This window comes from Stutzerimonas zhaodongensis (assembly GCF_003696365.1).
GTDB lineage: Bacteria > Pseudomonadota > Gammaproteobacteria > Pseudomonadales > Pseudomonadaceae > Stutzerimonas > Stutzerimonas zhaodongensis.
This window is the reverse complement of sequence record NZ_RFFM01000001.1, coordinates 861,416-918,088: the sequence shown is the minus strand read 5'-3', so window position 1 is coordinate 918,088 and position 56,673 is coordinate 861,416. Positions and strand designations below refer to the sequence as shown.

Below are 56,673 nucleotides of genomic sequence, written 5' to 3'. Positions count from 1 at the left end.
TCAATTCTCAATGTGTGTTGGCTGAACAGGTCCGGCCTGTCGTTGCGTATCGCTACTCGTTGTGCACGGCCGCGGTCAGGCCGCGGCGATTTCCACCGCATCGCCGTTGAAGCGCACCGGCCAGACCTGCAATTGCTGTTCCGGGTATTCCAGGCAGCTACCGTCAGCCAGGCGGAAGTGCTGCTTGTACAGTGGCGAGGCGATCACCAGGTCGCCCTTGAGCTGCCCCACAATGCCGCGTCCGATGACATTGGCGCCCGATTTCGGGTCCTTGTTGGCGATGGCAAACACCTGCTCGCCTGTCTCGGTTTCGGGCAGATGGAACAGCGCGACCTGCTCACCATCGAGCCAGGCGACCACGCCTGAGTTGGCGACCAGATCGCGGCGGCTGCACAGTGTCCGCCAGCTGACAGACTCATTTGTTTGCATGCGTACAGCGTTGGGCAGGCTCATCAGAGCACCTCCTCGGTGACGGGAATCAGGTGGAGTTCGGACGCGTGTACCGGCCGGCGCTGGCCACGTTCCTTGACGAAATGGATGTCCGGGTCGCCGCGCCTGTCGTTGACGAAGGTGCGGAAGCGCTTGAGCTTTTCCGGATCCTTGATGGCGTTGGCCCACTCGCATTCGTAGCGATCGACCACCAGCTGCATCTGCGCTTCCAGCTCGGCGGCCAGGTTCAGGCTGTCGTCGATGATGACCTTCTTCAGATAGTCGAGGCCGCCTTCGAGGGATTCACGCCATACCGAGGTGCGCTGCAGCTTGTCTGCGGTGCGGATGTAGAACATCAGGAAGCGATCTATGTAGCGCACCAGGGTTTCGTCATCGAGATCGGTGGCGAAAAGCTCGGCGTGACGCGGACGCATGCCGCCGTTGCCTGCGACGTACAGGTTCCAGCCGTTCTCGGTGGCGATCACGCCGATGTCCTTGCTCTGCGCTTCAGCGCATTCGCGGGTGCAGCCGGAGACGCCGAACTTGATCTTGTGTGGCGAGCGCAGGCCCTTGTAGCGATCCTCCAGGCGCAGCGCCATGCCGACACTGTCCTGTACGCCGTAACGGCACCAGGTGCTGCCGACACAGGATTTCACGGTACGCAGAGATTTGCCGTAGGCGTGACCCGTCTCGAAACCAGCCTCGATCAGCTCGCTCCAGATGTCCGGCAGCTCATGCAGCTGAGCGCCGAAAAGGTCGATGCGCTGGCCGCCGGTGATCTTGGTGTAGAGGTCGTATTTCTTGGCGATGACGCCGAGGGCGATCAGCTTGTCCGGGGTGATTTCACCGCCGGCGATGCGCGGCACCACGGAGTAGGTGCCGTTCTTCTGCATGTTCGCCATGAAGGTGTCGTTGGTGTCCTGCAGCGGGATCAGGCCCGGATCGGTGATCGGCTGGTTCCAGCAGGAGGCGAGGATCGAGCCCACCGCCGGCTTGCAGATGTCGCAGCCCGTATGGCCGCGGCCGTGTTTGGCCAACAGCTCGTTGAAACTGATAATGCCCTCCACGCGGACGATGCCGTAGAGCTCCTGGCGGGTGTGAGCGAAGTGCTCGCAGAGGCTCTTGTCGACCTCCACGCCTCGGGCGGTCAGCTCGTGCTCGAAGACCTGCTTGAGCAGCGCGCTGCAACCGCCGCAGCCGGTGCCGGCCTTGGTCGCGGCTTTGAGTTCGCCGAGGTCGGTGATGCCCGCGTCGATCTGGCAGCACACCGCACCCTTGGTGACGTTGTGGCAGGAGCAGAGAGTCGCGGTATCCGGCAGTGCATCCGCGCCCAGCGTCGGTGCGCCATCGGAAAGCGGCAGAATCAGGCTGGACGGATCGGCCGGCAGCTTGATGCCGTTCTGCGCGTACTGCAGCAGGGTGTCGTAATAGCTGTTGTCGCCGATCAGCACTGCGCCTATGACACGCTTGCCGTCTTCGGACAGCACCAGACGCCGATAGCTGGCATTGGCCTCGTCAATGAAACGGTAGCTCTTGGCGCCCGGCGTGGCTGCATGGGCGTCACCGATGGAGCCGACGTCGACGCCGAGCAGCTTAAGCTTGGTCGACATGTCGGCACCGCTGAACGGCTGGTGCGGTTCGCCGCAGAGCAGGGCAGCCAGGTTACGTGCCATGGTGTAGCCGGGCGCGACCAGGCCGAAAACCATGCCGTTCCAGGAGGCGCACTCGCCGATGGCGAAGATCGAGGGGTCGCTGGTGCGGTAATCGGTGTCGATCACCACACCGCCTCGCGGTGCGATTTCCAGCTCGGCGCTGCGCCCGAGTGCATCCTGCGGGCGAATTCCTGCAGAGAATACGATCAGATCGGTTTCCAGGCAGTCGCCATCATTGAAATTCATCCGGTAGGCATATTCCTCACCGATGACGATTTCCTGGGTGGCTCGGGAAAGGTGCACTCCGACACCCAGCGCCTCGATACGGGCCTTGAGCGCCTCGCCGCCTTCGTCGTCCAGTTGGACAGGCATCAAGCGCGGGGCAAACTCGACCACATGAGCTTCAAGACCGAGGGATTTGAGGGCATTGGCCGCTTCGAGCCCGAGTAGGCCGCCACCAACCACGACACCGCGTTTGGCGTTGCTGGCGGCGGCGCGGATGGCATCGAGGTCATCCAGGGTGCGGTAGACCAGCCGCGAATTACCTTCAGCGCCAGGAATTGGCGGTACGAAGGGGTAGGAGCCGGTAGCCAGAATCAATTTGTCGTAAGCCTGGCGACCTTCACTGGTGACCACCTCTTTTCGCTCGCGATCGATTTCCAGCACCTGCACGCCGAGGTGCATGTGCACGCCGTGGGCGGCGTAATAATCGGCCTCGCACATGGCCAGCGAGTCGGCATCGCGCCCGCCGAAGTATTCGGACAGGTGAACCCGGTCGTAGGCGCGCTGACGTTCCTCGCCGTACACGTGCAACTGATACTGGCTCAACGCGCCGCGATCGATCAGCTGCTCGACGCAGTGGTGACCCACCATGCCGTTGCCGATCACGATCAGTGTTTCGCTCTTGATCGGGGTGATGATTGCGTTCATGCCTGGTCCTCCGTCGACGCCACTCACGGCGTCGTCGTACAAAAACAAAAAAGGCGCCTGGAGCTGTCGGGCAGCTCCAGGCGCCTTTGCCTGGTACTTGAATGTGAGGGTGATCGTTCGAGCGACGTTGCCCGGCTCACCCTGTCCCGAGCCTTTAGGCTGATGGTCTTCGCTGACCCCGGGAGGCTCTGCCGAATCGGTCGGCAGGCTTTGCATGTGACATAGCAGGTTGCATGCCAGCGGCGGGTGAGGTGTGAGCGTGAAGGGAGTACTGCGACGGAATGGGTGGGCTGAGACCCAACCTGCACAAGCGACGATCTACCCTAGGCTAGGCTTGAACTTGCCAGTTGGCTCTAGAAGGCTTCCCGTCCGGTCTCGCTTTCAGGGGCGAGGCACTGACCCAGAAGGGTGCGACGTTAAAGATCAGTTCCCTTTTTTGGGGCGATATGGCAAGGGATACCACCTGATGCCGAACCTTGCGCTGCTGCGCTCGGTCATTACACGACTTCCCGGTAGCAGCATGATTAGCCTCGCTGCTGGCCTTACTCTCTGACGAACCCTGGAGCTCCCTTGAACAAGGTTATTGAACAACCCCTTTTGCTTGGCATGATGCGCCTGATGCAGTACGCCGAGCTGGCGCAACCACAGCACTTGCTGGGCTTTATCGAGCGGTGCGTGGAGCGTGGCGTGAGCGGTTTCGACCACGCCGATATCTATGGTGGCGGTGACTGCGAAGCACATTTCGGCGCTGCGTTGAAACTGAACCCGACGTTGCGTCAGAAGATCCAGCTGATCGGCAAGGCGGATATCGTCCCCGCTGAACAGGATCGCTCCAGATGGAAGGTCAAGCATTACAACACCGAGGCGACGTATCTGGTCGAAGCGGTCGAGGGCACGCTCAAGCGGCTCGGCGTCGAACGCCTCGACGGCTTTCTGCTGCATCGTCCAGACCCCTTGTTGCGGGTACATGAGGTCGCGCGGACCCTCGATGATCTGGTCAGCAGTGGCAAGGTCGGATGGCTCGGTGTTTCCAACGCGGAGCTGTTGCAATGCCAGGTCCTGGCGCGTGAATTGCCGCTACGCTGCAACCAGATCGAACTCTCTTTGCAGGCGCAGGATTGCGCGTGGGACGGTCGGCTGCATGCGCTGGAAAGCGAAGGCCTGCAGGTGCTGGCCTGGTCGCCGATGGCTGGAGGGCGTTTTGCGGCAGGGTTGCAAACCGTGCTGGATGAAGTAGGTGAAGCGCTCAACGCGACGGCCAATCAGGTCGCTCTTGCCTGGGTTCGAAAATTACCGGGTAGCCCTGTTCCCATCCTTGGCAGCTTGCGTTGGCAGCGTATCGAAGAAGCCCTGGACGGCGCGCATTTGCAGCTGGATACGCCTACATGGTTTCGGCTTGCCGAAGCGGCCCGGGGTTACGAGGTCGCTTAATCAAGGCTCGCCACGACCAACCCGGCGGCGGCGCGTCTTCGGCGCGGCGGCCTTCCGTCGGCTCGCAGGAAAGCGCCATATTCCTGACATAGTCTGTTTCTAGGGTATGCGTCTGACGCCGCAGCACCGTGCGCATCGCGTGGTGCCGGCTCCACCGGATGGAGATCCTGCCTCATGCGATTCCCGAAGCCGCTCGTCCTGGCGATTGCCGCTGCAATCCTCCCACCCGTCTTCGCTGCGCCGGTCTTGGCTGCTAGCAACACCCTGGTGGGTTGGGCGATGTTGCCAGCCGACACCTTCTCCGACGGCCCGACATCGGGTCAGATGGCCAACGCCAATCCCTATGGCACCTTTCAGCCACCCTACGAAAATCGCCAGCCCGTGCAGGGGTTTTCCGCAGTGCTGCCTGGAGCTGAAGAGAACAGTTTCGTGGTCATGACCGACAACGGCTTCGGTGCACAGAGTAATTCGGCCGATACGCTGTTGCGGCTATACAGTGTGCGTCCGGATTTTCGTACTGCCACCGGTGGCAGCGGCAAGGTCAGTGCAAGCGACTACCTTAGCGGGGCACCGCTGGCACGCTTCACCCATCCATCACGCCTAACGCTCAATGACATCAATCAGAAGCTGGATCTGCCGATCCAGGCCGACTACCGCTTCTACTACAACGATGGCTCCAAGCCTCGTGTCGCTAGCGACATCGAGTTTGGTCGACTACTCACCGGCGCGGATCTGGACATCGAATCGGTGCGCCGCGACAAAAACTGCGCAATGTGGTTTGGCGACGAGTTCGGCCCCTATCTGATCAAGACCGATGCGTCCGGCACCGTAACGCGCAGCGCAATCTCACTGCCGGGGGTGTACGCGCCGCAGCACAAGGATGTTGTTGCAGGGCGGGCGACCGCGAACCTTGGCGGCTCCGGTGGTTTCGAAGGCATGGCTATCAACCCGCGTGGTGATCGCCTCTACACCCTGTTGGAGAAAACGGTCAATGGCGATCCCGCCGGAACGCTGCGGATCAACGAGTTCGACATCGAGCAGGAGCGTTACACCGGCAAGGTGTTCTTCTACCGGATGCAGGCGCCGGAACACGCTATCGGTGACATGACCGCGATTGATGAGACGCGCTTCCTGATCATTGAGCGCAATGGCGCAACCGCCACCAGCGGTACGCCGTTCAAGCGGATCTATCTGATCGACACGCGCGGCGTGGATAGTGGCGGCTCGGTACGCAAGACCGAAGTGGTGGACCTCATGCAGCTCGCCGATCCGGATGACCTGAACGGTGACGGGCAGCGCACGTTCACATTCCCCTACGTGACCATCGAAAGCGTGCTGCCGCTGGATTCGCGCACCTTGCTGGTAACCAACGACAACAACTTCCCTTATGGGGGCGGGCGTGGGCTGAATGCGGACGTAACCGAATTCCTGAAGATCCGTCTCGCCAAGCCGATTCCCGGCGTTCGCCCTCCGCATTTGCAGCAAATGAAGGATGCGCGCCGCTGTGAAGTGGCCTCCAGCACGAAACAGGGCTGATACGGCCGATAGCGGGTCAAACGCTCTTGCCTGCCGATCAGCGACGACAATCTTGTCCTGATCGGCAGGTGTTGCCAGTGGTGCCTTGGGACTGGATGTGTCCGGCTCGGGGTGCACTGATCAGCCGGAGTGGTACGTCTATGGAGTGAGCCTCCTGACTTGCCGTGCTATCGGCGACGTTTCAGTCAAGCCTCGCTAACCTGCACCACCAGTTTCCCGAAATTCTTGCCTTCCAACAGGCCAATGAATGCCTCGGGCGCGTTCTCCAGACCTTGCACGATCTGCTCGCGGTACTTGATCTTGCCTTCTGCGTACCAGGCGCTCATATCACGGGCGAACTCGTCGTAGCGGTGGCCGTAATCGTTGAAAATGATGAAACCCTGCATCCGCATGCGCTTCTTGAGCAAGGTGTCGAGCAACAATGGCAGGCGGTCCGGGCCATCCGGCAGGTCCGTGCTGTTGTATTGCGCGACAACGCCGCAAACCGGCACCCGAGCGCTGGTGTTGAGCAGCGGCAAAACAGCATCGAAGACCTTGCCGCCGACGTTCTCGAAATATACGTCGATGCCGTCCGGGCAGTTCTTGGCCAGTTGCGCTGGAAAATCTTCGGCGCGGTGATCGATGCACGCATCGAAGCCGAGTGTTTCCACTGCATGCCGACACTTTTCGGCCCCGCCTGCGATGCCCACTACGTGGCAGCCTTTGAGTTTGCCGATTTGCCCGACCGTGGCGCCGACCGGCCCGGTCGCGGCGGCGACGACCAGCGTCTCACCTGCTTTGGGTTGGCCGATGTCCAGCAGCCCCATGTACGCGGTAAAGCCCGGCATTCCCAGCACGCCAAGGGCGTGGGACGGGTGCTCCATTTCAGCGCCGAGCTTGAGCAGCCCGGTACCGTCGGAAAGGGCAAAGTCCTGCCAACCGTTGCCGCTGAGTACCCAGTCGCCATCTTTATAGTCTGGGTGTCGCGATTCGACGACTCGACACACCGTGCCACCCACCATCACATCGTCTATTTCCATCGGTGGCGCATAGGAAGGCCCGGCGCTCATGCGGCCACGCATGTAGGGGTCGAGCGAGAGGTAAACGGTGCGCAGCAGAATTTCGCCATTGCCCGGGCTCGGTATCGGCCCGGTTTCCAGGCGGAAATTATCAGCGCTCGGCGCACCGTGCGGCCGGGACGCGAGGCGGATGCTGCGGTTGTGTTGCGCTTGCTGGGTCATCAGCGTCTCCCGTGGTCATCAAGACAGATGAATGTGGGAGCGTTGGGAGCACAGAGCGTTCAATGAATCCGGATGAAGCGGCGATTCATGTGCGCAGTTGTGGGCGTGGAGGATGTACTCATCCAGATCGGTCAACGATTGGGGCGAGGAACCCCCACACATCCCGTAGGTCTGTGACTGGATTGCATCAATACGTCGCAATCAGAACAGGTCAGGCTTCCTGGTTCTATTGCATGCGGCTGAAGCGCTTCTACAGCTGCTTTCTCGTCACTGTATTTCCGTGCCGGATTTATCAATTACCGGTGGGTCACGGAGACGCATCGAGTTCGAGATCGTGGCGTAATATTTCGTTGCAAGTTGATGAACCCTTCTGAAGTTCCTCTGTCAGAGCAGTGCGTCATGGCCAATGCACATGACGGGCCATGCAGCGCGCTAGACGCTCTGCGCGGTCCAGACCCCTGATTATCCGAGTGAACTTTCGCCTACCTAATCGAGTGCCGAGCGCCTTAATGGACCAGATATACGCAGTCGTACTGTCGTACAAACGCAAGGATTTGCTGAAGCGCTGCCTGGACGGGATAAACGCCCAGACCCGCCCGTGCGCCGGGATCATCGTTGTTGATAACGCTAGCGGTGACGGCACCGAAGAGATGCTGCTTCAGTCGCAGCTGCCCAATCTCAAAGTGTATGTGTTGTCGCATAACACCGGCGCATCGGGCGGCTTTAGTGCCGGCTTCCGGATTGCCTACCAGCAGGGCGCCGACTACATCTGGATGATGGACGACGATGTGATTCCAGAGCCAAATGCTCTGGAAGAACTGCTCGGCGCCGGAGACCGCTTGACGGCCAAGGGCCACCCCTATTCATTTCTTCTGTCCCGGGCCTATACCGAAGATGGCCTGCTGACCAACGTACCTAGCGTCGATACTCGCACCAACGAGGTCGATTACGAAAACTGGCCACTACTGCTCGACTTGGGTGTAATTCCCGTGCGTCCGGCAACCTACGTGTCGATCCTGGTACCGCGGGCCTCATTGCAGCGCCATGGGCTGCCCCTGGCCGCCATGTTCATGTGGGGCGATGACACCGAATACACGATGCGCATCAGTCAGGACGCCCCAGGCTACCTTGTGGCTTCAAGCAAGGTTTGGCATCTGCGCAAGGTCAGCGGTTCAATCAGTATCCAGCGCGAAGTCGATCCGAATCGTACGGCTTTGCACCGGCATTTCGTCCGCAATGAGCTGTTCATCGCCCGTCGCTATTACAGCCGTCGACGCGTGGTGACCGTCTTCCTGTCACGCCTGATACTCGCGGCGCGGATGTTCAAGGCAGGCCAGACGCACAAGTCACGGATTGTGGTTCGGGGCCTGCTTGAAAGCTTCCGCTTCAAGCCAACTCCCGAATCTGCTGACGCCCCGGTAGAAGCACTCGGCGTGACCTATCGGGTATTGAGCCCGGAACCGTCGAGTCAGAAGCCTTATGACACTGTTCAGGCGACACCTGTCGCGACATCGCCAGCCATCGAGGCGGCGCCGCTCGAAGACAACACCCCAAAGCCTGATCGCTCCAATATGCGTGTGCTGGTTTGTGGTTCCGGTGGCCAAGTCGGGAATTGCATCGTCAACCAGGCCGCCAGCTTTGGTCTGGAAGCGATAGGTCTCTCGCGCCAGGCGCTGGACATCACCTCTGCGACTCAGATCCGCGAAGCCATCGAGCTCTACAAGCCGGCGCTGATCATCAACGCCGCGGCCTATACCAATCTTGATCATGCGGAAGCGGAAGTGGCACAGGCCGAAGCGGTCAATCGCGATGGTGCCGCCAATCTGGCAATCGCTGCCCGCCAGGCCGGCATACCCCTGTTTCACCTGTCCAGCGAATACGTGTTCTCCGGCGACAGCACCGCGCCGTACCGCGAAACAGATCAGCCGATGCCCAACAGCGTCTACGGAACCACTCGCCTTGCTGGCGAGCAGGCCATCAGCCAGACGCTGGACCGCTACCTGATCCTGCGCACCAGCTGGATCTACGGGGAGCGGGGCAACAACTTCGTCAAGACCATGCTGAATCTCGGGAGCAAGACCGAAGAGATCTCGGTTGTCAGCGATCAAGTCGGCTGCCCGACCCGGGCCCGCAGCGTTGCTCGGGTGTTCATCGAACTGGCTCTGCGTTATTGCCGCGACGGTGATCTCAAATGGGGCTTGTACCACTACAGCGGTGCGGCCTGGTGCAGCTGGGCAGAGTTCGCGACAGAGATCTTCCGTGAAGCGGAGCAGGCTGGCTTGATCGAAAAGGCGCCGCGGGTTTTGCCAGTGCCAAGTGAGCGTCTGCCGCGCGCGGCGATGCGCCCAGCCTGGTCGGTACTGGACTGCACGCTCATCGAAGCCACATTCGGAATTCGACCTAAACACTGGCGCGAAGAACTGAATCACGTGATTCGTCGGATGAGCGATGTGCCAGCCGCCCCGTGCGGGCCGGCACCCAGCAGGGTGCCGTTCAGGGCTTATCCGTTCGCTATTACTGATGAGCCGGCACAGCTGAACGTTTCGCAGGCGGTTAGCCAAAGCTGATTAGACCGAATGGTTGAGTCGGGGAATTTATCTAAATGTTACGGTCAGAAGGCCATAACAATACAAAGGGATTTAGTGATGAAGGACGCAGCAATCAAAAGGGTGGGTGTGTCGGGTACAGGGATGATTTCGCACTGCTTCGTCCGCCTGATCATGAACCACTACAAGGACATGACCATAAGCCGTGTCCTGACCCGCAGACGCATAGATACCATGGGCGATTTCCCAGCCCGGCACGCCCTGACTAATTCCATCGATGATCTTCTGGAACATTCGGACATAATCGTCGAGTGCACGGGCGACGTGTTCTTCGGCACGGAAGTCATCGAGCGTGCGTTCGAGGCTGGCATCCCGGTTGTAACCATCAATGCCGAGCTTCAGATCACCACCGGTTCCTATCTATCCGGTAAGGGGCTTCTGACCGAAGCCGAAGGCGATCAGCCGGGCTCTCTGGCCGCATTGCGGGAAGATGCGCTGCAGATGGGGTTCCAGCCGTTGGTGTACGGCAACATGAAGGGCTACCTGAACCACAACCCTAGCCGCGAGGACATGGCTTACTGGTCCAATCGGCAGGGCACCAGCATCGAGCAGACCACTTCGTTCACCGATGGCACCAAGGTGCAGATCGAGCAGGCTGTGGTGGGCAACGGTTTCGGCGCGACGATTTCGAGACGTGGGCTCGAAGGCGTGGCGTCGACGGATCTGAACACCAGTGGCAACGCGCTTGCCTTGATTGCCGAAGGCATCGGCCAACCTATCGTCGATTACGTGATACCGAGCGGATATTCAGCTGGTGGTGTGTTTCTGGTCTGTCGACACGATGAGGAACAAGCCCCTGCGATCGAGTATTTCAAGATGGGTGCAGGGCCGTATTACGTACTGACTCGACCCTTCCACCTGTGCTCGCTTGAAGTCGGCAAAACGGTGCGTCGGGTACTGGCGGGCGGCGGCGTATTGTTGAATAACTCCGTAACGCCGACTTTGGGCGTGGCTGCGATAGCCAAGCGTGAAATGAAGGCCGGCGACATGATCACCCGCGGGATCGGTGGTTTCGACGTACGTGGAGAAGCCATCAAGCTGGTCGACGAACTCGATCATGTGCCCATCGGTCTGCTTCGCAATACGGTCCTGAAAAGAGCGGTGGAGCCGGGTCAGCTGATCACCTTTGACGACATCGAAGTACAGCCGAGTCGAGTGATGGACATCATCATTCAGCAACAGCAAAAGGTGGCTCAGCAATTCGAAGAAGATATGCCAACCTGCGGACTACTGCAGCAGGCTCGATAATGGGCAGTTGAGGCACGGCGGGATGGCCAGGGACAGGGGGCATTCAGGTGTGTCTCAGATGCAGGCGTTAATCTGCAGCTGAATTGATGTATCCGCGTCTGTTGAAATGACGCTTTCCGCATCCAGCGGATGCCGCAGCGCTCGGCATCCGTCTGGCTTGATCGCTACGCTATACGAGCCGAGCGTGATCCTCGTTGGAGAGGAGTGCGCTCGGCTCGCTAATGGAATTCCAGAGCGTTTTCGCCAATTGCACAACCGCACCGCCGAAGCCTAACGCTTCGTTCTGAGCGTCCTGCTCGTTTTCAAATACCGCCAACACGCTGCCGTAGGAATAGACGACTCCCCATTGCTCGGTGTTTTCGGTGTCTGCCTTAATGATGTCCATCGATGTTATTCCTGAGGATGTTTCGTGGTGTGACAAAATCACGGCGCATAGATAACATGGAGTCAAATAAACGGCAATTGCCGTTCGGCGGCGGATTTTTGCACTGCCTGCAAAGGCACCATAGTTGTCAAAATGCGGTACACCAGCCGCTCTAAATCCGACGAATAGCGCAGCTGTGACACCCTCAGTCATAGCGTCTCAACAGCGATTGGAGCGGCCGCGAGCACAGAGGGTGGCGTCGTTTGTAGGCAGCCACCCACAATGCATTAAATGCGGCGCTCGCCGGGGTGGGTTTCATGGCCCATTGGGGTGGCGTCCGGCAGCGTGACTTCAGGCTCCGCGAAATCCGGGCTGTGGACTTCGGAGTCCATCGGCATGTGGCTGTAGCGTTGTTTAGCGGCGAGATCCTGTTGATGGGACTGATGCTCGGTTTCGGTGAGGATACGCTTGGCCTCACAGCGACCGCTCATGCCTCGCGCCAATGCCATACCGCCCATGGCGAGCTGCAGCATGCCACTCAAGCCACCGCGGCGAAGCCCTTTGCCGAGCAGCATCAAGCCGCCGGCAACCGATGCGGTGCGCTCCCAGCCGTGTACGTTCTGCGGTGCGGTCTTATCGAAAAGTCGGTTCATGGTCATCTACTCATCTAAAGGAGAAATAAAGGGAAGAGGCGATCAACCAAGCGGACTTTCGTCCAGGTCCTCGCGCTCATCAACGCTGGTGGTATCAGCGGAATTAGGCTCGTCGCCGTACTCGTCATAGTCCGGAGAGGTCTGGTCCTCACCCGGTTTGGATTCTGTTGTGTTCATGGCTAACCTCACTGGTGTGTAGGGTTCGGCAACGATCCTTTGCGGTTCGTTCTGAATGACGGATGAACGGAATGCGCCATGTGACGGGAATACTTGATGGACACTACGGGTTCGGCGCAGTGCTTGACACCGAAGGGGTACTCGCGCAAATTCCACTAAACGTAACTCGATTACGCAAAAACAATAGCGCGCCGATCATCGAGCGCGACGTGACCTGCAGCGTGGCACTGACGATGGAACAATCCGCCTCCTTTGGTATTCGCTCATCCCTCTTTCCTTCATCCAAGTGGGTTACGGATTCAGGCGAAGTAGGGTGCCGTCCACGCGGTTGCAGGCTGGCAGTGAGCCGCTGACATGAAAACCCTTGGCTTTCGATTGACCCTTGGCGACCACCTAGGTCGCAGCGTCCGTGGGATTTCCTGTGCGCCGCCGAGTTGAGCTTCTGTATCCGCCAACTCGTCTACGTACCGTTATTCCAAGGAGCCACTCATGGCCGACCTGTTTGAAAACCCAATGGGCCTCATGGGCTTCGAGTTCATCGAATTTGCCTCGCCCACACCGAATGTCATCGAACCCGTCCTGGAAAGCATGGGCTTCTCCCATGTAGCCAACCACCGTTCCAAAGACGTCGCGCTGTATCGCCAGGGCGAGATCAACGCCATCGTCAATCGCGAGGCCAAAGGCCTGCCGGCCTATTTTGCAGCCGAGCACGGGCCTTCCGTGTGTGGCATGGCGTTTCGTGTAATGGATGCTCAGAAAGCCTATTCGCGCGCGCTGGAGCTCGGTGCCCAGGCTATCGAACTGCCCACCGGGCCGATGGAGTTGCGGTTGCCGGCCATCAAAGGCATCGGCGGTGCACCGCTGTACCTGATCGACCGCTTTGGTGAAGGCAGCTCGATCTACGACATCGACTTCGTGTTTCTCGAAGGTGTCGATCGCCATCCCGTCGGCGCTGGACTCAAGATCATCGACCACCTCACTCACAACGTGTATCGCGGGCGCATGGCTTATTGGGCCGACTTCTACGAGAAGCTCTTCAACTTCCGTGAGATCCGCTACTTCGACATCAAAGGTGAATACACCGGGTTGACCTCAAAGGCCATGACCGCGCCGGACGGCATGATCCGCATCCCGCTCAATGAGGAGTCATCGAAAGGCGCTGGCCAGATCGAGGAGTTCCTCATGCAGTTCAATGGCGAAGGAATCCAGCATGTCGCCTTCCTTACCGACAACCTGATCGAAACCTGGGACAAGCTGAAGGCCAGTGGCACGGTGTTCATGACCGCGCCGCCGGAAACCTACTATGAAATGCTGGAAGGGCGGCTGCCGGGTCATGGTGAGCCGGTGGAAGAGTTGAAGTCCCGCGGGATTCTGTTGGACGGTGCTCTGGAAGACGGCGAACAGAGGCTGCTGCTGCAGATCTTCTCCGGCACGCTGCTGGGGCCGGTGTTCTTCGAGTTCATTCAGCGCAAGGGTGACAGCGGGTTCGGGGAAGGCAACTTCAAAGCGCTGTTCGAATCCATCGAACGCGACCAGATCAAACGTGGCGTGCTGAGCACTGCTGAATAAGGGGGCTTAGTCGGCGGTGGGTCTTCAGCGCCCGCCGCTGGCGAACGTGATGCCATCGGGTAACTGACTTGGAGCCCTGAGCCCATCACCCTTCTGCAATGTGAATAGCGGTTATACGGCGGCCTTGTCAGGTGTCGTCGTTGGATTTGGACCTTTGCTTCCCGCTCCGCCGAACTGCCGGCCCGCTGTAGAGCTTTGCCAGTCTGAATGGCGAAACCTTGAGCATGAAGCCCAGCGCCAGCAGGCGATTGCGTAGCGAACGCCGCCACCAGCCGTCCCGTTGCCAGCGACGCGCACTGACGCGTAATCCGCTCTCAAGGCAGCAAAACTCCCCTCGCTTGCGCAGCCCTTTGACCAGCGGTACTTCTTCGAACAGCGGCCACGCCGCGTGCTGCCCGGCATTGAAGTAGGCGTCGCGCCTGACGAAGATGCCTTGATCTCCGTAGGGCACGCCAAACCGATTGCGCCACGCCACCAGCCGCTCCAGCAAACGGCCCTGCCAGCTATTCGTGTCGATGAAGCGAAAGGCGAAATAGCCGCCAATGGCGCCGCCCTCGATGGCAGCTCGAATTTTGGCCAGCGGATTGAGTTCCAGGTGTGCGTCCGCGTGAAGAAACCAGAACACATCATGTTCGGCCAGCGCAGCGCCTTGACGCAGTTGATCACCACGCGAAGGTGTCGCGGGCAACCAATGCGCGCCGAATCGCTGGCACAACAGATGACAAGCCTCAGTGGACGCCGCGTCGACCACGATGATCTGCATCGCCGCCACGTCCTCGGTTGAGGCCTGGCGCAGCTGCGCGAGCAGGCGCTCAAGATGAAGCTCATCCTTCCAGCAGGGAATGATCACGCTGACTCTGCATGCCGCCGTCATAACGGCTGGATACCCAGCGTATCGAGCGATGCCAGCAGGGCGCGGCGGGCAGGACGAATGTCGTCGGCAAGCTGCTGCCTTGCGTAAGCGAGATCGGCCAACTCATCTATATCGAAGGATTTCCCGCAGTACCTCACTACATGGCCCTCATTGCGACAGATCTCAGCAAGGGCCTCACCGAGCCGCTCTGAACTCCAGGGTAGCTCCGTGAGATCCGGCCACGGTCGGTTGGAGGCCATCAGCGTCACGCCGCCGTCACGTGCGCCGATCAGCACGGTGTCATCGGTTATCAGCGCTGTGCATACGCGTTGGTAGTCGATGGGCGTCAGAGCCGGCGCATCGCTGCCGATGAATACCAGGGCTCGATGACCAGCGTCGCGCAATTCGCGATCCAGAGCATTCAAGCGCACACCGAGGTTGCCGCTTGATTGAGCCAGACACATCGCCTGAGGCGCGTGGAGGTGCGCCCAGCCGCAGGCATCGGATTGATCGGGCGCAATCACGACCGGGCCTGGCCAGTCATGAATGTCTTCGAGCGAGCAATCGAACAGTTGCTCGGCAATTCGCAGAGCTGCCGCTGCGCCGACCCGGGCTGCCAATCGTTGCTTGCCGTGCCCAAGTGCGGGACGTTTGCAGACCAGCACCAGCGTGGGATGTTTTGACGGCATCTGTTCTGCGCTCATCGTCTGCTCGGTCGATTCAAGTTTATGCCCGTCTGCGGGCTCTTCCAGGATTGGCGCATTCGATTGGCGGCTTTAGCCTAGCCGCCACCGATGAAACCGCGCTACCCAACCCAATAAACGCGCGGGTGCATGGGCGCGTTTCCAGGCGCCGGCAGCATATTTGTTGGCTTCGGCCAGGGTAGGGTAGATGTGGATAGTGCCGAGAATCTTGTTCAAGCCCAACCCGTGTTTCATCGCCGACACGTATTCGGTTATCAGGTCGCCCGCATGCTCGCCAACTATAGTGGCGCCGAGGATGCTGTCCTTGCCGCGGACCGTCAGTACCTTGATATAGCCGCTTGGTGTGCCGTCGGCGATGGCACGATCCAGCTCATCCATGGCGAAGCAGGTCACTTCATAGGCGATCCCCTGCGCCTTGGCTTCGCGTTCGTTCAGGCCGACATGGGCGACTTCCGGGTCGGTGAAGGTCGCCCAGGGGATTACCCGATAATCCACTTTGAATCGTTTGAACCCGTCGAACAGTCCGTTGACTGCGCCATACCATGCCTGATGCGCGGAAACGTGGGTGAACTGAAATGGACCGGTTACATCGCCGACCACCAGAATGTTAGGGAAGCGTGTTGCCAGATACTCGTCGCAGCCAAGGGTGCCGTTGCTCCGCACATTTAGGCCCAGCTCCTCGGCACCGAAACCCTTGATGTTGGCAGTGCGGCCGAGCGCCAGCAGCACCTGATCGAAGCTAATGGTCGCTTCAACGTCGTTCGCCAGATCGGTATAGATTAGGCGCCTCTGACCATCGACTACCTCGAAGCGCTCGGCGTTGTGTCGCAAGCGCACATCAACGCCATCCGCACGCATGCCCGCCAGCACAGCCGCGCTGGCCTCATCGTCCTCGCGGGGCAGCAGCCGCTCATTACGTTGTATCAGCGTGACTGCTGAACCTAGGCGCTGGAAGGCCTGTGCCAGTTCGCAACCGATCGGGCCGCCGCCCAATACCAGCAGACGCTTGGGTTGCTCGCGCAATGCCCACACCGTGTCCGACGTAAGCGGGGCCACCTGGTCGATGCCGGGGATGTCAGGCACCGTCGGGCGAGCTCCGGTTGCAATGACGATGGCGCGAGTGGTGAGACGCTGGCCATTGACCTCAACCGTCCAGGGCGATGTGATGCGCGCTTCGCCGTCGATCACTTCGACGCCGAGACGGGTGTAGCGCTCGACTGAATCATGTGGCTCTATGGTTGCGATCACGCGCTGTATGCGCGTCATCACTGCGGCGAAATCCACGTCACCGCCGACCGGCCGTAGCCCAAGACGCTCGGCATGCTTGAGGTCATGGGCCAGCTTGGCCGAGCGGATCAGTGCCTTGGACGGCACGCAGCCCGTGTTCAGGCAATCGCCGCCCATCTTGTGCTTCTCGATCAAAGTGACCTTGGCTTTCACCGCCGCTGCGATATAGGCGCTGACCAGGCCGCCGGAACCGGCGCCGATCACCACGAGGTTACGGTCGAAGCGTCCTGGTTTTTCCCACCCCGCATACACCTTGCGGGCTTCGAACCAGTACAGGATTTTGCGCGAAACGATCGGTAGCAAACCCAGTAACACGAACGCGCCTATCAGACCTGGCGACAGGATGCCGCTCAGCGAGTCCAGTTGCGCCAACTCGCGCCCGGCATTCACATACACCAGCGTACCCGGCAGCATGCCCAGCTGACTGACCCACCAGAACGTGCGCACGGGCAGCGTAGTCAGGCCCATTGCCAGGTTGATCAGGAAGAAGGGAAATACCGGCACCAGGCGCAAGGCGAACAGATAGCTTGCGCCTTCGCGCTCCACGCCCTGGTTGATCTTCGCCAGACGCTGACCGAAGCGCGTCTGCACCCAATCGCGCAGCAGATAGCGGCTAAGCAGCATGCCCAAGGTGGCGCCAAGGGTTGAGGCCAGGGATACGACCACGGTGCCGACGAGCAGGCCGAACAGCGCGCCGCCCGCGAGCGTCATCAACGCCGCGCCGGGCAGGGAAAGGGTGGTGACCAGTACGTAAAGGCTGAAGAAGATGCCAGCGGCGATCCACGGTTGCGCGTTCACCTTGGCATCGAGCGCGGCCTGCTGCGCCTTGAGTGCATCGAGATCGAGGTACTGACCGATGTCGAACACGAAGAAGCCAGCCAGCAACACCAGCAACAGAACCAGCAGCGCAATCTTGCGGCTATTCATCCCTGTAACTCCAAGGTGGTCGATGCAGCGCAGAAAAGGCGAGGCAGCACCTCATGTGCATCAACGTCGTGCCTGCTGGCTGGCCTGCAGAAAATAGCCAGGCAACAGATAGCCGAGCGTGCAGAGCAGCAAGCCGTACAGGTTGGTGCCCAGCAGCAGGGCATATTTGCCGTCGCCGATGGCCCAGGCTTGGGGGATCCAGTCCAGTGTCAGGGCGATTCCCAGCGCGAGGCCGGTCCAGAAACTCAAATGAAAGCCAAGACGCGTCGGTTGCGTCAGGCCATGAAGCAGGAACACCGGCGCGAGCCCGATGACCATGGTTCCGCTGATGGTCGTGGCTTTGAGAATGTCGGTGCCGGCGATCATCGGCAAATTGCCAAGCAGCGCGAACAGCACCATCGCACCCATGCCCAGGCCGATTGCACGCGAGCCGAGATCGCGGCCGGCGAGCAGTGGCAGCTCCCGGCCCACCAGTTTGGCAAGGCTTGAAAAGGTGGAATCCAGCGTCGAACCGGCGGCCGATACCATCACGACGGTCATGACCATCAGTGCGCCGATGCCCATGGTTTTTGCCAGCGCAGCTGGCACGTTGTCTGACGCCGCGAGCCCGGTCAGCTGTGCATGTACACCGATCAGGCTGAATGCGAGGATGGCGATAAAGCCCAGAACGCCGGCCAATAGAAATGCACGGCGCATGGCGCGCTCTTCACTGATGAAGCCGCGGTCAGTCAGGACCGGATCATGGAAGCCGTAGCTGAGCGCCTGCAATCCGGCGACCAGCAACAGATCGACCCCGGCATCGAGCGACCAATGACTGGTGCTCGCCAGTTCGGCCGCTGAATGCTGTGGCAATACCAGGCCCAACACCCAAACCAGCGCAACGACGAAGATCGCCATTTGCGCGGCATCGGTCAGGATCGAGCTGCGCAGGCCGCCACGCAAGCTGTAGCCAAGCGTAACGAGCGTGAACAGCAGGGCAGCGCCAATGAACTCGGTGCTGCCGGAAGCGCCGTAGTAGCCGCCCACCACGGCCGTGTTGCTCCACACCTCGTTGAACAGGCGGATCAGGATCGCAGCGGTGAAGGCCAGCGCTGCGGCGTGCCCGTAATGGCTCGACAGGAAGCTCACCAGCCCCTTGGCTGCGAAGCGTCGCCGCAAGCGGTAGATGGCGAAACCTGTCAGCGGTATCGACAACCAATACGTGGCATAGGCGAGTCCGCCGACCAGCCCATAGCTTGCGCCGAGGTTCGCCGCGTTGGTCACCGACTTGGCGAAGATCCAGCTGATGAAAATGCTGGAGGTCAGCAGCCAGGGCGCGACGGTGCGACCTTGCCGATCCTGGCCTTCGAAAAAACCGCCCAGCGTGACCGAGCGTGGAGACAAGGCCAGCATGGCGACGCCATAGATGACAAGAAAGCCCCAAAAGAACAGACCCATCCAGCTGCTGGACTCCATGCAGAAACCTATCCTTGTTCGTTCAGGCTGCCACCGCAGCTCGAGCCTTGCCCGGCGGTGCAGGCGTAGCAATGGTCACGGGTAACGATGGGGTTGCCTTCCAGCGTTGCAGTACGCAGCAGGTCGCGCAGGTGAGGACGGTCGCGGCCAATCAGCCCCGTTGTCGCCATGGGCAGCTCGAGCATCTGGTTGAAGTCGCAGTCATAGAGAAATCCCTGCCAGTCGACGCTGACAAGGCTGCGGCACATCACGGCGTCGAGATTCTCCGGGCGATAACTGTCGCGCAGCAGCTGCATGTAATCGCCGAATTGCCCCTTGCTCACCAGGGTGCTGCCAAAGCGGGCAATGGGTTGGTTGGTGATGGTCAGCAAGTGATTGAACGAAACGCCGAAATCTTCGGCGAGATGTGCCTTGTAATCGGCCTCGAGCCGAGCTTGAGGCGGCGGCAGGCTGGCGCCCTGCGGGTTGAAGACAAGATTCAGGATCAGGCCGCTGCCCTCAGTGCCATAACCCAGCTCATTGAGCTTTTTGAGGCCTGCAATGCTGGCTTCGAACACACCGTCGCCTCGCTGCTTGTCGACGTTCTCCCGCGAGTAGCAGGGCAGGGAGGCGCTGACCTCGACGCCCTGATCAGCCAGAAACTGCGCCAGATTTTCATAACCCGGCTCGCTCAGAATGGTCAGGTTGCAGCGGTCGATGACCCGCAGCCCTTCGCGACGCGCGTGGGCGACGATCTCCCGAAATCGCGGATGCATTTCGGGTGCGCCACCCGTGAGGTCCAGAGTGTGAACTGGATGCGCATCGATCACCTGGTGCAGGAGGCCAAGGCTTTCATCGGTCATCGCCTCCGTGCGTGTTGGGCCTGCGTTCACATGGCAGTGCAAACAGCGCTGATTGCAGCGATAGGTGAGGTTGACCTGCAGCGCCTCGAGAGCCGCTCTGCGGATCGGCGGAAAATCCAGGCTGTTCAGGAGTGGAAGCGTGGCGTGCATGGCAAGGCTACTCCTAGAAACGGTTGAATGCGGGTTGCCAGCGGAGCGTTCGGGAGGCCGGCCTAGCGGATATAAGGCCTGCCGCCCGGAGCCACGCGTGAGCGTGCTTGCATCGACTGATCATTGGTGTGCAACCAGCTCCGCAGCTGGAGTGTTGATGGAGCATAACCCTTAGCGGTGGCTTAAACGAACGCTGGAGCTATTCGTCTTGGCCTAGACGTCAGTGGCAGTGCGATGGCGGGGTAAGCCAAAGGAGATGACCGCCGCAAGCAGAACGAAGGCGCTGGATACCCAGAGGCAGGCCTGGAGCCCATAGGCCTGAAAAATCCAGCCAGACAGCACGGTGCCAAGCAACCGGCCCATGGCGTTGGACATGTAGTAGAACCCCACATCGAGGGAAACGCCGTCTTCCTTGGCATAAGAGACGATCAGATAGCTGTGCAGCGAAGAGTTCACGGCGAACATCACGCCGAATACCATCAGCCCGCCCAGCAAGACCCATTGCGGGGAGAGCTGCGTGTCCAAGCCCAACGCAATGGCCGCAGGCAACCCGGCCAGAAGCAACGCCCATATCAGCGCCGCTCGGCCGTCCGGCACTTGCCCCCCTTTACGCCCGGTGAAATGCGGAGCGAAAGACTGCACGATGCCGTAGCCGATGACCCATGCCGCGAGAAAACCACCCACACGCCAGTGGTCCCAACCAAAGGTGCTCGCCAGGTAAACCGGGAGCGCAACCACGAACCAGACATCCCGCGCGCCGAACAGAAACAACCTGGCGGCGGAGAGAATGTTGATCGCCCGGCTCTTGGAAAGAATGTCCTTGAACTTCGGCTTCGCTTTGGCCTTGCCAAGATCCTTCTTGAGCAGCATCAGACTCGCAATCCAGACCAGGGCCAGCACCGTTGCCATGGCCAGAACTGCGCCGCGAAATTCCAGCCATACCAGCAGAACGCCGCCCAGAAAGAAGCCGACACCCTTGAGCGCGTTCTTCGATCCGGTCAGCAGCGCTACCCATTTGTAAAGCGTGCCCTGGGCACCGGGCGGAACCAGCAACTTAATCGAGCTTTTGGCGCTCATCTTGTTGAGGTCCTTGGCGATGCCGGACAGCGCCTGGGCTGCCATCACCCACGGGACCACCAGCCAGGCACTGGGAACGGTGAGCAGCAACAACGCCACGACTTGCAGTGCGAGGCCGATATTCATGGTGCGGTTCAGGCCCAGCCGCGCACCGAGCCAGCCGCCAACGAGATTGGTCACCACACCGAAAATCTCGTAGAAGAGAAACAGCATCGCGATCTGCAGCGGCGAGTAGCCCAACTGGTGAAAGTGCAGCACCACCAACATGCGCAACGCGCCATCGGTGAGAGTGAAGGCCCAGTAGTTGGCGGTCACCACCAGGTACTGGCGGACTTCCGGGGCGAGGCAGGAGAGGGCGTGCATGGTCGGGTCCGTAGTAATGGTGCTGTCAGGTCAGAACAACGCAAGTGCAGAAGCGGCAACGGTCAGGAAGCAGCGAGCTCGCAAGTGTCTCCACCAGCGGCGCGAGGGACGCGCCACTGGCAGCGCAAGCGGCGAATCAGCCTGACAGGCCGACCTTTCGCGCCAGCTCAACAGTGCGGTTGGCGTAACCCCACTCGTTGTCGTACCAGGCGTAGAGTTTTACTTGGGTACCGTTGACGACCATGGTCGACAGCGCATCGATGATCGAGGAGCGCGGGTCGGTTCGGTAATCGATGGAAACCAGTGGTCGCTCTTCGTATCCGAGAATGCCCTTGAGCGGACCTTCGCTCGCAGCGGCTTTCAGCAGCTGGTTGACCTCCTCGACGGAGGTCGCGCGTTCTACCTCGAACACGCAATCGGTCAACGAGGCATTGGCCAGCGGGACGCGCACCGCATGCCCGTTGAGCTTGCCGCGCAGCTCGGGAAATATCTCAGCGATCGCAGTGGCCGAGCCTGTGGTGGTCGGAATCAGGCTCATGCCGGAGGCGCGGGCACGGCGCAGATCCTTGTGCGGCTGATCGAGGATGCTTTGGGTGTTGGTCAGGTCATGAATGGTGGTAATCGAACCGTGGCGGATGCCAAGCTTTCCATGGATCACCCTGACCACCGGCGCCAGGCAATTGGTCGTGCACGAGGCCGCGGTGACGATGCGGTGCTGCGCCGGGTCGAAAAGACCATCGTTGACGCCCATGACGACATTTAGCGCCCCCGCTTCCTTGACGGGCGCGCTGACGACTACGCGTTTAACCCCCTGGTCCAGATAGCCCTGCAGCACCGCTACGGTCTTCATCTTGCCGCTTGCTTCGATAACCAGATCGCAGTCCGACCAGTCGGTGTCGGCGATGGCCTTGTTCGCGGTGACCTGAATTCGTTTGCCTTCGATTACCATGCAATCGCCATCGCTGCTTGCTTCATGACTCCAGCGGCCGTGTACCGAATCGAAGTTCAGCAGATGCGCGTGGGTGGCTGCGTCACCCGCCGGATCGTTGATCCGGATGAACTCGATCTCGGGCCAGCCCCAGGCCGCGCGCAACGCCAACCGCCCGATTCGGCCGAAGCCATTGATGCCTACCTTGATCGCCATAGTTTGATCCCCTGAATCATGCGCCCCGCGGCGCGAACATGATGATGGCCATGCCAACCAGGGCGACTGCTGAACCCAGCAGATCCCAGCCGGTAGGGCGAATGCCGTCGACTAGCCAGAGCCAGATAATGGCGGCGCCGATGTAGACGCCTCCGTACGCTGCGTACACCCGTCCTGCTGAGGTGGGGTGCAGTGAAAGCAGCCAGGCAAAGAGCATCAGCGATGCCGCCGCAGGCACCAGCAGCCAGATGCTTTTGCCTTGCCTGAGCCATAGATAGGGCAGATAGCAACCCACGATTTCGGCCAGAGCCGTCAGGGCGAACAAGCCAAAGGTTTTGAGCATGAAGCCTCAACCGCCGAATTGAGCGAGCCATCCAGCATGAGCCGGATGCTGGAGAGCTTTGGGCCGAAGCGCCTGGACGTTGCGCACGGCGGTCTCGCGCTCGACACCCAGTTCGATAAGGATGCGGGCTGCAATCAGCCCTGTTCGCCCGGAGCCGCCTTTGCAGTGGATGGCCAGCGTGGCGTTCGAATCGAGCAGGGCGGCGATCTCTTCGCGGTGACGGGCCCAGGCCGCATCGAAGTCAGCTAGCGGCACGTGCTCATCAGCGATCGGTAGATGCAGCCACTCAAGACCAAGCTCGCTGCAAACTGCGGAGAGGTCTGAGGCGTCATTCGCGGCCAGTTCGGCGTCCGGCATCAAGGTGATGAGGGCATTCGCGCCGGCATCTTTAAGTGTGGCCAGTGCCTCGCTCAGGCTCGCGTCTCTGGTGCCCGGGCATGGTGTGAATATCAGGTGGCCAGGACGTTGTGGGATGTCGAGGACGTCGTACGGGTGCGGCATGGTCATAACTCCTGGTTCAGATCGAGCGCTGGTTGACCCGTGCCGACAGTGCCTCGGCCGATTCCTTGCGTTCCGAGTAGCGATCGACCAGATAGCTGCCACGACCGCGAATCAACAGGGTGAACTTGACCAATTCCTCCATCACATCCACGACGCGGTCGTAGAAGGCCGAAGGCTTCATCCGTCCAGCGTCATCGAATTCCAGAAACGCTTTGGGCACCGAAGACTGGTTGGGTATCGTCACCATCCGCATCCAACGACCAAGCACGCGCATCTGGTTGACGGCGTTGAACGATTGCGAGCCGCCACATACCTGCATCACCGCCAGTGTCTTGCCCTGGGTCGGCCGCACCGCGCCCATGCTCAGCGGTATCCAGTCGATCTGGGCTTTGAATACGGCGCTCATCGAGCCGTGCCGTTCCGGCGAGCACCACACCTGGCCTTCGGACCAGATGACCAGGTCACGTAATTCCTGGACCTTTGGGTGGCTCTCAGGAGCATCGTCTGGCAGCGGCAGCCCAGATGGATCGAAGATCCTGGTCTCGCAGCCGAGCGCTTCAAGCAACCGCGCGGCTTCCTGACTCATGAGGCGGCTGAATGAACGTTCGCGGTTGGAGCCGTATAGCAGCAGGATGCGCGGCTTGTGCTCCAGATCGTCAGGCAGTGAAAGCTTGTCCAGGCTCGGTAGGTCGAGAAGGGCAGGGTCAATATTCGGTAGGGTTTCGTTCATGTCTTACCTCAGATCAGGCGCCGCAGTGTTTGCTTCGAATCAGGCCCGGTCTCAAACCGTTCCAAAGCAGGGCGTTAGGCTCAGTCGCAAGTGCGTTTGTCAGGGCGCAGTGGGCGCGCATCGATCACCCCTCTCAACCACAGGCCGACGTGCGTCCGGGTCGGTCACGCATGCGCTCAAGCCGTTCGGCGTCTGGACTCAACCATCGTTTGTTGGCCGCCAGTACGAGCGTGAGCATGTCATGCACCCAGTCCGGCAGATGCGGGTGCAGTCGGTAATACACCCACTGCCCCTGACGCCGATCCTCGAGAATCGCGCAGCTTCGCAGCTGTGAAAGATGCCGCGATACCTTGGGTTGGCTTTGCTCGAGCGCAGTGGTCAGCTCGCAAACGCACAGCTCCCCTTCGCGGGCGATAAGCAGGGTCATGCGCGCCCGGGTTTCATCGGACAGGCATTTGAAAACGGTATCGGGTGTCAGGTGTTCGATCATGTCAGCCTCTGCGAGAGTGGCTGAATATATTGATTAGCATATATGCTGTAAAGCGAATACTATCCGGCAAAACCCCTGCTAAACGGGTGGATGCCCATGTCATTCATCCAGCGAACTGTATAAATATCTGTATTAAGTCATATATGAGGCCGGTCTGATGACGACGGATGATGCAGCCTTGAGCAGCCCGGACGTGATCATCATAGGTGGCGGCCAGTCAGCTCTGGCGACTGCCTATTTTCTGAGGCGCACGAAGCGCTCCTTCCTGATACTCGACGATCAGACAGGAGCAGGCGGTGCCTGGCTGCATGCGTGGAAGTCGCTCAAGCTATTTTCCCCAGCTGCCTGGAGCTCGATTGCCGGGTGGCCGATGCCTATAGCGCAAAGCCATACGCCAACCCGCATGGACGTAATCGACTACCTGGTGCGTTACGAGCAGCGGTACCAGCTTCCCATCGTGCGCCCGGTGCATGTCAGCTCGGTTACCGCGATTGACGATCAGCTCGAAGTCAAAGCCGGGGGCCAGGCGTGGCGCTGCCGTGCGCTGGTCAGCGCCACGGGCACCTGGGGGCAGCCCTATCTGCCAGAGGTCCCGGGCCGAGAGGCGTTTCTGGGTATTCAGCTGCACTCGGCACACTACGTGAACGCAACGCCGTTCGCCGGCAAACGTGTGCTGGTTGTCGGCGGCGGCAATTCCGGCGCGCAGATCCTTGCTGAGCTATCGAAAGCCGCTGAAACGATCTGGGTGACTGAAAAGGAGCCGGCATTCCTGGCGGATGATGTTGATGGCCGTGTCCTGTTCGAACGCGCGACAGCGCGCTGGAAAGCGCAGCAGGAAGGCCGGAGCGTCGAGCAGCCGGCCGGCGGTTTAGGCGAAATCGTGATGGTGGATTCAGTGAAAGATGCGCGCGCGCGGGGTGTTCTGCATGCCCGGCGGCCATTCAAGCGCTTCACGGAAAACGGCGTCGAATGGGCGGACGGACAGTTCGAAGCGGTAGACGTGGTGATCTGGTGTACGGGGTTCAAACCGGCACTGGCGCACCTCGATAGCCTCGGCGTGATCGAACCGGATGGCAGGGTGAAGGTAGACGGAACCCGATCCGTGAAACAGCCCAATCTCTGGCTCATGGGCTACGGCGACTGGACCGGGCCTGCGTCAGCCACCCTGATCGGGGTGACCCGTTATGCACGCAGCGCCGTCGAGCAGATCGACCAGATGTTGTCCGAGTCCGCCGTCAGCTCCCACTAACCGAAGCTCAAGTGAAGCAAGAGAAGCTCCATGTCTCAATGCGAAACCCTCGGCAAGAAAGTCGCCGGCGCACCAATCGGATTCTTCGAGCGCTACCTGACCCTTTGGGTCTTTCTCTGCATCATCGCCGGTACGCTCATCGGCCTCTTTGCACCGCAGGCCGCCCAGGCCGTCGGGGCCATGGAGCTGGCGAAGGTGAACATCCCGGTGGGCTTGCTGATCTGGGTGATGATCATCCCGATGTTGATGAAGATCGATTTCGGCGCTCTGCACGAGGTCTTCGCGCACCGTGCGGGCATGGGAGTCACCCTGATCGTCAACTGGGCTATCAAACCCTTCACCATGGCTTTTCTAGCCTGGTTGTTTCTGCGGCACGTCTTCGCGGGCTGGCTGCCGGCTGACCAGATCGACAGCTATGTGGCAGGGCTGATACTGCTGGGCGCTGCGCCTTGCACCGCGATGGTGTTCGTCTGGAGCAACCTGTGTAACGGCAATGCCAACTTCACCCTGACCCAGGTAGCGGTGAACGATGTGGTGATGGTGTTCGCCTTCGCCCCGATCGTGGCGCTGCTGCTGGGCGTTTCTTCGATTCCCGTGCCGTGGGACACCCTGATCCTTTCGGTGGTGATGTACATCGTCATTCCGCTGACCATCGCTCAGTTCATCCGCCACCGCTTGCGCATGGTTGGCGAGGATCATTTTCAGGCGGTGCTGGCCCGTATCCAGCCGTTCTCGATCATCGCGCTGTTGGCGACGCTGGTCCTGTTGTTCTCTTTCCAGGGCGAGGCGATTGTCGAACAGCCGCTGGTGATCGCCATGTTGGCCGTGCCGATCCTGCTGCAGACCCTTCTGATCGCCGCGCTGGGTTACTGGCTCAATCGACAGTTGAAGGTGCGTCATGACATCGCTGGCCCGTCGGCGATGATCGGCGCGTCCAATTTCTTCGAGCTGGCGGTAGCCGTTGCCATCGTGCTCTATGGCTTCAATTCGGGAGCGGCGCTGGCGACCGTCGTGGGCGTACTTATCGAGGTGCCGGTCATGCTCTGGCTCGTCCGGACGGTAAACAAGAGCCGCGTCTGGTACGAGCGAGCGCTGCCGAGTCAATGAAGCGGATCGCCTGTCGCCAAACGGCTCTAAAATAGCCCTTGGGGACACATGCGGGTGCAAATTCCCAGCGTTTCTGCTTTGATGGTTTCAGACGACACGTTGCGGCTGATGGCCGGCCCTCAACCATGATGCGAAAGTGGGAATAGCTCTGGAAAACCTAACCCGAGACGCGCTTGAGGCTGAGGTCATCCGCCTGCGCATGGCATTGAACGAAGCTAGAGCCGACGCAGGCCATTCAGCTTCTCATCAGGATCGACGTAACGGCTATTTATCGGATGGCAATGCAAGTTTTTTGACCGCATCCGATCCGTTTGCCGCGGCCAATCCACCGCTGGAAGCATTGCGAGTTAGCCAGGCGGCGCTAGCCCTCAATGAGGCACGCCAGCACGCCGTCTTCGCCTCCGTCGAAGTTGCCATGGTTCTTACAGATCCGGCAGGAATAATCACGAACTGGAGTCTGGGTGCAGAGCACGTCATGGGCTGGACTGCTGCCGAAATGCACGGCCAGCATATTTCGACCATCTTCACAGCGGTCGACCGCTCGCATAACCGCGCCGATGCGATCATGCAGCAGGCCTTGCTGGACGGGCGCACCACTGTCGAATGCTGGCATCTTCGGCGAGACGGTCAGCAGTTCTGGGCGTCAAGCCACCTATCCGCGCTGCATGACAAAAGCGGCGCACACCTCGGCTACCTGAACGTTCTGCGCGACCAGACCCATGCCGACCTTGCTGGGCGCGCAGTGCAGGAATCACAGCAGCGTTACCGGCTGGCCGCAAACGCAACCAACGACGCCGTGTGGGACTGGGATCTGACCAATAACCAGGTTCTCTGGAATGATGCGCTGCAGCAAGCGTACGGACATGCCCCCGACACAGTCGAAAGCAGCGGAAGTTGGTGGATCGATCACATCCACCCGGATGACCGCGCCCGTATCGATACCTCCATTCACGCCGTCATCGATGGAAACGGCATTACCTGGAGCGATGAGTACCGCTTTCGGCGCGCGGATGGCTCATATGCCGATGTGCTTGATCGTGGCCAGGTGATCCGGGATGCCGAAGGCCGTGCTGAGCGCATGATCGGAGCGATGCTGGACCTGACACGCATGCGCGCGGCCGAGGCGGCGCTCCGTCAGAGTGAAGAGCGCTTCAGAACCATCCTGGAAACGATTGACGCCGCATTTGCGATCGTCCAGGTCAAGTTCGATGCCGACGATCAGCCGGTGGATTATCGTTTCCTCGACGCCAACCCGGCCTTCGAACGGCAGACCGGTGTCGACCTTCGCGGAAAATGGGTCACCGAGTATGCCCCGGAGCTTGAGCGGTTCTGGTTCGACACCTACGGGCACGTGGCCAAAACCGGGGAAGCGGCCAACTTCGAGAACTACGCTCAGGCCTTCGAGCGGTGGTTCGACGTCCGGGCTGTGCGAGTCGGTGATCCTGCCAGTCGCCAGATCGCCATTCTTTTCAACGACGTCACCCAGCGACGAGAGGCCGAGGAGCGGCTGCGGGTCAGCGAAGCGCTCGCGCGTGAAAACGTGGATCGTGTCCAGTTGGCGCTTGCGGCGGGCGCCATTATCGGAACCTGGAACTGGGATCTCCCAACGGACCGGTTCACAGTCGATGAGGGCTTCGCCTTCGCGTTCGGTCTCGATCCGGCCCTGGGTCGGGACGGGCTCAGCCTTGAACAAGTGGTCGAAACCGTTCATCCCGAAGACCGAGCCGGACTGATGGGCGCAATCGCCGAGGTCATCTCTCGCGGCGGCGCCTATGCCCACCAGTACCGGGTCCGGCGTGCAGATGGCAATTACTACTGGATCGAGGCGAACGGTCGCGTCGACTGTACCGAAGACGGCACTCCGCTGAGCTTTCCGGGTGTTCTGATCGATGTCGAGGACCGTCGCTCGATCGAGGCCGAACGCGACCGTGCCACTGCTGCGTTGCGCGCGCTCAACGAAACACTCGAACAACGTGTGGCCGAGCGAACGGCCGAGTTGATCCAGGCGGAGGAGAAGCTTCGCCAATCCCAGAAGATGGAAGCGGTCGGTCAACTGACCGGCGGCCTCGCGCATGACTTCAACAACCTGCTGGCCGGTATCTCCGGGGCGCTGGAACTGATCAACATGCGGATCGCCCAGCATCGGCTCGATGACATCGACAAGTACATGGCCGCCGCACAGGGCGCAGCCAAGCGCGCCGCCGCACTGACGCACCGGCTGCTGGCGTTCTCGCGCCGCCAGACACTGGACCCACGCCCAATCGACGTGAACATGCTGGTCGAGGGCATGACCGAGCTGATCCAGCGCACGGTCGGCCCAAGCATTCGCGTCCAGACCATAAAAGAAAGAGAGCCGTGGCCGGCATCCGTCGATGCCAGCCAACTGGAAAATGCGATTCTCAACCTCTGTATCAACTCACGTGATGCCATGCCGGACGGCGGGCAGATCACCATCGAAACCTCCAACCGTTGCCTGGATCGCAGCGCGGCTCATGCCTATGATCTGCCTGAAGGCCAGTACCTGTGCTTGTGCGTGACGGATACCGGCACCGGCATGGCCCCCAACATCATCGCCAAGGCTTTCGATCCCTTCTTCACGACCAAACCCATCGGGCAAGGCACCGGCCTTGGGCTTTCGATGATCTACGGTTTCGCCAAGCAGTCTGGCGGGCAGGTGCGCATCAATTCGGAAGTAGGGAAGGGCACGGCGATGTCCATCTACCTGCCCCGATATCACGGCAGCGCTGCCATCGGCGCGGTAGACCCCGACAGATCGACCGCCACGCTTGCCGAAGCCAGCGGCACGATTCTGATCGTGGATGACGAGCCATCGGTGCGGCTGCTGCTCATGGACGCACTGGGCGATCTCGGGTTCTCGTTGATCGAAGCCGCGGACAGCCTGAGCGGGCTAAAAGTGCTTCAGTCTGACGTGAATATCGACCTGCTCATCACCGACGTGGGGCTTCCCGGCGGAATGAACGGCCGGCAAATGGCGGACGCAGGGCGTGAAGTCAGGCCGAACCTCAAGACGCTGTTCATCACGGGCTACGCAGAAAACGCCGTCCTCGGAAACAGCTCTTTAGGGCCGGGCATGCAGGTGCTGACCAAGCCATTTTCCATAGACACATTGACTGGCCGAGTGCTGGAGCTGCTCAGTACATAGTGCCGGCTTCAGCGGCTGTTTCGGCCGCCACGCCGGCTCGCCTAATCGTCGGAGCGACCCGTCGTGTCACGATCGTGCTCGTATCGATTTACCAGCGGGAATGCTGGCAACCATGACTCGCGCCGGCTGATCCAACACTCATATGTAGGCATCAATTGATCCGGTGCATCCAGGCAGCCCAGGTGCACCTCGATTTCGTCTGCCGAACGTGCGAATACCGATGAACCGCAACGCGGACAGAAGAACCGCCCGGCGTAGTCTCGCGTGTCACCCGTGATCGATACCAATTCCTGAGCGAACACCGCCGCTGCGAAGAAGAGGGCGCCATGATGCTTGCGGCAATCCAGGCAATGGCAGAGGCCCACTCGATACGGCTGCCCGGATGCAACAATCCGCACATTGCCGCACAGGCAGCCGCCGGTGAACTGATCCATGCTGTGCCTCCCTAAAAACGACAGGATTTCGCTGCGAAGAACTCAGTATTGATGCTCTTTCGAAATCTGCTCGGAGATCGCAAATCGTTAAGCCGGCAATTGTGCCAAGCCCGCGCGTTGACTGACGCCACTGAGCAAGTAGTGGCTTCCGTTAACGTCTGCCTGGTGGTCGATATGGCCCCGCATCTCGTTAAGCGCTGCGCCGACGCCCTTGACACCCCGGCAAGTGCTCGACAACAACACTGCCTGACGTCCGGGCGGCCGGACCGAAGTTGATGCTCATCAAGCTTCGACTCATCACCCAAGTCGCCCGATAGACTTGCCAGGCACGCATCACGTAATGTCACGCCATGCATTGCCCCGCTATTCGAACGAGTGCACTCCCGAGTGGTGCATAACTACCTTATCAGGTCGTGACACCGCCAGAACCCGCGCCCTAGAGGGGAGATACCATGATGCAGCAGAATGTTATACACCACGCCCGTCCGGCGTCTTATACACCACTTGGTGTCTAATTATAGTTAGACCTAGATCATGAACGGACTCACCCGCGAAAACTCATCAACCATTGCCTTTGTCGTGAATTGCTACCTAAGCAACTCAATAAGCACAGATGAATTGCAGCAATGGGCTATTCGAATCATGGAGTCAACTGAAGCATACCCAGACTACATAGCTGAGTTGCTTCGCTTTGATGCTCCTCGCTTCCATATCTACAAAACAATCGGCTTCAGCCCTGGCCGCAGCTTTACAAATCAGGAGGACGAAGCAATTTTTGGCATTGCATATCTACGTAATCGCGAGGTATTTGACGGCCCAACTAGAGAGCATGCTATAAACTCACTACATATGAACCAGGCTATCCTTACAGAATTCAGAACTGCTTTTCCGTTCATCCAAGTAGCGGTGTAAGGTCTAACAAATGGTTCAAATCGTTCGCTTCGCTCACTGGGACGGGCTAAAGCCCGCCCCTTAACCAAATGTTAGGTCTCACATGAAAAATCCTGACTGGACCTCCAAAGGCAAGACAGTAGCCGACTTGGCTAAGGAACTACTCTCGTTTGAGGATCAAGAAATGGAGGTAAGGATATCGCTAGATGGTGGTGACACTTCGCTACCAGTTTCGTTGGTGGGTAAATCCAATCGAAAGTATGCCGTGCTTATTAACTGCCAAGATATCCCAACTCCTATCAGGCACCGTGATGAAACCTAACAAGTCGCTGAAATCGCTCACTCCGTTCGCTGGGACGGCGTTCCGCCGCCCCTTAGCTTAATCGTTATAACCCGAGCAAATAATGAGTTCATACCGAACAGATAACAGAGACCGACTTATAAAACTGATTGATCAGATATCAGTTGATAAGCAACCTGAAGGATGGACTCATGTCGCCTCGATAGCTGTCGGAGGGCTTCTTTCTGTTGGGTTCTCCCAGCAAGGAGCTTACTTATTGGTCGTATCTAGCTCCGGCCGCAGCGTTATTTACTGCAAAACAGGCGAAAAAGTTGAACGCGACTACGAAGAATACGCGGAATTAAGCGACCTCGGACTTCACTGCCGAGGAATCGGGGTGATCGCAGATGAAGTCATATCGCTTTGTGGCATTAATGGAGGAGGCCTGCCGCTCACAAACAGAGCGGGAGAAGGGCTAGAGGTTGTTTCTCCAGAATGGCCTGAAAGCCATCTAATTCTATGCAAGCCGTTCAAAAGCGCTCTCATACCTGGGCATCAACCTGACTGCAAAATAATTTACACAGACCATTTAAGAGCATATGGTTTTTCGTGGTGTGGTAACTACATAGTAGCGGCTTGCGGCAGCGATCTTGATATATGGTCCCGCGAGGCGGAGTTATAACAATTGGTTCAAATCGTTCGCTTCGCTCACTGGGACGGGCTAAAGCCCGCACCTTAACCAAACGTTATACAGACTGGAAAATCACATGGATGTCTGGAGTCAAGTAAAAGTCTCAGCAGTGCAAAAAGCCATGCAGCTTTCCTGGCTTATTGGCCTGCTCACCATAATTACATTTGCTGACTGCTATCTAATTTTAAAACACGGCAGCGGGGTATCAATACTCTCGTTCGAATGGATAAAAACAAATATAGACATTAGAGACTTGATTATTGGCACAGGGCTATTTTCATTTGTTTTTGCCGCCGTAATACCTGGCTTTTGGTTTATTGTCTGGCCTTTTCTGCAAATAGCATTATCAAAAATTACAAATAGCAGTATCTTTTTCGGCAAAATGCCCAGTGATGGCTTTACACGAGCTGAAGTGCTGATGGCCCGTGCGGCCAAAGAAGGGAATATGGCGTTGCTTCGCTACTGTGAACAGCACAAACAAGACATCGAAACACGAAATTTCATCTCAACCTGCGCCCAAGGAATTTTAGTATTAACCTTTACAGCATGGGCTCTCTCCCCGCCCGAGGTGTTGCCAACAGTATTCGAAATACAAAGCTACGTTGAGCAGTTCCCCTGGTATATTGAAAAGCCGGTGAACGGCTCTCTAGTTTTATTCTATATGGCCGTAGTAGTAATGAGTTTCATGCGAAAAACTGATTCCGATAACTATATTGGAATAGTCCTGGAACCAAAACCGAGCAATCGGAAGCTTATATAACAATTGGTTCAAACCGTTCGCTTCGCTCACTGGGACGGGCTAAAGCCCGCCCCTTAACCAAACGTTAGGTATCACATGGAAACCAGCTTCTCAGCCAGGGTATGGAACTGGTATGCAGATGATGAGTATGAAAAGCTACTTTCATTCCTACAACTCTGCTATGGACTAGAGTTTCTTGCGCTCGAAGCAAAACAGCAGAGCGAATCGATACCATATTGCCCCGCATGCGAAGTGTGGAGCGAAAAAATATTAAGGATCAAAGATTTTGCTGACGATTACGGAAATGATATTCCAGCTGATATAAAAAACGAGTTACTCTCGATATTTGAAAGCTGCGACAATTTAAGCGGTGATGCATTCCACTGCGATGATCAATTTATGTTTAGCCATAATGAATGGGCGAGTATTAGAAGCGCCGCCATTAATTGTTTGTCGCGCATTGAATGGTGTACTTTACAAACATATGCACACGAATTTGAAGGGCGAGCTAGAAATGTTCTTTATGGCGTACCGTACCAAGAAACCTAACTAGTGGTTCAAATCGTTCGCTTCGCTCACTGGGACGGGCTAAAGCCCGCCCCTTAACCAAACGTTAGGGGTTTCCCATGAACCCAATCGAGCAAATTGCTCAGCTGGAGAAGCAAGCAGAGCTAGTACTGGCAGAGCGTGCCGACTGCTCAGACATAATCCCATTCTGCGCAGAAGCCATTTCGCTAATGCAGTCACAGCCAAATCTAAACAATGAGTTCGTTAATTTACTTTCGAGCATGAGTTGCCCCGAATTTATTGCAGTCTGCGTTCATGCGTTACGTTGGCCCAATCTAAACCAGGCTGTACTTCAGAAATATAACCGCGCCGTAGAGCAAAACGATTGGCGTGCCGAAGGTGCATTGCGAACGGTTGTTGATGCTATAAACCCAAACTGGGAAGATGCTTGTGATTTCTATTCAGCTTACTTTCATAATCTAAACCCCTAACAAANCGTCTTATACACCACTTGGTGTCTAATTATAGTTAGACCTAGATCATGAACGGACTCACCCGCGAAAACTCATCAACCATTGCCTTTGTCGTGAATTGCTACCTAAGCAACTCAATAAGCACAGATGAATTGCAGCAATGGGCTATTCGAATCATGGAGTCAACTGAAGCATACCCAGACTACATAGCTGAGTTGCTTCGCTTTGATGCTCCTCGCTTCCATATCTACAAAACAATCGGCTTCAGCCCTGGCCGCAGCTTTACAAATCAGGAGGACGAAGCAATTTTTGGCATTGCATATCTACGTAATCGCGAGGTATTTGACGGCCCAACTAGAGAGCATGCTATAAACTCACTACATATGAACCAGGCTATCCTTACAGAATTCAGAACTGCTTTTCCGTTCATCCAAGTAGCGGTGTAAGGTCTAACAAATGGTTCAAATCGTTCGCTTCGCTCACTGGGACGGGCTAAAGCCCGCCCCTTAACCAAACGTTATACACACATGGTAAAAGTTCAGAATGAATAAAATTTCATCTTTTCTGGTTGCCTGCATCTCTCTATCGTGGTTATACAGATGTATTCCAACCGACTGGGAATTTCTGATACCGGCGGCTATCTTCGCTGCTTGTTCAACTTATTTATATAAAGGCAATAAAATAGCAAAGTGGTGCGCCTTCGCTTTCACCTCATTAAACATTTTGGCCAATAATCTAGTTATTAATTTAATTGAGGAAAGGCAACATCCAGCATCTCCGATAGAGGTACCAATTGAGCTACAAATATCTACTCCACTATCTTTGGTTACGTTACTATTTTTGTTAGCTTCTTTTTGGTTCCCTAAGTCCAAAAGCGTATAACAATTGGTTCAAATCGTTCGCTTCGCTCACTGGGACGGGCTAAAGCCCGCCCCTTAACCAAACGTTAGGTGCTTACAAGAAGGTGTCCTGTGGAAACCATACGAATTCCTAATGTGTTTTTTCCTTTACTCATTGCATACGCACTATTTGCTTATGCAGCTTTCTTGGCATGGAAGCCGTCCTCTTCATCTTTTGGGCTGCTTACTATGTTTTCATTTATGGTCCTAGCGTTTATTGAGGGTGCGCCAATACTTTTATTTTTCTTTACTGACAACCTGGAATCCAACCTGTCTATGCTGTTTGAACTGCGTAGATGGCTAAATTCTTTATTATTAATTGCTGGACCAATTTCTATTATAGTAGCGCTTCGTTTAAGGTCGGTGCTCAACACCTAACTAGCGGTTCAAATCGTTCGCTTCGCTCACTGGGACGGGCTAAAGCCCGCCCCTTAACCAAACGTTAGAGCTCAATAATGAAATCCAGCACCTTACAAATAGCATTTTTTATCCTAAGCCTGACTGCAACCAAATCATTTGCTGAAGACAACAAGCTTTTCGAACAAGCAAACGCAGCCATCAACTCAGGAAACTGCGATACTGGAATCCAAATTTTAAGTGAATTATCTAGTAGAAATGTACCTGGCGCGCTAATCAATTTAGGTAACATTTACGCAACCGGCAGTTGCGGCGAGCCGGATTTTGGCAGAGCCGATTCGCTATATCAGGCAGCAGCGACTTTGGATGTTCCTATCGGGCATTACCAATACGGACTACTACATTTTGGGGACCAATCTTATGACCAAGATTATGATTTGGTTTTCAAACACTGGTCGCGCGCATTCAATCAAGGCATGCCTATTCATTATGAATTATCTATCCTTTATTACAAAGGGCTAGGTACATCGAAAAACCCGGAAAAAGCGGAGTCTTTACTAATTGAAGCATCAACCCTTGGCGATGAACATGCCATAACTCTTCTGAATAGCTTTTATCAAGACAAAGACGGCCCGCTTTACAAGCCAGAACAGTAGTAGTCGGGCATAGCAGTACTATCGGCCGCTTAAGGGCATAGACCAACACAACGTCCAGAGAAAGTCTAACTAGTGGTTCAAACCGTTCGCTTCGCTCACTGGGACGGGCTAAAGCCCGCCCCTTAACCAAACGTTAGGTTTCAAATGGCAAATCGATCATATATCTGGAACACGGCAACACCAGACGCCAACCCTTGGAATCATTTGGATGGTATAAATCAGGGCATTGAATTCGTTGAAATTGCTGATGCATCTAATAGAATTCCTGTTCCTTGGCTATGTTGTTTTAGAGGGGCAGAGCTGAATAAGGTCAGTATTCCACTTGAGCCTCATGACAATGGCTTCCAACCTGAACCATTGATTTTCGAACTTCCATGGATTGAAGTTTCTACTGCGCAAAAAAACCTTCAGGAAAGCCTTCACATATTTCAAGAACTAACTGGCGACTTGCTCCTAGGAGAAGGCTATTGGGATTATGCCTGTAGAGGTCTCGTAGATCTTCCCCTGCCATACTTAGTGCTTAACCCAATAGATGTTTTCTTTATGAATGATCCATTGGAAGAAGCTGAAAAATTCGCAAGATGTTTACGCGAATCTTCAGGCTCAATGGAGCTAATTAAGCATTTATCGTTTTTTAATGAATACTTTCCGGCATTCCCTGCACATGATTTTTATACTTTACCCTTCAGCGAGCTAAATCATCAAGCCCGCCTGGAATCATCTAGAGCTTTAGATGCGGCTTATTTGGGAAAGAACAATTGGTACTGGCATCGGGCAATTGAACAGAAGCACACCCCGCCGGAACCTCCAGTGCAGAACAAAGTAACTCGCGAAAAAAAGCAATGGTGGCGTTTATGGTAGAACCTAACAACTGGTTCGAATTGCTCGCTGAGCTCGCTGGCACGGGCTAAAGCCCGCCCCTTAACCAAACGTTAGGAATCACATGAAACGGCTAATCCCCCTTGTGCTGGGGCTATTCTCGCTGAGCCAAAATGCAAGTGGAATGAATACTCCAGAGAGCTTAGTTAAATCATTCCAAGCCGATTATTTGTCATGGAATAAGCACGCACTAAAAGTAGACTCTGCGCACGAATCAATTAAAGCAATGGAACTAGCAGAAGAGTCGTATAAAAAACTGCTAAGTAAATATACTCCCCCTGAATTTAAGGGGGAGCCGATAGCATATGGATCCGAGCCAGCTCACGACCCTCAGAAAGAAAAGATAATCTCAAGTGTAATAAATGGTGATAACGCCATTGTTCGCACCGAATTCCCCAGGCCCTACTACTCACCAATTTATGAGTATCATTTAGTCAAGGCACAGGGTCGCTGGTATTTAAATCAGGTGTACTTGGTGGATGATGACGGTTATTACCCCGGCCTTTAGCCTCCCCTAACTAGTGGTTCAAATCGTTCGCTTCGCTCACTGGGACCGGCTAAAGCCGGCCCCTTAACCAAACGTTAGGTATCACATGGATATTTCGCGATTGCTCAAGAAGCGTCAGCTGAACGTCCAAGAGCAAAATGCAATCGCCGAGTACAGACTGCTCTCAATAGCCAAAAACTGGCAGGAGCATCAAATACCACGGGCCCTTATATCTTGTGGCGAAGAGCGAGGTGTCTCGTGGACTAAAGCAATAGCTCTAGAGCTTGGTATTGACTACCCAGGCATGCCAAGCCTATTTGGCAGAATTCTAAGCAGCACTGATCGCTTTATTGAGTTCGAGCTAGAAACAGATAGTACCCATGAGAAAATACTTTCTATTGAGCAGTGGGATGACATTACAGAAAACATAAATTTTTCTGAACACAATAAAGGCAGCGGTGCTGGCTATGGAGCTATAGCATTGAAGGTAAAAAAACAGCTGTGTGGTGCCACCTAACTAGTGGTTCAAACCGTTCGCTTCGCTCACTGGGACGGACTAAAGCCCGCCCCTTAACCAAACGTTAGGCTCACTCGGAGAGAGATGAATGGAAGCTGCACTCTGGGGACTTCTTGGCACAATTGCCGGCGCAGCTGCAAGCATCGCCACAACCGTTATTGCCTCAAGAAACGCTGCCAGCCTTCAATCTGCCGCGGCAGCACATGAACGCGAAGCAAAAGCTAGAGCGTTCCAGCGCGACACGCTCATTGAGCTACAAGACGCCGTTCACGATGAGCTACGAGCGGTTGCTCTCGTCTATATGGCGGATGAAGTTGCGTATCGAGAGACCGGCACATGGGGACGAAAGATGCTCGGCGAAGAACTGAACAACCAGGTCCATTTTGCGGGCAGGCGCACTCTGCTGCTTTCAGAGCGAATTGCTGACGACAATCTGCGTGACCACTTGAAATCTCTGCGCGGCCTACTTACCGAGGTTCAGATGGCTCGCGAGGCTGCTCTTGCGGAACGTACTCATATGGCTGCCATGAATATAGGAACTTCGGTCATGGAGCACATTGGCACGGTTCTCCGCTCGCTGTACTCGGATGGCGGGCCTAACTAGTGGTTCAAACCGTTCGCTGCGCTCACTGGGACGGGCTAAAGCCCGCCCCTTAACCAAACGTTAGGCTGCCTCGTAATGCATCTATACCGACTCAGATATTTCTTTTCTGCTGGGAGCAACGTTTGTCTTTGGGCTGGAGATGAAGCTTCGCGCCAGAAGTGGGACTATCCGATTGATGCGCAGTGCCTGCCGCTTCCTGAAAACACATGGCGGCTTTCGCTCCACCTTTGCGCCTGGTATGACACGAGCATTGATTGGAGCTATCCACCAAATCCTTCGCCTTGGGACGTGCGAGAGCGCACTAACTTCAATCTAGCTGCGCAGCGATTTCTGGCTAATCTTCGTGAGCAACTGGGAGCGGATTTCGAGATCATCGATGAGTCAGAAACGGCCTAACATGCGGTTCAAGGCTCGTTCGCTCCGCTCACTTGGACGCGCTAAAGCGCGCCCCTTAACCTGAACGTTAGGCGTCATTTCTTTTTTAGGCTCGTGCATACATGGAAGTTTGTATAGCCGCCGCATGTACCTCTTTCCATACGCGTCCGTTGCGTTTCCATCTAGTGCGTCGTCTGTGCTCGCCTTGGCTCCGGGTATGGCGACCAGAGGCATACAGCGGTGTGATTCAGTCCTCATGTGCTGGCTTGAACCCTCGAAGCCGTTCGGCCACTGTGCGGCATCAGCCGCCGAGGCCCGGTTTGCTCCGCTGCCTAACAAGCGGTTCAAGCGGTTCAAGCCGCTCACTCCGTTCGCTGGGACGGGCTAAAGCCCGCCCCTTAACCAAACGTTAGAGAAATCCAAAATCGTACTCAGGCCATCAACGCTATGAAACCACTAAATATCACGCTTAAAATTTCAATATTTCTGCTCTGGCTAGCCGCTGGCATTTTCGTCATAGGCGGAACTATAGCTGTAATTTTATTTCCCAAGTTCTTTAATGCGCTGTTTATATCTTCGATAGCTACAGCCGCTCTTTCTGTGCCATTTACTATCGCAAGTCTTGCCTTAGCATATAAGGAACGAATAATTACTAGAGGTTATGTTTTATTTTCAATTGTTTTTTCATGCTTTGTTGCCGGGCTTGGCTGGTTCGTAATTCCCTTTCTTTTGAAAAAAGATATTGAATCCCTAGAGCCGCAAGCAGAGGGCGCAGCTCTCTAACCATTGGTTCAAATCGCTCGCTTCGCTCACTGGGACGGGCTAAAGCCCGCCCCTTAACCAAACGTTAGCTTTTTCACGGAGAATTCATGCCAAAAAATACGGATATTGCAGCTATCTTAGGTAAGGGTTTAGTCGGAGCGATTCCGTTTGTTGGTCCATTGGCTGCAGAGATTGTTGGTGCAATAATACCGAACCAAAGAATTGATAGAATTGAATCCCTGCTAAAACTTCTCGAATCGAAGATCGCCGAAGACGAAAAATCAAAAGTTGAAGAAAAGATCGTTACTCCCGAATCAGTAGATCTGATCGAGGATGGATTTCTTCAAGCCGCCAGGGCCCTAAGTGAAGAAAGAAAAGACTACATAGCCTCACTTCTCAAAAACAGCCTTACGAATGACCGCCTAGAATATATTGAGAATAAACGGCTGCTATCTATACTTGGTCAACTTAATGACCTAGAAATAATAATATTGAAATCCTATACGCTGCATCACGGAGAACCAGACTCCGAAGAGTTTTTTAAGATACATCAAGACTCATTGCAGCCACCAGACGCCTTCCTTGGGTCTACTCAAGAAGATTTAGACAAACACGTTCTCCACCAAACCCATAAAACTCATCTTGCAAGCCTGGGATTATTACGACCAGGATTTAAGAGAACAAAAAAAGGTGAGCTACCAGAATTTGACGATAAGACGGGCATGATAAAAGCCAATGGCTATTCAATCAGTCCTCTTGGTCGGTTACTGCTCCGAAGCATTGACCAAATTAATGAGTAATAAGCTAACAAGTGGTTCAAATCGTTCACTGCGCTCACTGGGACGGGCTAAAGCCCGCCCCTTAACCAAACGTTAGCTACCATGAATGAAACTCCACAATATCTGTTTTCCCATGTCAAGCATGCAGATGATTACCGACCTGATGTTACGGCTATCGTGCTGTTTGGCATGGCGGCTACAGACGGACATGTTTTCTATCTCGAAATAAGATATATAGACTATGAAAATGACATTGTTGAGGGCGATCATCTTATGTGGTCGTTGGAGGAGGCATATGAATATGCTTTTAGAGATTACGGAATACAAAAGAACGATTGGCGTCAGCTAAGCCTAGAGGAAATAAAGGCTATTGATAGCGGTATCGGTTAGTCGCTAACCATTCGCTCAAAACCGCTCACTCCGTTCGCTGGGACGGCGTGCCGCCGCCCTTTAACTTAATCGTTAGGTGCCACATGCACAAAGTCAAAGCCACTGTCTTGTCCGATGCCCCAACATTTCCAACATGGGCGCATCCGGCAGCTTATTACTCCGGCTCTGACTTATACATGTGCTTTGAAACACACGAAGATGATGTATATTCCGTAGTATTCTTTGGTGGAGTAATTGAATATCGCATCCAACCACTGACTGACGAATCGATTTGGAAGCATCAATATTTCGCGGCCGGTCTTAAATCGTATGAATTCCACTTACTAACAAACTCACCACTATCAAAGCCATGGCCCAACTCTGAGCACTGGGTAATTACATTTAAAGACGAAATTCATGACGTAGTGGCAAAATCATTTGCTGTAATCAGTAAAGAGTTTCGCTCGTCGTCTGCAAAAGAAGCAATTCAAATGTCAATAAGAGCTGAGTCAGCCAGCGACACCTAACTAGTGGTTCAAATCGTTCGCTGCGCTCACTGGGACGGGCTAAAGCCCGCCCCTTAACCAAACGTTATATTTCCAAGCTGAATTCTATGTTCTATTCATTCTATCTATTTGCCGGAACATTTAAGAACGAAGCAGAAGCTCAAGAATTTACATTTGAGCAGTGGGAGCCTGAGCCTTCACCCGAAGCAAGCGATAGTGTCTACGAAGCTTGGGAGGATAGAAACCCTACCTGGCGACTTAAACAGGAGTTGGGGTTTTATATGGATTCTGACTTTGTTGAGCTAGCAACCGATCCAGTCTATATCAGTAGCCTTATAAAAAACGCAGATGAAAAGTCTATTTTTAACAAACTGTCTTTATCAAATTATAGTCACTACATAATAGTTAGTACTGACTCTATATATGGTGACCTGCGAACCACATCAAATGAAGAGCACATTAGAGAGCCTGAAAGCACCGCATCACTTATTTTTCTTGGTAAGTTCAACAACGAAATGTAACAATTGGTTCAAATCGCTCGCTTCGCTCACTGGGACGGGCTAAAGCCCGCCCCTTAACCAAACGTTAGAGGCAAAAATGAACTTGCGCGGCTACATCCACGAAGTCTGGCTATGCCCGAGTGACGATGGGGAGTTACTTCCATCTTGTATTGCCTTTGGGCCCGCAGGTAATTCCGCACGCGAGCTAAATGAACCTGGCAGCGTCTGCATCTGGCTATTTTTTGCAAACTCTCATTTCGAAGCTATGCAAATTTACTATCAGTTCAGCGGTTTAGGTGAATACACAACGTCAGAGCAACAAGATCATCAGCCATATCCTGAGTCTTGGTACATTGAACAACAGAACTACTTGTGCAGCCTCTAACTAGTGGTTCAAATCGTTCGCTTCGCTCACTGGGACGCGCTAAAGCCCGCCCTTTAACCAACGTTATGCCAATCGAGATAACGCATCATGAAACCGAGCAGGCCCGCAGACATGCCGTTTACGCGAGCGTCGGCCGTACGAATGCTCACATGGGGCGCAAATCCAGACTCATCACCCTACTCGCATAAACAAATTGCGGAGTGGTGTGACAGATTTTGGTGTAAATATCTTGAAGTCGACGCTGATGCTGAAATTGAGAATTTGCTTCCAATTCTCACCCATGTGGAAACACAGTGGGATCTTTATCTAGTAAACACATACTCAATTGAAGCTCTACAAACCCAAGACTTCGAGCAAGAGCAAATGCCAAAGGAGTGGTTCAATGAGTGGCTTAGTCAGCTTGCATAACAATGTATATGGACTCTCCCCACAAGCAGTGAGGAATAGCTTTTTCGATCCTGTCGTCAGCGCGGTTGCATTCGTATATCCGGCCTGTTCTCGGCATTGCCCTGGCCATTCTGTAGTTCGCGCAACAGGGGCCAAGCGTTCAAGCGATCACGAAGATCATCATTGTTATCGGCCTTGCACTGCTGCAGGACTCGCCTGTTCCGACAATCTCGCTTCTCACCACAACCACTAGACACTCACCTCATTATTTACCTCGCCGTCAGGCGGGCTTTGTGCTGTGCCAGTCGCCACTGAACCTGCGCTCATGGCACCACACCGCCCAGCAGATCCTCACCAGTTTGTTCGCCAGCGCCACGGCCGCTTTGTTGTGGCCGATGCGGTCAGCTGTATCCAAAGCCCAACGCTGTAGTTGAGTCAGCTTTTCAGGCGTACGGACCTTGCAGCGTTTAGCTGCCAAGAGTGCGGCTCTCGCGCCATGGATAAATAAGGTGCGCACGTAGACGTTGCCCTTACAGCTGATTCGCCCAAGCCTGCGCCTTTCGCCACTGCTGTATTCGTTGGGCGTCATACCCAGCCATGCGCTCAGGTGCCGGCCACTGGCGAAGCGCTCGGGCTTGCCGACGGCGGTTCTCAAGGCGCTTGCCGTCAGCAGACCAATGCCGCTGACTTCGTCGAGCTTGTGCGCGATCTCCTCGTCGCCGTGCCAGCGTTCATGACGCTCGCTTCGTTCTGTGGGACGGCCTACAGCCCGCCCCCTAACCAAACGCTGGATTCGCTTATCAGATACCAGTAATGAGCAAATAAACAGCAGCAGTTATTTCATTGCGTTGAGCTGAGAGATCGGCAACCTGAGTACCAAGTTGTTTCTTCGCGATGCCGGCCAATTGCGGGGTCAGCATCACGTACTGTTTGTCATCAATTTCAAACGTTGGCGTGAGGGTTCTGAGCGTTTTCCTTTTCATGGCAGCAGCAGTGTAAAGAGGCACTACAACCCGCGTGCCGAGCTCGGCTATCAGATCGCTTTGCACGTCAAGCAGAAAGGGCACGGCAGCCTTGGTAGCCGCGTTGGTGTTCTTGTGTACGGCGAACTGAGGCATCAGAAGCTCCGCAGGCCGTCGCTGAACACACCGTTGGCTTCCACATGTTCGTTGTAGGCGTTGATGGCTTCGCGATTCTCTGCCAGCCATTGCTCGCGCTGGTTCTTCTTCAGAACCTCAGCCAAAGCCTGCTCCAGTGTCGCGGAAAGATTGATATCCAATTCCTTGGCTTTATTGAGTAGGTCGCCGTTTACCCTGAGGTTGGCAGCCCGTTTGGGGGCATGGGGGTTGTATGCAATGAGCATGGGCATTACCACCTGGTTTTGGATGCGCACAGCATATGCGCACAGGTGCTTGCAGGCAAAGGCGCGTAAGACTGTATATGGAGTCCCTCACACCAAGGCAAACGTTTGACCCGATGCCCGTCTCCTCTATCAAACGGCCCAATGGAGATCCGTGCCACAGGCCTCCATCACCCAATTCGTCGGGCTTGTGCGCCATCTGATCTTCGGCGTGCCAGCGTTTGATTCGGTCGCTAGGACGGGCTCCTTTACCAAACGTTAGGTTCCGCAGTCATGAACATTCGGAAGGCAGCAATATCAGAGGCATCAGAAGTCACGTGAATTCACTTTTGATACGACATATGCAGAAGCATTGGGCTCGCACCAGCCGGCCCGCACCGTAATCTGCGTTGCAGATCTACCGAAGTCGGGGGCACTCATGACTATGAATCTAACCGCCTATTCGAGCGAAAAAAGCTAAGGCACTACCGGCACTCTTTGATACCAGTCGGTTCCCCAGCTGACCTTCGCCTCGTCGATCCAAGTGAACTAACCCCGCAACGGCGCGATCCCCTTTTATGCACAGTCAGACCGACCTGGGTAGCCGGCGCATCCGCGCCGCGCAGCAAGCCGGGGTTGTCAGCGATGAGGAAGCTTTCGTGACCGTAATCACCCATAACACGCAGCACACGACTCACAGTGTCTCCCACCACGTTCCAGGTCCACTGCATGCCACTTTGCTTGCCGGCACCGTCCCGCTGTTTCTCGGCGCGTTATTGACGGACATTACGTACTTCCGCAGCTATCACATTCAGTGGAGCGATTTCTCGTCCTGGCTGATCGCCGGCGGGCTGGTGTTCTGCGGGCTGGCGATTGTGTTCGCGTTGGTCAACCTGATCCGCGCCAGGCACAAGACGGGCCGGCCGCTGGTTTATTTCCTGCTGCTTGCCGCGACCTGGGTGCTGGGCTTCATCAATGCACTGCAGCACGCCAAGGACGCCTGGGCGATCATGCCGGCGGGCCTGGTGTTGTCGGTGATTGTCGCGGTATTGGCTTGCGCTGCGACGTGGATTGGTTTGACCAACCTGCGTGATGGAGGTGAGGCATGAAGCATTCCAGTGCTCTCTCCGTTCTGACGATGTCGATTTTTCTGGCTGCCTGCGGCAGTGACGATCAGGACTCTGCGCAGCTGTACGGCGCCAATCCCAAGCTGCCTGAACCTGAACGTGGGCTGCTGCCCAGCATGAAGATTGCCGATCCGTCGCCTTGGGGTGATGCCGTGCCTACGGTGCCGGACAATTTCACCGTTACGGCAATTGCCACTGACCTGAAAGTACCGCGTCAGACACTGGTGCTGCCCAACGGTGACATCCTCGTGGCCGAGGGCAAGGGCGGCAATGCGCCCAAGCTCAAGCCGAAGGACGTGATCGCCGGTTACATCAAGGCTAAGGGCAATACTTCGGTGAAAGGTGGCGACCGCCTGACGTTGCTGCGAGACGCCGATGGCGATGGCACCTATGAGCTGCAGACGGTGTTTGCCGACGATCTCAACGCGCCCTATGGCCTGGCCTTCCACGATGGGAATCTCTACGTCGCCAACCAGGACGCTCTGGTGCGATTCGACTATCAAGATGGCCAGACAGAGGCCAGCGGTGAACCCACGAAGGTCACGGACCTGCCATCGGAAATCAACCATCACTGGACAAAGGCGATGACCATCAGCCCGGATGGTCAGTACCTCTACGTCGGCATCGGCTCCAACAGCAACATCACCGAGCGTGGCATGGCCGCTGAAGTCGACCGCGCCGTGGTGTGGCAGATCAATGCCGAGACGGGTGCTCACAAGCCCTATGCGACAGGCCTTCGCAACCCGACCGCTCTGACCATCCAACCCGGCTCCGGGGAGTTGTGGGCAGTGGTGAACGAGCGAGATGAACTGGGAGAAGATCTGGTCCCGGATTATCTGACTTCAGTGAAGGAAGGCGGCTTTTATGGCTGGCCTTACAGCTATTGGGGCCAGAACGTCGATGACCGCGTGCGGCCGCAAGATCCTGACAAGGTTGCCGCGGCGATCACACCGGACTACGCGCTGGGCTCGCACGTGGCAGCCCTTGGGGTCGATTTCTCGATACCTGAGATGGGTGAGCAGTTTGCCGACGGCGTGTTCGTAGGCGAGCACGGTAGCTGGAACCGCAAGGACCCCTCGGGCTACAAGGTGATTTTCGTGCCGTTCAGCAATGGTCGACCCTCGGGCGAGCCAGTTGATTTCGTGACCGGTTTTCGCACCGATGAGGGCAAGACCCGCGGCCGGCCCGTCGGCGTGACCGTCGACCCGAAAGGCGCGGTGATCGTTGCCGATGACCTTGCCAACGTGGTGTGGCGAGTGACCCGTACACAGTAGCCTGCGCATGCCGATGCCACGACCTTCAGGGTCGTCGGCATCTGGTAGCCCTGTCTGGCTCGGAACGAGCGATCGCGTGTGGGGGTCAGTGGCCTACTGAATCACTGGATAAAGCGATGCTGAGAGCCATACATCACGCTGCGATCATCTGTTCGGACTACGCCGCCTCCAAGCGTTTCTATACCGAGACGCTGGGCCTTGCCGTGATCGCCGAGCATTACCGCGAGGCACGCCAATCCTACAAGCTCGATCTCGCCCTGCCTGACGGTGGGCAGATCGAGCTTTTTTCATTTCCAGACGCACCGGTTCGTCCATCACGCCCCGAAGCTCGGGGGTTACGTCACCTGGCATTCGCTGTCGATGACGTAGAGGCGAGCAAGGCGTGGCTCGAAGCCAAGGGTGTCGTGGTCGAGCCGATTCGCGTGGACGAGTACACCGGGCGACGATTCACCTTCTTTGCCGACCCCGACAACCTGCCGTTGGAGCTATACGAAGCGGCATGGTGAGCGCTGCCCTGACGCGTCGCGTAACAAATCCAGGCTCAACTGAGCGCGCCTTGCACAGTAACGTTGAGCTCCAACTTTCGAGGAGAGGATGGTCATGAAGCGTGTTTCCATGCAGGTCGCCGGTACGATTGCCCTAGGTTTCGCCTCGTTCGCTGCCATCGCAGCCGAGGCGGTCAAGCAGGACCAATGGCCATTCAGCGCCACGCCGCGCGCTACCTTCTCCGAACCCTGGGCCATGACTTTTCTTCCGGACGGCACAGCACTCGTCACAGAGAAGCGTGGCGCGCTCAAGCATGTCGATGTCAAAACCGGCGAAACGCATGACATCAAGGGCGTTCCCGATGTCGCCTACGGCGGCCAGGGCGGGCTCGGCGACGTCATCATTCATCCCGACTTCGCACAGAACAAACGCATCTACCTCAGCTACGCAGAGAAGGGAGATGGCGGCGACCGAGGCGCTGCGGTCGCGCGCGCCACCCTGGAGCTGGGCAATGGTGGTGGCTCGTTGTCGGATGTGCAGGTGATATGGCAGCAGACAACCAAGGTTTCCGGGGGCGGGCACTATGGTCATCGGCTTGCATTCGGGCCGGACGGCAAGTTGTGGATTTCTTCGGGCGACCGCCAGAAGTTCACGCCCGCGCAGGACATGGAAAGCACCATGGGCAAAATCCTGCGCCTGAACGACGATGGCAGCGTCCCCGACGACAACCCCTTTGCCGACAAGGGCGGCGTGACGGCGCAAATCTGGTCGCTGGGCCACCGTAATCCTCTGGGGATCGCGTTCGACGCGGACGGCCGGTTGTGGGAGCAGGAAATGGGGCCGGAAGGCGGTGACGAACTCAACCTGATCGAGAGAGGCGGCAACTACGGATATCCGGAAGTCTCGAACGGCAACCATTACGGCGGCAAGCCCATCCCCGATCACGACACGCGCCCGGAATTCATCGCACCCAAGATCACCTGGACACCGGTGGTCTCCCCCGCCGGGCTCATGATCTACAGCGGCGACCAGTTCGACGACTGGAAAGGCAACGCCTTCGTGGGTGGCCTTTCCGCCAGGGGCCTGGTGCGCATCACACTCAATGGCGAAGAAGCCAGCGAAGCCGCGCGCTATGACATGGGTGCACGCATTCGCGAAGTCGAGCAAGGGCCGGACGGCAGCATCTGGGTGCTTGAGGATGGAGATGGTGGGCGTTTGTTGGAACTTCAGCCGAAGTAGCGCCCTACATCAGGCAGGCTGCGCCTGAGCGCAGCCTGCATCGCACCCAGGGCTCCGAACGCCAGAAAACAATCCGCGCCAGCATGCGAAGTCGAATCTGCAAAGGCGGCAATTCGCAACCCGCGCCCTCTCCATCAAACGATCTAATCGCGGCACCAAACGCAACCTCGTCACGTCTTCGTCACACACCCGGCCTAGCGTGGTTTGGCTAAATCCAAATCACAAAAGCCGAGGCCCGCATGAAAATCCCGACCCGCCTGACCCGTTCTGCCCTATCCACCGCGCTGACGCTTGCGCTGCTGCCGATAGCCACGCAGGCTGCGTCGCGTAGTGCGGAATACTTCGAGCGGGTGGCGACCTTTCCGGTCTATCGCAACCTTGGCGCCGATGAAGATGCCTCACGCGAGACCGTCGCTGAAATCACGGCCGTCAGCCGCGACGGCCGCACCTTGATCTACACCGACAGCCCAGGCGAGCGCATCGGGCTGGTCGACATTCGCGATCCGAAAAACCCAGAACCCGCTGGCTTCATCAAGCTCGAAGGTGAGCCGACCTCCGTGGCGGTGCATCATCACTTTGTGCTCGTGGCAGTTAATACCTCTCTCAGTTTTGCCCAGCCCGACGGTGTGCTGGCGGTGTTCGACATTCGCAACCCTGCGCAGCCCAAGCGCGTTGCCACGCTGCCCATGGGTGGCCAACCGGATTCCATCGCTGTCAGCCCCAAGGGCCGTTATGCCGCTGTGGCGATTGAAAACGAGCGTGACGAAGACCTGAACGACGGCCTGCTTCCGCAATTGCCGGGAGGCTTCCTGCGGATCGTCGATCTCAAGGGGCAACCGTCGCGATGGAGTACACGTGACGTGGATCTGACAGGCCTGGCCGAAGTCGCGCCGGAGGATCCGGAGCCGGAATATGTAAGCATCAACGATCAGGACGTCGCGGCTGTCACCCTGCAGGAAAACAATCATGTTGTGCTCGTCGACCTGCGTCTCGGCCGGGTGCTGCGCCACTTCAGCGCCGGCCAGGTCGATCTGCAAGGTGTGGACGTAGAAGAGAACGACCGTATCCAGCCTGTCGGCGTACTCACGGGCAAACGCCGTGAGCCGGACGCCATTGCCTGGGTCGGCCCGCTGTTGGCTACCGCCAACGAAGGCGACTATGAGGACGCGAACGGTGAGCAAGGCGGCAGCCGAGGATTCACCTTGTTCGACTACAACGGCCAGGTCTGGCACGACGCCGGCGCGTCGATGGAGCACGCCTTTATCCGTGCCGGGCACTATCCGGAGAACCGTTCGGAAAACAAGGGCATCGAGCCGGAAGGCATCGCGTCGGCCAGTTTCCGTAAGCAGGACTTCCTGTTCGTGGGTAGCGAGCGCGGCAACGCCGTCGCGGTGTACGACGTTGCCCGCCCATGGGCGCCAGTGATGCACCAGCTGTTACCAGCCGGCATGGGGCCCGAGGGCATCCTGCCTATCCCGGCGCGCAACCTGCTAGTGGTCAGCAGTGAAGAAGATTCAGCCAAAGACGGCTATCGCTCGACGATTTCGATCTACCAGTACGGCGCCAAGGCTGCGAATTACCCGGAGATCCGTTCCACCGACAGCGATCTGATCCCCTGGGGCGCACTCAGCGGCCTGGTTGCGGACCGTACTCGCGGTGATCGCCTGTTCGCGGTGCCGGACAGCTACTACAAGGCTTCCCGGATATTCGCCATCGACACAAGCAAGACGCCTGCGCTGATCGACCGTCAGATCGAGCTGCGTAAAGACGGCTCCACTGTCGATTACGACCTGGAGGGCATTGCTCAAGCAGCCAACGGCGACTTCTGGCTCGCCTCCGAAGGGAACGGAAAAGCCAAGCCGAACCTGCTGATCCATGCCAATGCGAAAGGTGACGTGCTGGCCGAATACGCACTGCCGGAAAACGTCGCGGCACAGCGGACCAGCAACGGATTTGAAGGCGTATCGGTGGTCGGCGAAGGCGCCAGCACCCGCGTGTACGTAGCCTTCCAACGCGAATGGAAGAACGACCCTGCCGGCCGGGTGCGCATCGGCGTATTCAGTCCGAGCAGCGGCGAATGGGCCTTCATGCACTACCCGCTCGACGTCGCCCCAGAAGGCGCCTGGGTTGGATTATCCGAGCTGACGTCGCTCGGCAACGGCCAGTTTCTGGTCATTGAGCGTGACAACCAGCAAGGCCCTGCGGCGCAAATCAAGCGTCTGTACCGCATCGACCTGAGCGGCGTGCAACCGGTCCCAGAAGGCCAGCGCTTTCCATTGGTGAGCAAGCGTCTGGAGCGCGACCTGCTGCCTGATCTGAAGAGCACCGGCGGCTGGGTGCTGGACAAGGTCGAAGGCGCGGCAGTCGACAAACAGGGCCGCCTGTTCGTCGTCACCGACAACGACGGCGTGGAAGATGCCAGCGGCGAAACGCGCTTCATGCGTCTCGGGATGATCAAGCGCTAGCGCCTTTACGCGGCCATCATCAGGCGGACGGTGCTTCAAGGCTTAGGAAGCGACGAGCTGGCTGCAGAGAGGCTGGCTTGCTGGTTACGGTTAACAACTTGTCGCCAGCAAGCTCGGACCTGAGGATTGCGGACCAGATATCTCGGCCTTTTCTGGTCCATCTCCTGTCACGCCGGCTGGTAGTCGCCTGGCACCGGCGCGAAGGATACGCCGAAGCGATTCCAGCCATTGATGGACACGATTGCCAAGGTCAGATTGGTAAGTTGTGCCTCGGTAAACTGCTCGCGCACTTGCTCGAACAAGTGCTGTGAAACTCCTTGAGGCAACAGCGTATTTGCCTCGGCCCAAGCCAGCGCGGCACGCTCTCGGTCACTGAAAAAAGGCGTCTCGCGCCAGGCGCTCAGCGCGTAGATACGCTGCTCGGTTTCACCGCCGGCACGGGCATCCTTGGTGTGCATATCAATGCAGAATGCACATTGATTGATCTGCGAGACACGGATCTTCACGAGTTCCATCAGGGATTTGTCGACGCCTTCTTCACTGCGGCTCTGCCGGGCCAGGTAGGTTTCCAACGCCATCATTGCCTTGATGACGTCGGGGGCAGCGGCTTGGTAGTTCATGCGCATGGTGGTCACTCCTCGGTAGATGTGGAACCAAGGCTACGCAGCCGCCGAGCTGCGCTATTGTAGATTTTCGACATCTTCAGACCTGCAACCCCATGGCCTCACTGCACGAACGTCTGCCGCGCCTTCAGGGCTTCTTTGCCTGCCGACCCAGCCCTGCCCTGGCGGCCTATGTCCAGCGCTTCTGGTGGCTGCAAGGCGACCTCGCCCATGTCCGGGACGAGCAGCTGCTGCACCCGGACGGCGGCAGCGGACTCATATTCAACTTCGCCGACCCGCTGATGTTCGACGGCAACCGCCACAGTCCTGGCGTAGTGGTCGCCGGGCCGCAGCTTTCCAGCACCCGCCTGCATTTGGCCGGCCAGGTGAAGCTTATGGGGGTGCGATTTCTACCCGGCATGGGCGCCGCCTTTCTTGGCGCCGGCCTGGATGAGCTATCGGGATTTCGCGTAGCTGACGAGCCGCGACCAGCCAATGCCCTGCTGGTCGATCAGCTCGCCGAACTCAGCTGTGAGGATCAGCAGATGCTGGTCGAGCGGCACCTGCTGGCCTGCCTGAAGGACACACATCAACCGCGTTCACCCGTACAACTACTGTTGACGCAGATCGCCGCGAGCGAAGGCCGTGCGCGCCTGTCCGACCTGCTCCAGGCGGTGCCGCTAGGCCAGCGTCAGCTGGAGCGTCTGTTCCGCTATCAAGTGGGCCTGACACCCAAGCAATTCAGCCGCATCCAGCGCGTGGCCAAAGTGCGCAGCGCGTTGCGTGCGGGCGAGCCGCTGCTGGAAACGGCACTGGACTGCGGCTACAGCGACCAGGCGCATTTCATCCACGACTTTAAGCGTGTCGTGGGCATGACGCCAGGGCAGTATCGGACGCGGGCTAGCAAGGCTGTGAGATAGCGAAGGCTTTCGCGAGTCCCTGGTTCTTTAGCGCTTTTTTGCAGGCTGCCTAGCCAGTCCCGGTCGCCGCTGGCAAGTGAGCAACAGCAATGGCAGGCGACTGGAGGAGCGAGTGAAATGGCAAGATCCGTGGGCACCTTGTCATTGTGACAGTGAAGCAGCACCCGCACACTGCATCCATCATCCCGTTGAGGTGCACCATGGACGCCACTCGCACCATCGCTTGCCTGGTTTACCCAGATGTCATGAGCCTGGATGTCACCGGGCCGATGCAAGTGTTTGCCTCAGCCAACGTCGAACGGCGTCGGCAGGGCTTGCCTGCGCACTACGAATTGATGCTGCTAGGGGAACAGGCCGGCGCGGTGCCGACCTCGGCGGGGTTTCAGCTGGTCGCCGATGCACAGTGGTCGTGCATCGCTCCCGACGCAGTGGACACGATGCTGATTCCAGGCGGTGCCGGCGTGCAGGTGCAGCAGCAAAATGGCCCGCTGCTCGACTGGCTACGGGGCGCAGAACCCAAGTTTCGGCGCTTGGGCTCGGTCTGTTCCGGCGCGCTTCTCCTCGCCGAAGCCGGGCTGTTGGACGGCCGCAAGGCAACTACGCACTGGGCGGACCTCGATGCACTGAGTGAGTACGGAGCCATCGAGGTGCAGGGCGATCGCCTGCACACCTACGATCCAACTTCTCCTGAAGCCGCGCACCTGTTCACCTCGGCGGGCGTAACCGCTGGTATCGACCTTGCGCTGGCATTGGTCGAGGATGATCTGGGTCGCGCCCTGGCGCTTTCGGTGGCCCAACGGTTGGTGATGTTTCTGCGCCGCCCAGGCGGGCAGACTCAATTCAGCCCGATGCTCGCCGCCCCGACAGGAACCGTAGCCCGTCTCGCGATCCTGCTCGAGTGGATTCCAGGCCATTTAAGCGATGACCTTTCCATCGAAGCCCTCGCCGCGCAGGCGCATATGACGCCTCGTACCTTGTGCCGCCTGTTCAATCAGGAGACGGGCATGGGACCGGGCCAATACATCGAGCGGGTGCGACTGGAAGCGGCGCGCAACCTGTTGCTCGATGCGCAGGCTTCGATCGCGACCGTGGCGCGGCTGACCGGATTCGGGCACTCGGAAAACCTTCGGCGCAGCTTCCAGAAGCACCTTTCCGTCAGCCCCAGAGATTTCTTTCAGCGCTTCGGCTAGCCCTGACCGAACGCTCACCCATCACAGCAAGCCCGGCACTTTGCCCGCGCGCCGCTGTGCCTGCTCACTCGCGAAACGGGATCGCCTCCATGCACCTTCTTTTCAGCAACGCACAGGTTTTGCGCCTGTTCATCGCCCAGGCGCTGTACTGGTCGTGTTCGATGACAGGCATCATTTTCACCTCGATTGTCGGCCTGCGCCTGGCTCCGACACCTAGCCTGGCTACTCTGCCGCTCGCCCTGTTGATGCTCGGTGGGCTTCTCGCGCTACAACCCATTGCCTGGCTCATGCAACGCCGCGGCCGTCGGGCCGGCTTTTTGATCGGTGCACTCGCCGGCGTGCTGGGCGGTCTGACCAGCGCCCTTTCGCTTTGGCTGGACAGCTTCACCCTGCTCTGCCTCGGCGCGCTGCCCATTGGCGCGTATCAGGCCTCGGCGATGTACTACCGCTTTGCCGCGCTTGAAGCCGTAAGTGAAGCCTTCAGGGGCCGGGCGACAGCCTGTGTGATCGGCGGGGGTGTCGTTGCCGCGCTGGTGGCGCCTTCGCTTGGCGGCGCGGCGCGCGACGTGCTCAGCGTTCCTTTTGCCGGTGTCTATCTATTGATCGCCGTGCTGGCCGCAATAGGAATAGTGATACTTGCGGGGCTGCCATCAAAGGTTGAAACAGCTACGACCCGGACGCCACCTTCAGCTGTGTCGTGGCGAGAACTGCTCACTCGGCCAACGGTTCGCGCCGCCGTTCTAACCACAGCAGCCGGCCATGGGCTGATGATCCTGGTGATGAACGCGACGCCACTGGCCATGCACGGCGAAGGGTTGAGCCTGCATGCCAGCGGCCAGGTAATCCAGTGGCACATGCTTGGAATGTTCCTGCCGGCGTTCATCGCCGGGCCGCTGGTGGACCGGTTGGGGAGCAGGCTGGTGGCCTGCATCGGTGGCGGGCTGCTGGTTGCCAGCGCAGTGGTCGCCCTGCTCGGTATCAGTCACTTGCACTTTTTGATCAGCAGCTGCCTGCTCGGGATCGGCTGGAATCTGATGCTGGTCGCCGGCACCACGCAACTTGGCCAAGGGCACGCGGCAAATGAGCGAGCGCGGGCACAGGGGTTGATGGAGCTGAGCAATGGCAGCGTTGCCGCCGTGATGTCCTTTGCGTCAGGTGCGCTGATCGCTCAGGCGGGCTGGACCGCAGTGAACATCGGGCTGTTGCCCATCGTTTCGCTGGTAGTGCTCGCGCAGATTGCGCTGGGTTATCGGAAAACAGGCGGGTTGATTGAGCGATAAATTGAGTCGATCTGGAGTGAGGATCTAGCGACCGGACTCGGCTTCCTTGACATATTGAGCGTAAAGCAAGTCAGCAAAATCGCTCTCATCAAGGACGCCCAGGACTAAGTCCCGTAAAGCATCCGCAAATAGTTCGTTATCTTCACTCAACTCATAGTCGTTCAATGAAAGGTACTCTAATGCAACTGCTAGCGCGGTTCGTTTGTTTGCATCAGGCAATGAGTGTGCTACTGATATGCAGGCTGCATATTTTGACGCAATATCAAAGACATCATCTAAACCTTAATAGGCGATGGCGTTATCAATCCGCCCTAATGCGCCTTGGAGCTTGCCAATATCGACTGCACCTTTCATCCCAGGCTCACGTTCGAGAATGAACGAATTAATTTCAACAACTCGCTCGAATGGGAAAAAGATTAGTCTCATCACATATCAGCCAACTTCTTAAAAGTTTGCTTGTGCGTTCTTAGTACCAGCTTTGTCTCGGACTTAACAATCTGCTGACCATATATCCCAGAAAGGTCAAGCAATTTCACCGCCTGGATTTTCGGGCGTTGTACAGCCTTGACTCCGTAAGCTTCGATTTTTCTGTTCATGATCTCACCGAATCTGATATTTCATTTTACAGCCTTGAGACTTCGCACCTGCAGCAGATAGGGCCGCTATCTGTACGTACTTTACACGGCTGGCGGACACCAGCCAGCCGGTCGGAGAATTTTTTGACGTCGCCGTGATTTGACCCCACGAGCAAAGGCTTAAGATTTTACATGCCCGAATAATGACTTGAGCTTTACACCGATCTCCCAGAGGACTATCAGCGTGGCCGAATCCCGTTGAGGATTAATGACTGCAAGCTCGCCAGTGCCTCTTCAAAAAACGCCGGGTCATCCAGCGTTCTGCCGGTGACGGCTTCGATCTGTACTCGAAAGTCCGCGTAGTGCTGGGTGGTCGCCCAGAGCGAAAAGATCAAATGTTGGGGCTCCACCGGTGCCAGCTTGCCAGCATCGATCCAGCCTTGGATCACCGCGACCTTGCTTTCGACGAGTTCGCGCAAAGGCTGTTCCAGCTCGCTCTGCATCAGCGGCGCGCCCTGCATTATTTCCATGCAGAACAGCCGTGATTCGGCGGGATGATCCCGCGAGAGTTCAAGTTTGGCGCGCAGGTAGTTCTTGATCGCCTCGACCGGTTCCTGGTCGGCCGAGAACGCCTGCAACGGCTGCCGCCAGACCTCGAGCAACTGGCGCAGCACGCTGACGTACAACTCCTCCTTGCTGCCGAAGTAGTACAGCAGGTTGGTTTTGGAGACGTCGGCCTGGGTTGCAATCTGATCAAGGCTTGTGCCGTAGAGGCCAAAGCGGGAAAAGAGACCAAGGGCTGCATCGATGATGTTGGTCCGCTTGCTTTCGATCATGCGCGTGCGTCGGTCGACGGCGCTGGCGCTGGGTTCGCGCGCGGCACCTTTAAGCTTGGCAGTCTTGCTCGCGGTGAGCCGTCGGCGTGGTGGTTGCGGGGTCTGGTCTGTCACGGCGCTACCGATAAGGGTCATACGGGCAGCTACTGTAGCGCGCAGCAATGCTTGCACGCACGAACGTCGACGGTTGACCACGTCGACGCTCATTCTAGAGGCCTCTTCACCGCACATTTTTTGCAGCCTGACTGGCATAGGTTTTCATATTGAGCTGAACGCTTAGTGTTATGTTATAACTATAGCATTACACCCACCGCGTACCCCGCCATGACTGAAGCCGAACTGCTCGCCCAACCCGCCGATGCCTACATGAACGAGACACAGCAGGCTTTCTTTCGCGACCTGCTGCTGCGTCAACGCACCGAATTGCAGACACGCATTGCCGACGAATTCCAGCAACTGCGCGACTACGAGCCCAGCAGCGACCCTTCCGACATCGGCACCGCCGAGGAGCAGCGTCAGTGGCAGTTGCGCTTGCTCGAACGGGAAAAAAAGTTGCTCGACAAGATCGACGATTCCCTCGATAGCCTGGCCCGTGGCGAATACGGCTGGTGCGCCGAAACCGGCGAACCCATCGGCCTGAAGCGGCTGTTGCTGCGCCCGACC

At 57.2% G+C, this 56,673-nt stretch carries 56 protein-coding genes and 1 pseudogene (1 of these 57 running past the window's edge); 33 read left to right on the top strand and 24 right to left on the bottom strand.

What is annotated here, in order from left to right:
- Positions 1-75 precede the first annotated feature (75 nt).
- A complete protein-coding gene (gene nirD / locus EA797_RS04115) occupies positions 76-453 on the bottom strand; it encodes a nitrite reductase small subunit NirD (protein ID WP_122163885.1) in 378 nt (125 codons plus the stop codon).
- Positions 453-3,011 carry a nitrite reductase large subunit NirB gene (nirB, locus tag EA797_RS04110; RefSeq protein ID WP_122164686.1) on the bottom strand — a complete coding sequence of 853 codons (2,559 nt, stop codon included), beginning with the start codon at positions 3,009-3,011 and terminating at the stop codon, positions 453-455. The genes nirD and nirB overlap by 1 nt, the downstream gene beginning before the upstream one ends.
- Positions 3,012-3,617: 606 nt before the next feature.
- On the opposite strand from nirB, the gene EA797_RS04105 reads away from it, so the two are divergent.
- Together EA797_RS04105 and EA797_RS04100 are read left to right on the top strand one after the other, a co-directional pair.
- Positions 3,618-4,442 carry an aldo/keto reductase gene (locus EA797_RS04105; protein ID WP_122164685.1) on the top strand — a complete coding sequence of 275 codons (825 nt, stop codon included), beginning with the start codon at positions 3,618-3,620 and terminating at the stop codon, positions 4,440-4,442.
- A gap of 174 nt (positions 4,443-4,616) precedes the next feature.
- Positions 4,617-5,978, top strand: coding sequence for an esterase-like activity of phytase family protein (locus EA797_RS04100; protein ID WP_122163884.1), 1,362 nt, complete (start codon positions 4,617-4,619; stop codon positions 5,976-5,978).
- A gap of 185 nt (positions 5,979-6,163) precedes the next feature.
- Here the strand turns inward: EA797_RS04100 and EA797_RS04095 are convergent, their stop codons facing one another.
- Entirely contained in the window at positions 6,164-7,198 is a 1,035-nt protein-coding gene (locus tag EA797_RS04095) for an NADP-dependent oxidoreductase (RefSeq protein WP_122163883.1), read from the bottom strand.
- Between the two features lie 509 nt (positions 7,199-7,707).
- On the opposite strand from EA797_RS04095, the gene rfbD reads away from it, so the two are divergent.
- Positions 7,708-9,765: a dTDP-4-dehydrorhamnose reductase gene (gene rfbD / locus EA797_RS04090; RefSeq protein ID WP_122163882.1), complete on the top strand. Its 2,058-nt coding sequence runs from the start codon at positions 7,708-7,710 to the stop codon at positions 9,763-9,765.
- 123 nt (positions 9,766-9,888) lie between these two features.
- The gene (locus tag EA797_RS04085; protein WP_122164684.1) at positions 9,889-11,052 is read left to right on the top strand and encodes an NAD(P)-dependent oxidoreductase; all 1,164 of its coding nucleotides are present in this window, start codon (positions 9,889-9,891) and stop codon (positions 11,050-11,052) included.
- Between the two features lie 169 nt (positions 11,053-11,221).
- On the opposite strand, the gene EA797_RS04080 is transcribed toward EA797_RS04085, so the two are convergent.
- The 3 genes from EA797_RS04080 to EA797_RS22095 form a co-directional block, all read right to left on the bottom strand.
- Entirely contained in the window at positions 11,222-11,437 is a 216-nt protein-coding gene (locus EA797_RS04080; RefSeq protein WP_122163881.1) for a hypothetical protein, read from the bottom strand.
- A 266-nt stretch (positions 11,438-11,703) separates the two neighbouring features.
- Positions 11,704-12,069, bottom strand: a complete 366-nt coding sequence (locus EA797_RS04075) for a YgaP-like transmembrane domain (protein ID WP_122163880.1) — start codon at positions 12,067-12,069, stop codon at positions 11,704-11,706.
- A 42-nt stretch (positions 12,070-12,111) separates the two neighbouring features.
- Entirely contained in the window at positions 12,112-12,246 is a 135-nt protein-coding gene (locus EA797_RS22095) for a hypothetical protein (protein WP_256046805.1), read from the bottom strand.
- A gap of 489 nt (positions 12,247-12,735) precedes the next feature.
- Between EA797_RS22095 and hppD the strand changes: the two genes are divergently transcribed.
- Positions 12,736-13,815 (top strand): 4-hydroxyphenylpyruvate dioxygenase, encoded by a 1,080-nt coding sequence (gene hppD, locus EA797_RS04070; RefSeq protein ID WP_122163879.1) that lies wholly within the window; start codon positions 12,736-12,738, stop codon positions 13,813-13,815.
- 127 nt (positions 13,816-13,942) lie between these two features.
- Here the strand turns inward: hppD and EA797_RS04065 are convergent, their stop codons facing one another.
- The 11 genes from EA797_RS04065 to EA797_RS04015 all read right to left on the bottom strand — a co-directional run bounded on the left by EA797_RS04065 (position 13,943) and on the right by EA797_RS04015 (position 24,681).
- A complete protein-coding gene (locus EA797_RS04065; protein ID WP_208644406.1) occupies positions 13,943-14,665 on the bottom strand; it encodes a glycosyltransferase in 723 nt (240 codons plus the stop codon).
- A 20-nt stretch (positions 14,666-14,685) separates the two neighbouring features.
- Positions 14,686-15,372, bottom strand: coding sequence for a TIGR04282 family arsenosugar biosynthesis glycosyltransferase (locus EA797_RS04060; RefSeq protein ID WP_208644405.1), 687 nt, complete (start codon positions 15,370-15,372; stop codon positions 14,686-14,688).
- Positions 15,373-15,444: 72 nt separating this feature from the next.
- Positions 15,445-17,586: an FAD-dependent oxidoreductase gene (locus tag EA797_RS04055; protein ID WP_122163877.1), complete on the bottom strand. Its 2,142-nt coding sequence runs from the start codon at positions 17,584-17,586 to the stop codon at positions 15,445-15,447.
- Between the two features lie 60 nt (positions 17,587-17,646).
- Positions 17,647-19,041: an SLC5/6 family protein gene (locus EA797_RS04050; protein ID WP_122163876.1), complete on the bottom strand. Its 1,395-nt coding sequence runs from the start codon at positions 19,039-19,041 to the stop codon at positions 17,647-17,649.
- Between the two features lie 8 nt (positions 19,042-19,049).
- Entirely contained in the window at positions 19,050-20,033 is a 984-nt protein-coding gene (gene arsS, locus EA797_RS04045) for an arsenosugar biosynthesis radical SAM (seleno)protein ArsS (protein WP_122163875.1), read from the bottom strand.
- 213 nt (positions 20,034-20,246) lie between these two features.
- The gene (gene arsJ / locus EA797_RS04040; protein WP_122163874.1) at positions 20,247-21,473 is read right to left on the bottom strand and encodes an organoarsenical effux MFS transporter ArsJ; all 1,227 of its coding nucleotides are present in this window, start codon (positions 21,471-21,473) and stop codon (positions 20,247-20,249) included.
- 136 nt (positions 21,474-21,609) lie between these two features.
- Entirely contained in the window at positions 21,610-22,617 is a 1,008-nt protein-coding gene (locus EA797_RS04035; RefSeq protein WP_122163873.1) for an ArsJ-associated glyceraldehyde-3-phosphate dehydrogenase, read from the bottom strand.
- A 16-nt stretch (positions 22,618-22,633) separates the two neighbouring features.
- Positions 22,634-22,960 carry a YnfA family protein gene (locus tag EA797_RS04030; RefSeq protein WP_122163872.1) on the bottom strand — a complete coding sequence of 109 codons (327 nt, stop codon included), beginning with the start codon at positions 22,958-22,960 and terminating at the stop codon, positions 22,634-22,636.
- 6 nt (positions 22,961-22,966) lie between these two features.
- Positions 22,967-23,461, bottom strand: coding sequence for a phosphatase domain-containing putative toxin (locus tag EA797_RS04025; protein ID WP_122163871.1), 495 nt, complete (start codon positions 23,459-23,461; stop codon positions 22,967-22,969).
- A 16-nt stretch (positions 23,462-23,477) separates the two neighbouring features.
- Positions 23,478-24,191: an arsenical resistance protein ArsH gene (arsH, locus tag EA797_RS04020; protein WP_122163870.1), complete on the bottom strand. Its 714-nt coding sequence runs from the start codon at positions 24,189-24,191 to the stop codon at positions 23,478-23,480.
- Positions 24,192-24,324: 133 nt separating this feature from the next.
- Complete coding sequence (locus tag EA797_RS04015; protein ID WP_122163869.1) at positions 24,325-24,681, bottom strand: metalloregulator ArsR/SmtB family transcription factor; 357 nt, start codon at positions 24,679-24,681, stop codon at positions 24,325-24,327.
- 157 nt (positions 24,682-24,838) lie between these two features.
- Here EA797_RS04015 and EA797_RS04010 point away from each other — a divergent pair, with 157 nt between their 5' ends.
- The 3 genes from EA797_RS04010 to EA797_RS04000 all read left to right on the top strand — a co-directional run bounded on the left by EA797_RS04010 (position 24,839) and on the right by EA797_RS04000 (position 30,200).
- On the top strand, positions 24,839-25,930 hold the full coding sequence (locus tag EA797_RS04010; protein WP_122163868.1) for an ArsO family NAD(P)H-dependent flavin-containing monooxygenase: 1,092 nt from the start codon (positions 24,839-24,841) through the stop codon (positions 25,928-25,930).
- A gap of 30 nt (positions 25,931-25,960) precedes the next feature.
- A complete protein-coding gene (arsB, locus tag EA797_RS04005; protein ID WP_122163867.1) occupies positions 25,961-27,037 on the top strand; it encodes an ACR3 family arsenite efflux transporter in 1,077 nt (358 codons plus the stop codon).
- Between the two features lie 199 nt (positions 27,038-27,236).
- Positions 27,237-30,200: a PAS domain S-box protein gene (locus EA797_RS04000; protein WP_122164682.1), complete on the top strand. Its 2,964-nt coding sequence runs from the start codon at positions 27,237-27,239 to the stop codon at positions 30,198-30,200.
- Between the two features lie 41 nt (positions 30,201-30,241).
- Here the strand turns inward: EA797_RS04000 and EA797_RS03995 are convergent, their stop codons facing one another.
- Positions 30,242-30,634 (bottom strand): GFA family protein, encoded by a 393-nt coding sequence (locus tag EA797_RS03995; RefSeq protein WP_122163866.1) that lies wholly within the window; start codon positions 30,632-30,634, stop codon positions 30,242-30,244.
- 534 nt (positions 30,635-31,168) lie between these two features.
- On the opposite strand from EA797_RS03995, the gene EA797_RS03990 reads away from it, so the two are divergent.
- The 16 genes from EA797_RS03990 (at position 31,169) to EA797_RS03940 (ending at position 41,926) form a co-directional block, all read left to right on the top strand.
- Positions 31,169-31,546, top strand: a complete 378-nt coding sequence (locus EA797_RS03990; protein ID WP_122163863.1) for a hypothetical protein — start codon at positions 31,169-31,171, stop codon at positions 31,544-31,546.
- Between the two features lie 383 nt (positions 31,547-31,929).
- Positions 31,930-32,487 (top strand): hypothetical protein, encoded by a 558-nt coding sequence (locus EA797_RS21680; protein ID WP_147456807.1) that lies wholly within the window; start codon positions 31,930-31,932, stop codon positions 32,485-32,487.
- An 85-nt stretch (positions 32,488-32,572) separates the two neighbouring features.
- The gene (locus EA797_RS03980) at positions 32,573-33,256 is read left to right on the top strand and encodes a hypothetical protein (protein WP_122163864.1); all 684 of its coding nucleotides are present in this window, start codon (positions 32,573-32,575) and stop codon (positions 33,254-33,256) included.
- Positions 33,257-33,331: 75 nt separating this feature from the next.
- Positions 33,332-33,784 (top strand): hypothetical protein, encoded by a 453-nt coding sequence (locus tag EA797_RS21675; protein ID WP_147456806.1) that lies wholly within the window; start codon positions 33,332-33,334, stop codon positions 33,782-33,784.
- Positions 33,785-33,861: 77 nt separating this feature from the next.
- A complete protein-coding gene (locus EA797_RS21670; RefSeq protein ID WP_147456805.1) occupies positions 33,862-34,233 on the top strand; it encodes a hypothetical protein in 372 nt (123 codons plus the stop codon).
- A gap of 50 nt (positions 34,234-34,283) precedes the next feature.
- Positions 34,284-34,661: a hypothetical protein gene (locus EA797_RS03975; protein WP_122163863.1), complete on the top strand. Its 378-nt coding sequence runs from the start codon at positions 34,284-34,286 to the stop codon at positions 34,659-34,661.
- A 908-nt stretch (positions 34,662-35,569) separates the two neighbouring features.
- A complete protein-coding gene (locus EA797_RS03970; RefSeq protein ID WP_122163862.1) occupies positions 35,570-36,127 on the top strand; it encodes a tetratricopeptide repeat protein in 558 nt (185 codons plus the stop codon).
- Positions 36,128-36,271: 144 nt separating this feature from the next.
- Positions 36,272-36,988, top strand: a complete 717-nt coding sequence (locus EA797_RS21665; protein ID WP_147456804.1) for a hypothetical protein — start codon at positions 36,272-36,274, stop codon at positions 36,986-36,988.
- 82 nt (positions 36,989-37,070) lie between these two features.
- Positions 37,071-37,514: a hypothetical protein gene (locus tag EA797_RS03965; protein WP_208644404.1), complete on the top strand. Its 444-nt coding sequence runs from the start codon at positions 37,071-37,073 to the stop codon at positions 37,512-37,514.
- An 85-nt stretch (positions 37,515-37,599) separates the two neighbouring features.
- Positions 37,600-38,010 (top strand): hypothetical protein, encoded by a 411-nt coding sequence (locus EA797_RS03960; protein ID WP_147456803.1) that lies wholly within the window; start codon positions 37,600-37,602, stop codon positions 38,008-38,010.
- 88 nt (positions 38,011-38,098) lie between these two features.
- Positions 38,099-38,614 (top strand): hypothetical protein, encoded by a 516-nt coding sequence (locus tag EA797_RS03955; protein WP_058064878.1) that lies wholly within the window; start codon positions 38,099-38,101, stop codon positions 38,612-38,614.
- A gap of 822 nt (positions 38,615-39,436) precedes the next feature.
- Positions 39,437-39,772: a hypothetical protein gene (locus EA797_RS21660; protein ID WP_147456802.1), complete on the top strand. Its 336-nt coding sequence runs from the start codon at positions 39,437-39,439 to the stop codon at positions 39,770-39,772.
- Between the two features lie 86 nt (positions 39,773-39,858).
- Positions 39,859-40,551 carry a hypothetical protein gene (locus EA797_RS03950; RefSeq protein ID WP_122163860.1) on the top strand — a complete coding sequence of 231 codons (693 nt, stop codon included), beginning with the start codon at positions 39,859-39,861 and terminating at the stop codon, positions 40,549-40,551.
- A gap of 81 nt (positions 40,552-40,632) precedes the next feature.
- Positions 40,633-40,920 carry a hypothetical protein gene (locus EA797_RS03945; protein WP_122163859.1) on the top strand — a complete coding sequence of 96 codons (288 nt, stop codon included), beginning with the start codon at positions 40,633-40,635 and terminating at the stop codon, positions 40,918-40,920.
- An 83-nt stretch (positions 40,921-41,003) separates the two neighbouring features.
- The gene (locus EA797_RS21655; protein ID WP_147456801.1) at positions 41,004-41,426 is read left to right on the top strand and encodes a hypothetical protein; all 423 of its coding nucleotides are present in this window, start codon (positions 41,004-41,006) and stop codon (positions 41,424-41,426) included.
- 86 nt (positions 41,427-41,512) lie between these two features.
- Positions 41,513-41,926 (top strand): hypothetical protein, encoded by a 414-nt coding sequence (locus EA797_RS03940; RefSeq protein WP_244214054.1) that lies wholly within the window; start codon positions 41,513-41,515, stop codon positions 41,924-41,926.
- A 1,031-nt stretch (positions 41,927-42,957) separates the two neighbouring features.
- Here EA797_RS03940 and EA797_RS03925 read toward each other — a convergent pair.
- The 3 genes and pseudogenes from EA797_RS03925 to EA797_RS03915 all read right to left on the bottom strand — a co-directional run.
- Positions 42,958-43,410, bottom strand: a pseudogene (locus EA797_RS03925) (transposase); the annotation flags it as partial.
- Between the two features lie 67 nt (positions 43,411-43,477).
- Positions 43,478-43,795, bottom strand: a complete 318-nt coding sequence (locus EA797_RS03920) for a CcdB family protein (protein WP_122163856.1) — start codon at positions 43,793-43,795, stop codon at positions 43,478-43,480.
- Positions 43,795-44,040 carry a type II toxin-antitoxin system CcdA family antitoxin gene (locus EA797_RS03915; RefSeq protein ID WP_122164679.1) on the bottom strand — a complete coding sequence of 82 codons (246 nt, stop codon included), beginning with the start codon at positions 44,038-44,040 and terminating at the stop codon, positions 43,795-43,797. The genes EA797_RS03920 and EA797_RS03915 overlap by 1 nt, the downstream gene beginning before the upstream one ends.
- A gap of 635 nt (positions 44,041-44,675) precedes the next feature.
- Between EA797_RS03915 and EA797_RS03905 the strand changes: the two genes are divergently transcribed.
- The 5 genes from EA797_RS03905 to EA797_RS03885 all read left to right on the top strand — a co-directional run bounded on the left by EA797_RS03905 (position 44,676) and on the right by EA797_RS03885 (position 50,607).
- Positions 44,676-45,125, top strand: a complete 450-nt coding sequence (locus EA797_RS03905) for a DUF2231 domain-containing protein (RefSeq protein ID WP_122164678.1) — start codon at positions 44,676-44,678, stop codon at positions 45,123-45,125.
- On the top strand, positions 45,122-46,417 hold the full coding sequence (locus EA797_RS03900; RefSeq protein ID WP_122163855.1) for a PQQ-dependent sugar dehydrogenase: 1,296 nt from the start codon (positions 45,122-45,124) through the stop codon (positions 46,415-46,417). Before EA797_RS03905 ends, EA797_RS03900 begins: the two co-directional genes overlap by 4 nt.
- A 116-nt stretch (positions 46,418-46,533) precedes the next feature.
- Entirely contained in the window at positions 46,534-46,923 is a 390-nt protein-coding gene (gene gloA2, locus EA797_RS03895; RefSeq protein ID WP_122163854.1) for an SMU1112c/YaeR family gloxylase I-like metalloprotein, read from the top strand.
- Positions 46,924-47,017: 94 nt separating this feature from the next.
- Positions 47,018-48,142 (top strand): PQQ-dependent sugar dehydrogenase, encoded by a 1,125-nt coding sequence (locus EA797_RS03890; RefSeq protein WP_122164677.1) that lies wholly within the window; start codon positions 47,018-47,020, stop codon positions 48,140-48,142.
- A 239-nt stretch (positions 48,143-48,381) separates the two neighbouring features.
- Positions 48,382-50,607, top strand: coding sequence for an esterase-like activity of phytase family protein (locus EA797_RS03885; RefSeq protein ID WP_122163853.1), 2,226 nt, complete (start codon positions 48,382-48,384; stop codon positions 50,605-50,607).
- Between the two features lie 167 nt (positions 50,608-50,774).
- On the opposite strand, the gene EA797_RS03880 is transcribed toward EA797_RS03885, so the two are convergent.
- Positions 50,775-51,233 carry a carboxymuconolactone decarboxylase family protein gene (locus tag EA797_RS03880; protein ID WP_122163852.1) on the bottom strand — a complete coding sequence of 153 codons (459 nt, stop codon included), beginning with the start codon at positions 51,231-51,233 and terminating at the stop codon, positions 50,775-50,777.
- 92 nt (positions 51,234-51,325) lie between these two features.
- Between EA797_RS03880 and EA797_RS03875 the strand changes: the two genes are divergently transcribed.
- From EA797_RS03875 to EA797_RS03865, 3 genes are all read left to right on the top strand, one after another.
- Positions 51,326-52,129, top strand: coding sequence for a helix-turn-helix transcriptional regulator (locus EA797_RS03875; protein WP_122163851.1), 804 nt, complete (start codon positions 51,326-51,328; stop codon positions 52,127-52,129).
- Positions 52,130-52,329: 200 nt separating this feature from the next.
- Complete coding sequence (locus EA797_RS03870; RefSeq protein WP_122163850.1) at positions 52,330-53,319, top strand: GlxA family transcriptional regulator; 990 nt, start codon at positions 52,330-52,332, stop codon at positions 53,317-53,319.
- A gap of 89 nt (positions 53,320-53,408) precedes the next feature.
- Positions 53,409-54,599: an MFS transporter gene (locus EA797_RS03865; protein ID WP_122163849.1), complete on the top strand. Its 1,191-nt coding sequence runs from the start codon at positions 53,409-53,411 to the stop codon at positions 54,597-54,599.
- Positions 54,600-55,024: 425 nt separating this feature from the next.
- Here the strand turns inward: EA797_RS03865 and EA797_RS03855 are convergent, their stop codons facing one another.
- Both EA797_RS03855 and rutR read right to left on the bottom strand, forming a co-directional pair.
- A complete protein-coding gene (locus tag EA797_RS03855; protein WP_122163848.1) occupies positions 55,025-55,195 on the bottom strand; it encodes an acetyltransferase in 171 nt (56 codons plus the stop codon).
- A gap of 218 nt (positions 55,196-55,413) precedes the next feature.
- Complete coding sequence (rutR, locus tag EA797_RS03850; RefSeq protein WP_122164676.1) at positions 55,414-56,124, bottom strand: HTH-type transcriptional regulator RutR; 711 nt, start codon at positions 56,122-56,124, stop codon at positions 55,414-55,416.
- A gap of 210 nt (positions 56,125-56,334) precedes the next feature.
- Between rutR and dksA the strand changes: the two genes are divergently transcribed.
- On the top strand, positions 56,335-56,673 hold the 5' portion of the coding sequence (gene dksA, locus EA797_RS03845) for an RNA polymerase-binding protein DksA (RefSeq protein ID WP_122163847.1). Its footprint extends 66 nt past the window's final position; 339 of the gene's 405 nt are visible here — the first part of the coding sequence; its start codon is at positions 56,335-56,337; the stop codon falls past the right edge of the window.

Bases quoted from the DNA above. Each gene is read 5' to 3' on its own strand.
- EA797_RS21680 (WP_147456807.1), top strand. From the start codon at position 31,930: ATGAGTTCATACCGAACAGATAACAGAGACCGACTTATAAAACTGATT.
- EA797_RS03855 (WP_122163848.1), bottom strand. From the start codon at position 55,195: ATGAACAGAAAAATCGAAGCTTACGGAGTCAAGGCTGTACAACGCCCG.
- EA797_RS04025 (WP_122163871.1), bottom strand. From the start codon at position 23,461: ATGCCGCACCCGTACGACGTCCTCGACATCCCACAACGTCCTGGCCAC.
- EA797_RS04035 (WP_122163873.1), bottom strand. From the start codon at position 22,617: ATGGCGATCAAGGTAGGCATCAATGGCTTCGGCCGAATCGGGCGGTTG.
- arsS (WP_122163875.1), bottom strand. From the start codon at position 20,033: ATGCACGCCACGCTTCCACTCCTGAACAGCCTGGATTTTCCGCCGATC.
- EA797_RS03870 (WP_122163850.1), top strand. From the start codon at position 52,330: ATGGACGCCACTCGCACCATCGCTTGCCTGGTTTACCCAGATGTCATG.
- EA797_RS04060 (WP_208644405.1), bottom strand. From the start codon at position 15,372: ATGAGCGCAGAACAGATGCCGTCAAAACATCCCACGCTGGTGCTGGTC.
- EA797_RS21655 (WP_147456801.1), top strand. From the start codon at position 41,004: ATGCACAAAGTCAAAGCCACTGTCTTGTCCGATGCCCCAACATTTCCA.
- EA797_RS03950 (WP_122163860.1), top strand. From the start codon at position 39,859: ATGCCAAAAAATACGGATATTGCAGCTATCTTAGGTAAGGGTTTAGTC.
- rfbD (WP_122163882.1), top strand. From the start codon at position 7,708: ATGGACCAGATATACGCAGTCGTACTGTCGTACAAACGCAAGGATTTG.
- EA797_RS04075 (WP_122163880.1), bottom strand. From the start codon at position 12,069: ATGAACCGACTTTTCGATAAGACCGCACCGCAGAACGTACACGGCTGG.
- EA797_RS03865 (WP_122163849.1), top strand. From the start codon at position 53,409: ATGCACCTTCTTTTCAGCAACGCACAGGTTTTGCGCCTGTTCATCGCC.
- EA797_RS03970 (WP_122163862.1), top strand. From the start codon at position 35,570: ATGAAATCCAGCACCTTACAAATAGCATTTTTTATCCTAAGCCTGACT.
- EA797_RS04000 (WP_122164682.1), top strand. From the start codon at position 27,237: ATGGCATTGAACGAAGCTAGAGCCGACGCAGGCCATTCAGCTTCTCAT.
- hppD (WP_122163879.1), top strand. From the start codon at position 12,736: ATGGCCGACCTGTTTGAAAACCCAATGGGCCTCATGGGCTTCGAGTTC.
- EA797_RS04050 (WP_122163876.1), bottom strand. From the start codon at position 19,041: ATGGAGTCCAGCAGCTGGATGGGTCTGTTCTTTTGGGGCTTTCTTGTC.
- EA797_RS03975 (WP_122163863.1), top strand. From the start codon at position 34,284: ATGAACGGACTCACCCGCGAAAACTCATCAACCATTGCCTTTGTCGTG.
- EA797_RS04100 (WP_122163884.1), top strand. From the start codon at position 4,617: ATGCGATTCCCGAAGCCGCTCGTCCTGGCGATTGCCGCTGCAATCCTC.
- EA797_RS21665 (WP_147456804.1), top strand. From the start codon at position 36,272: ATGGCAAATCGATCATATATCTGGAACACGGCAACACCAGACGCCAAC.
- EA797_RS04105 (WP_122164685.1), top strand. From the start codon at position 3,618: ATGATGCGCCTGATGCAGTACGCCGAGCTGGCGCAACCACAGCACTTG.
- nirD (WP_122163885.1), bottom strand. From the start codon at position 453: ATGAGCCTGCCCAACGCTGTACGCATGCAAACAAATGAGTCTGTCAGC.
- EA797_RS03900 (WP_122163855.1), top strand. From the start codon at position 45,122: ATGAAGCATTCCAGTGCTCTCTCCGTTCTGACGATGTCGATTTTTCTG.
- EA797_RS03880 (WP_122163852.1), bottom strand. From the start codon at position 51,233: ATGCGCATGAACTACCAAGCCGCTGCCCCCGACGTCATCAAGGCAATG.
- EA797_RS03965 (WP_208644404.1), top strand. From the start codon at position 37,071: ATGAAACGGCTAATCCCCCTTGTGCTGGGGCTATTCTCGCTGAGCCAA.
- EA797_RS04010 (WP_122163868.1), top strand. From the start codon at position 24,839: ATGACGACGGATGATGCAGCCTTGAGCAGCCCGGACGTGATCATCATA.
- EA797_RS04030 (WP_122163872.1), bottom strand. From the start codon at position 22,960: ATGCTCAAAACCTTTGGCTTGTTCGCCCTGACGGCTCTGGCCGAAATC.
- EA797_RS04055 (WP_122163877.1), bottom strand. From the start codon at position 17,586: ATGAATAGCCGCAAGATTGCGCTGCTGGTTCTGTTGCTGGTGTTGCTG.
- EA797_RS03875 (WP_122163851.1), top strand. From the start codon at position 51,326: ATGGCCTCACTGCACGAACGTCTGCCGCGCCTTCAGGGCTTCTTTGCC.
- EA797_RS03990 (WP_122163863.1), top strand. From the start codon at position 31,169: ATGAACGGACTCACCCGCGAAAACTCATCAACCATTGCCTTTGTCGTG.
- EA797_RS21675 (WP_147456806.1), top strand. From the start codon at position 33,332: ATGGAAACCAGCTTCTCAGCCAGGGTATGGAACTGGTATGCAGATGAT.
- EA797_RS03960 (WP_147456803.1), top strand. From the start codon at position 37,600: ATGGATATTTCGCGATTGCTCAAGAAGCGTCAGCTGAACGTCCAAGAG.
- EA797_RS03955 (WP_058064878.1), top strand. From the start codon at position 38,099: ATGGAAGCTGCACTCTGGGGACTTCTTGGCACAATTGCCGGCGCAGCT.
- EA797_RS04095 (WP_122163883.1), bottom strand. From the start codon at position 7,198: ATGACCCAGCAAGCGCAACACAACCGCAGCATCCGCCTCGCGTCCCGG.
- EA797_RS04080 (WP_122163881.1), bottom strand. From the start codon at position 11,437: ATGGACATCATTAAGGCAGACACCGAAAACACCGAGCAATGGGGAGTC.
- EA797_RS04015 (WP_122163869.1), bottom strand. From the start codon at position 24,681: ATGATCGAACACCTGACACCCGATACCGTTTTCAAATGCCTGTCCGAT.
- EA797_RS03890 (WP_122164677.1), top strand. From the start codon at position 47,018: ATGAAGCGTGTTTCCATGCAGGTCGCCGGTACGATTGCCCTAGGTTTC.
- EA797_RS22095 (WP_256046805.1), bottom strand. From the start codon at position 12,246: ATGAACACAACAGAATCCAAACCGGGTGAGGACCAGACCTCTCCGGAC.
- EA797_RS04085 (WP_122164684.1), top strand. From the start codon at position 9,889: ATGATTTCGCACTGCTTCGTCCGCCTGATCATGAACCACTACAAGGAC.
- EA797_RS03920 (WP_122163856.1), bottom strand. From the start codon at position 43,795: ATGCCTCAGTTCGCCGTACACAAGAACACCAACGCGGCTACCAAGGCT.
- EA797_RS21670 (WP_147456805.1), top strand. From the start codon at position 33,862: ATGAACCCAATCGAGCAAATTGCTCAGCTGGAGAAGCAAGCAGAGCTA.
- arsJ (WP_122163874.1), bottom strand. From the start codon at position 21,473: ATGCACGCCCTCTCCTGCCTCGCCCCGGAAGTCCGCCAGTACCTGGTG.
- EA797_RS03885 (WP_122163853.1), top strand. From the start codon at position 48,382: ATGAAAATCCCGACCCGCCTGACCCGTTCTGCCCTATCCACCGCGCTG.
- arsH (WP_122163870.1), bottom strand. From the start codon at position 24,191: ATGAACGAAACCCTACCGAATATTGACCCTGCCCTTCTCGACCTACCG.
- EA797_RS21660 (WP_147456802.1), top strand. From the start codon at position 39,437: ATGAAACCACTAAATATCACGCTTAAAATTTCAATATTTCTGCTCTGG.
- arsB (WP_122163867.1), top strand. From the start codon at position 25,961: ATGTCTCAATGCGAAACCCTCGGCAAGAAAGTCGCCGGCGCACCAATC.
- EA797_RS03940 (WP_244214054.1), top strand. From the start codon at position 41,513: ATGTTCTATTCATTCTATCTATTTGCCGGAACATTTAAGAACGAAGCA.
- nirB (WP_122164686.1), bottom strand. From the start codon at position 3,011: ATGAACGCAATCATCACCCCGATCAAGAGCGAAACACTGATCGTGATC.
- EA797_RS03980 (WP_122163864.1), top strand. From the start codon at position 32,573: ATGGATGTCTGGAGTCAAGTAAAAGTCTCAGCAGTGCAAAAAGCCATG.
- EA797_RS03945 (WP_122163859.1), top strand. From the start codon at position 40,633: ATGAATGAAACTCCACAATATCTGTTTTCCCATGTCAAGCATGCAGAT.
- gloA2 (WP_122163854.1), top strand. From the start codon at position 46,534: ATGCTGAGAGCCATACATCACGCTGCGATCATCTGTTCGGACTACGCC.
- EA797_RS03995 (WP_122163866.1), bottom strand. From the start codon at position 30,634: ATGGATCAGTTCACCGGCGGCTGCCTGTGCGGCAATGTGCGGATTGTT.
- EA797_RS03915 (WP_122164679.1), bottom strand. From the start codon at position 44,040: ATGCTCATTGCATACAACCCCCATGCCCCCAAACGGGCTGCCAACCTC.